General features: G+C 67.6%; 54 protein-coding genes, 7 tRNA genes and 1 riboswitch (2 of these 62 only partly in view). Of the genes, 28 read left to right on the top strand and 33 right to left on the bottom strand.

Features of this window, described 5'->3' with window-relative positions; all coding sequences use genetic code 11:
* Both ACUYM2_RS07870 and ACUYM2_RS07865 read right to left on the bottom strand, forming a co-directional pair.
* On the bottom strand, positions 1-196 hold the 5' portion of the coding sequence (locus tag ACUYM2_RS07870) for an SDR family NAD(P)-dependent oxidoreductase (protein WP_481599566.1). 731 nt of this gene lie to the left of the window's left edge; only the first 196 of its 927 coding nucleotides appear in the window; its start codon is at positions 194-196; its stop codon lies beyond the left edge, outside the window.
* Between the two features lie 208 nt (positions 197-404).
* Positions 405-1,229 carry a helix-turn-helix domain-containing protein gene (locus tag ACUYM2_RS07865; RefSeq protein WP_481599565.1) on the bottom strand — a complete coding sequence of 275 codons (825 nt, stop codon included), beginning with the start codon at positions 1,227-1,229 and terminating at the stop codon, positions 405-407.
* A gap of 959 nt (positions 1,230-2,188) precedes the next feature.
* Here ACUYM2_RS07865 and ACUYM2_RS07860 point away from each other — a divergent pair.
* The 8 genes from ACUYM2_RS07860 (at position 2,189) to ACUYM2_RS07825 (ending at position 9,889) form a co-directional block, all read left to right on the top strand.
* Complete coding sequence (locus ACUYM2_RS07860) at positions 2,189-2,365, top strand: CsbD family protein (RefSeq protein ID WP_481599564.1); 177 nt, start codon at positions 2,189-2,191, stop codon at positions 2,363-2,365.
* 1,108 nt (positions 2,366-3,473) lie between these two features.
* The gene (locus ACUYM2_RS07855) at positions 3,474-4,154 is read left to right on the top strand and encodes a hypothetical protein (RefSeq protein ID WP_481599557.1); all 681 of its coding nucleotides are present in this window, start codon (positions 3,474-3,476) and stop codon (positions 4,152-4,154) included.
* A 157-nt stretch (positions 4,155-4,311) separates the two neighbouring features.
* Positions 4,312-5,022 (top strand): glycosyltransferase family 2 protein, encoded by a 711-nt coding sequence (locus tag ACUYM2_RS07850; protein WP_481601435.1) that lies wholly within the window; start codon positions 4,312-4,314, stop codon positions 5,020-5,022.
* Complete coding sequence (locus ACUYM2_RS07845; RefSeq protein ID WP_481599563.1) at positions 5,019-5,705, top strand: TIGR04282 family arsenosugar biosynthesis glycosyltransferase; 687 nt, start codon at positions 5,019-5,021, stop codon at positions 5,703-5,705. Before ACUYM2_RS07850 ends, ACUYM2_RS07845 begins: the two co-directional genes overlap by 4 nt.
* 185 nt (positions 5,706-5,890) lie before the next feature.
* Positions 5,891-6,409: a class I SAM-dependent methyltransferase gene (locus ACUYM2_RS07840; RefSeq protein ID WP_481599562.1), complete on the top strand. Its 519-nt coding sequence runs from the start codon at positions 5,891-5,893 to the stop codon at positions 6,407-6,409.
* Positions 6,406-7,893, top strand: coding sequence for a glycosyltransferase family 87 protein (locus tag ACUYM2_RS07835; RefSeq protein ID WP_481599561.1), 1,488 nt, complete (start codon positions 6,406-6,408; stop codon positions 7,891-7,893). Before ACUYM2_RS07840 ends, ACUYM2_RS07835 begins: the two co-directional genes overlap by 4 nt.
* Positions 7,894-7,955: 62 nt before the next feature.
* Positions 7,956-8,828 (top strand): MTAP family purine nucleoside phosphorylase, encoded by an 873-nt coding sequence (locus ACUYM2_RS07830; protein ID WP_476916635.1) that lies wholly within the window; start codon positions 7,956-7,958, stop codon positions 8,826-8,828.
* Positions 8,828-9,889 (top strand): NAD-dependent epimerase/dehydratase family protein, encoded by a 1,062-nt coding sequence (locus ACUYM2_RS07825; RefSeq protein WP_481599560.1) that lies wholly within the window; start codon positions 8,828-8,830, stop codon positions 9,887-9,889. The genes ACUYM2_RS07830 and ACUYM2_RS07825 overlap by 1 nt, the downstream gene beginning before the upstream one ends.
* Positions 9,890-9,946: 57 nt before the next feature.
* Here the strand turns inward: ACUYM2_RS07825 and ACUYM2_RS07820 are convergent, their stop codons facing one another.
* The 4 genes from ACUYM2_RS07820 to ACUYM2_RS07805 all read right to left on the bottom strand — a co-directional run bounded on the left by ACUYM2_RS07820 (position 9,947) and on the right by ACUYM2_RS07805 (position 12,933).
* Entirely contained in the window at positions 9,947-10,402 is a 456-nt protein-coding gene (locus tag ACUYM2_RS07820) for a hypothetical protein (RefSeq protein ID WP_481599559.1), read from the bottom strand.
* Positions 10,399-11,601: a molybdopterin-dependent oxidoreductase gene (locus tag ACUYM2_RS07815; protein WP_481599558.1), complete on the bottom strand. Its 1,203-nt coding sequence runs from the start codon at positions 11,599-11,601 to the stop codon at positions 10,399-10,401. The genes ACUYM2_RS07820 and ACUYM2_RS07815 overlap by 4 nt, the downstream gene beginning before the upstream one ends.
* Before the next feature lie 114 nt (positions 11,602-11,715).
* The gene (locus ACUYM2_RS07810) at positions 11,716-12,396 is read right to left on the bottom strand and encodes a hypothetical protein (RefSeq protein WP_481599557.1); all 681 of its coding nucleotides are present in this window, start codon (positions 12,394-12,396) and stop codon (positions 11,716-11,718) included.
* 455 nt (positions 12,397-12,851) lie between these two features.
* A tRNA-Leu gene (locus tag ACUYM2_RS07805) sits at positions 12,852-12,933 on the bottom strand.
* Positions 12,934-13,140: 207 nt separating this feature from the next.
* Here ACUYM2_RS07805 and ACUYM2_RS07800 point away from each other — a divergent pair.
* Positions 13,141-13,746 carry an ANTAR domain-containing response regulator gene (locus tag ACUYM2_RS07800; RefSeq protein WP_056739732.1) on the top strand — a complete coding sequence of 202 codons (606 nt, stop codon included), beginning with the start codon at positions 13,141-13,143 and terminating at the stop codon, positions 13,744-13,746.
* 94 nt (positions 13,747-13,840) lie between these two features.
* Here the strand turns inward: ACUYM2_RS07800 and pyk are convergent, their stop codons facing one another.
* The 11 genes from pyk to hisI all read right to left on the bottom strand — a co-directional run bounded on the left by pyk (position 13,841) and on the right by hisI (position 29,197).
* On the bottom strand, positions 13,841-15,340 hold the full coding sequence (gene pyk, locus ACUYM2_RS07795; RefSeq protein ID WP_481599556.1) for a pyruvate kinase: 1,500 nt from the start codon (positions 15,338-15,340) through the stop codon (positions 13,841-13,843).
* A 90-nt stretch (positions 15,341-15,430) separates the two neighbouring features.
* On the bottom strand, positions 15,431-16,888 hold the full coding sequence (locus ACUYM2_RS07790; RefSeq protein ID WP_481599555.1) for a glutamate synthase subunit beta: 1,458 nt from the start codon (positions 16,886-16,888) through the stop codon (positions 15,431-15,433).
* Complete coding sequence (gltB, locus tag ACUYM2_RS07785; RefSeq protein WP_481599554.1) at positions 16,881-21,497, bottom strand: glutamate synthase large subunit; 4,617 nt, start codon at positions 21,495-21,497, stop codon at positions 16,881-16,883. Before gltB ends, ACUYM2_RS07790 begins: the two co-directional genes overlap by 8 nt.
* Before the next feature lie 264 nt (positions 21,498-21,761).
* Positions 21,762-22,976, bottom strand: coding sequence for a prolipoprotein diacylglyceryl transferase (gene lgt / locus ACUYM2_RS07780; protein ID WP_481599553.1), 1,215 nt, complete (start codon positions 22,974-22,976; stop codon positions 21,762-21,764).
* 3 nt (positions 22,977-22,979) lie between these two features.
* Positions 22,980-23,813 carry a tryptophan synthase subunit alpha gene (gene trpA / locus ACUYM2_RS07775; protein ID WP_481599552.1) on the bottom strand — a complete coding sequence of 278 codons (834 nt, stop codon included), beginning with the start codon at positions 23,811-23,813 and terminating at the stop codon, positions 22,980-22,982.
* Entirely contained in the window at positions 23,810-25,168 is a 1,359-nt protein-coding gene (gene trpB / locus ACUYM2_RS07770; protein WP_481599551.1) for a tryptophan synthase subunit beta, read from the bottom strand. Before trpB ends, trpA begins: the two co-directional genes overlap by 4 nt.
* A gap of 90 nt (positions 25,169-25,258) precedes the next feature.
* Complete coding sequence (gene trpC, locus ACUYM2_RS07765; protein ID WP_481599550.1) at positions 25,259-26,074, bottom strand: indole-3-glycerol phosphate synthase TrpC; 816 nt, start codon at positions 26,072-26,074, stop codon at positions 25,259-25,261.
* A gap of 2 nt (positions 26,075-26,076) precedes the next feature.
* Entirely contained in the window at positions 26,077-26,364 is a 288-nt protein-coding gene (locus ACUYM2_RS07760) for an HGxxPAAW family protein (RefSeq protein WP_481599549.1), read from the bottom strand.
* A 114-nt stretch (positions 26,365-26,478) separates the two neighbouring features.
* The gene (locus tag ACUYM2_RS07755; protein WP_481599548.1) at positions 26,479-27,108 is read right to left on the bottom strand and encodes a Trp biosynthesis-associated membrane protein; all 630 of its coding nucleotides are present in this window, start codon (positions 27,106-27,108) and stop codon (positions 26,479-26,481) included.
* Complete coding sequence (locus ACUYM2_RS07750; protein ID WP_481599547.1) at positions 27,105-28,673, bottom strand: anthranilate synthase component I; 1,569 nt, start codon at positions 28,671-28,673, stop codon at positions 27,105-27,107. Before ACUYM2_RS07750 ends, ACUYM2_RS07755 begins: the two co-directional genes overlap by 4 nt.
* A gap of 74 nt (positions 28,674-28,747) precedes the next feature.
* Positions 28,748-29,197, bottom strand: coding sequence for a phosphoribosyl-AMP cyclohydrolase (gene hisI, locus ACUYM2_RS07745; protein ID WP_481599546.1), 450 nt, complete (start codon positions 29,195-29,197; stop codon positions 28,748-28,750).
* A 144-nt stretch (positions 29,198-29,341) separates the two neighbouring features.
* Here hisI and ACUYM2_RS07740 point away from each other — a divergent pair, with 144 nt between their 5' ends.
* Positions 29,342-29,986: a TIGR03085 family metal-binding protein gene (locus ACUYM2_RS07740; protein ID WP_481599545.1), complete on the top strand. Its 645-nt coding sequence runs from the start codon at positions 29,342-29,344 to the stop codon at positions 29,984-29,986.
* A gap of 32 nt (positions 29,987-30,018) precedes the next feature.
* Here the strand turns inward: ACUYM2_RS07740 and hisF are convergent, their stop codons facing one another.
* From hisF to ACUYM2_RS07670, 14 genes are all read right to left on the bottom strand, one after another.
* Complete coding sequence (hisF, locus tag ACUYM2_RS07735; protein ID WP_481599544.1) at positions 30,019-30,795, bottom strand: imidazole glycerol phosphate synthase subunit HisF; 777 nt, start codon at positions 30,793-30,795, stop codon at positions 30,019-30,021.
* A 78-nt stretch (positions 30,796-30,873) separates the two neighbouring features.
* Positions 30,874-31,716, bottom strand: coding sequence for an ATP phosphoribosyltransferase (gene hisG / locus ACUYM2_RS07730; protein ID WP_138769531.1), 843 nt, complete (start codon positions 31,714-31,716; stop codon positions 30,874-30,876).
* A gap of 103 nt (positions 31,717-31,819) precedes the next feature.
* Positions 31,820-32,083, bottom strand: coding sequence for a phosphoribosyl-ATP diphosphatase (locus ACUYM2_RS07725; protein WP_481599543.1), 264 nt, complete (start codon positions 32,081-32,083; stop codon positions 31,820-31,822).
* A gap of 81 nt (positions 32,084-32,164) precedes the next feature.
* Positions 32,165-32,650 carry a 6,7-dimethyl-8-ribityllumazine synthase gene (gene ribH, locus ACUYM2_RS07720; protein ID WP_481599542.1) on the bottom strand — a complete coding sequence of 162 codons (486 nt, stop codon included), beginning with the start codon at positions 32,648-32,650 and terminating at the stop codon, positions 32,165-32,167.
* Between the two features lie 44 nt (positions 32,651-32,694).
* Complete coding sequence (ribA, locus tag ACUYM2_RS07715) at positions 32,695-33,390, bottom strand: GTP cyclohydrolase II (RefSeq protein WP_481599541.1); 696 nt, start codon at positions 33,388-33,390, stop codon at positions 32,695-32,697.
* A gap of 22 nt (positions 33,391-33,412) precedes the next feature.
* Positions 33,413-34,096, bottom strand: coding sequence for a 3,4-dihydroxy-2-butanone-4-phosphate synthase (gene ribB / locus ACUYM2_RS07710; RefSeq protein ID WP_481599540.1), 684 nt, complete (start codon positions 34,094-34,096; stop codon positions 33,413-33,415).
* Entirely contained in the window at positions 34,093-34,740 is a 648-nt protein-coding gene (locus ACUYM2_RS07705; protein WP_481599539.1) for a riboflavin synthase, read from the bottom strand. The genes ribB and ACUYM2_RS07705 overlap by 4 nt, the downstream gene beginning before the upstream one ends.
* On the bottom strand, positions 34,740-35,804 hold the full coding sequence (gene ribD, locus ACUYM2_RS07700; protein WP_481599538.1) for a bifunctional diaminohydroxyphosphoribosylaminopyrimidine deaminase/5-amino-6-(5-phosphoribosylamino)uracil reductase RibD: 1,065 nt from the start codon (positions 35,802-35,804) through the stop codon (positions 34,740-34,742). Before ribD ends, ACUYM2_RS07705 begins: the two co-directional genes overlap by 1 nt.
* Positions 35,805-36,072: 268 nt before the next feature.
* Positions 36,073-36,226, bottom strand: a riboswitch (FMN riboswitch).
* 82 nt (positions 36,227-36,308) lie between these two features.
* Positions 36,309-36,965, bottom strand: a complete 657-nt coding sequence (gene rpe / locus ACUYM2_RS07695) for a ribulose-phosphate 3-epimerase (protein WP_481599537.1) — start codon at positions 36,963-36,965, stop codon at positions 36,309-36,311.
* A gap of 62 nt (positions 36,966-37,027) precedes the next feature.
* Positions 37,028-38,635, bottom strand: coding sequence for an RsmB/NOP family class I SAM-dependent RNA methyltransferase (locus tag ACUYM2_RS07690; RefSeq protein WP_481599536.1), 1,608 nt, complete (start codon positions 38,633-38,635; stop codon positions 37,028-37,030).
* Positions 38,632-39,552 carry a methionyl-tRNA formyltransferase gene (gene fmt / locus ACUYM2_RS07685; RefSeq protein WP_481599535.1) on the bottom strand — a complete coding sequence of 307 codons (921 nt, stop codon included), beginning with the start codon at positions 39,550-39,552 and terminating at the stop codon, positions 38,632-38,634. The genes ACUYM2_RS07690 and fmt overlap by 4 nt, the downstream gene beginning before the upstream one ends.
* Positions 39,549-40,124 (bottom strand): peptide deformylase, encoded by a 576-nt coding sequence (gene def, locus ACUYM2_RS07680; RefSeq protein ID WP_481599534.1) that lies wholly within the window; start codon positions 40,122-40,124, stop codon positions 39,549-39,551. Before def ends, fmt begins: the two co-directional genes overlap by 4 nt.
* 70 nt (positions 40,125-40,194) lie before the next feature.
* A complete protein-coding gene (locus tag ACUYM2_RS07675; RefSeq protein ID WP_481599533.1) occupies positions 40,195-41,040 on the bottom strand; it encodes a cytochrome in 846 nt (281 codons plus the stop codon).
* An 86-nt stretch (positions 41,041-41,126) separates the two neighbouring features.
* Positions 41,127-41,198, bottom strand: a tRNA-Val gene (locus tag ACUYM2_RS07670).
* A gap of 362 nt (positions 41,199-41,560) precedes the next feature.
* On the opposite strand from ACUYM2_RS07670, the gene ACUYM2_RS07665 reads away from it, so the two are divergent.
* The 6 genes from ACUYM2_RS07665 (at position 41,561) to ACUYM2_RS07640 (ending at position 42,544) form a co-directional block, all read left to right on the top strand.
* Positions 41,561-41,633: transfer RNA gene (locus tag ACUYM2_RS07665), tRNA-Gly, on the top strand.
* A 47-nt stretch (positions 41,634-41,680) separates the two neighbouring features.
* Positions 41,681-41,751, top strand: a tRNA-Cys gene (locus tag ACUYM2_RS07660).
* Between the two features lie 40 nt (positions 41,752-41,791).
* Positions 41,792-41,866 (top strand) — tRNA-Val (locus ACUYM2_RS07655).
* A 55-nt stretch (positions 41,867-41,921) separates the two neighbouring features.
* Positions 41,922-41,994, top strand: a tRNA-Gly gene (locus tag ACUYM2_RS07650).
* A 50-nt stretch (positions 41,995-42,044) separates the two neighbouring features.
* Positions 42,045-42,119 (top strand) — tRNA-Val (locus tag ACUYM2_RS07645).
* Positions 42,120-42,277: 158 nt separating this feature from the next.
* The gene (locus ACUYM2_RS07640) at positions 42,278-42,544 is read left to right on the top strand and encodes an antitoxin (protein WP_481599532.1); all 267 of its coding nucleotides are present in this window, start codon (positions 42,278-42,280) and stop codon (positions 42,542-42,544) included.
* Between the two features lie 121 nt (positions 42,545-42,665).
* Here ACUYM2_RS07640 and zapE read toward each other — a convergent pair whose 3' ends face one another.
* Positions 42,666-43,703: a cell division protein ZapE gene (gene zapE / locus ACUYM2_RS07635; protein WP_481599531.1), complete on the bottom strand. Its 1,038-nt coding sequence runs from the start codon at positions 43,701-43,703 to the stop codon at positions 42,666-42,668.
* Positions 43,704-43,917: 214 nt separating this feature from the next.
* Between zapE and ACUYM2_RS07630 the strand changes: the two genes are divergently transcribed.
* The 3 genes from ACUYM2_RS07630 to ybaK are packed head-to-tail and all read left to right on the top strand — an operon-like array spanning position 43,918 to position 45,868.
* On the top strand, positions 43,918-44,835 hold the full coding sequence (locus ACUYM2_RS07630) for a sulfurtransferase (RefSeq protein WP_481599530.1): 918 nt from the start codon (positions 43,918-43,920) through the stop codon (positions 44,833-44,835).
* Positions 44,836-44,893: 58 nt separating this feature from the next.
* On the top strand, positions 44,894-45,361 hold the full coding sequence (locus tag ACUYM2_RS07625; RefSeq protein ID WP_481599529.1) for a SufE family protein: 468 nt from the start codon (positions 44,894-44,896) through the stop codon (positions 45,359-45,361).
* Between the two features lie 9 nt (positions 45,362-45,370).
* On the top strand, positions 45,371-45,868 hold the full coding sequence (gene ybaK / locus ACUYM2_RS07620) for a Cys-tRNA(Pro) deacylase (protein ID WP_481599528.1): 498 nt from the start codon (positions 45,371-45,373) through the stop codon (positions 45,866-45,868).
* A 105-nt stretch (positions 45,869-45,973) separates the two neighbouring features.
* Here the strand turns inward: ybaK and ACUYM2_RS07615 are convergent, their stop codons facing one another.
* Entirely contained in the window at positions 45,974-47,296 is a 1,323-nt protein-coding gene (locus ACUYM2_RS07615) for an alpha/beta hydrolase family protein (RefSeq protein WP_481599527.1), read from the bottom strand.
* Positions 47,297-47,402: 106 nt separating this feature from the next.
* Between ACUYM2_RS07615 and ACUYM2_RS07610 the strand changes: the two genes are divergently transcribed.
* The 9 genes from ACUYM2_RS07610 to ACUYM2_RS07570 form a co-directional block, all read left to right on the top strand.
* The gene (locus ACUYM2_RS07610) at positions 47,403-47,894 is read left to right on the top strand and encodes a hypothetical protein (protein ID WP_481599526.1); all 492 of its coding nucleotides are present in this window, start codon (positions 47,403-47,405) and stop codon (positions 47,892-47,894) included.
* A gap of 14 nt (positions 47,895-47,908) precedes the next feature.
* Positions 47,909-48,439 carry a peptide-methionine (R)-S-oxide reductase MsrB gene (gene msrB / locus ACUYM2_RS07605; RefSeq protein ID WP_481599525.1) on the top strand — a complete coding sequence of 177 codons (531 nt, stop codon included), beginning with the start codon at positions 47,909-47,911 and terminating at the stop codon, positions 48,437-48,439.
* A 147-nt stretch (positions 48,440-48,586) separates the two neighbouring features.
* Complete coding sequence (locus ACUYM2_RS07600; RefSeq protein WP_481599524.1) at positions 48,587-49,993, top strand: DUF6421 family protein; 1,407 nt, start codon at positions 48,587-48,589, stop codon at positions 49,991-49,993.
* On the top strand, positions 49,990-50,733 hold the full coding sequence (locus tag ACUYM2_RS07595; protein WP_481599523.1) for an SDR family oxidoreductase: 744 nt from the start codon (positions 49,990-49,992) through the stop codon (positions 50,731-50,733). The genes ACUYM2_RS07600 and ACUYM2_RS07595 overlap by 4 nt, the downstream gene beginning before the upstream one ends.
* A gap of 23 nt (positions 50,734-50,756) precedes the next feature.
* On the top strand, positions 50,757-51,887 hold the full coding sequence (locus ACUYM2_RS07590) for a threonine aldolase family protein (protein WP_481599522.1): 1,131 nt from the start codon (positions 50,757-50,759) through the stop codon (positions 51,885-51,887).
* A 69-nt stretch (positions 51,888-51,956) separates the two neighbouring features.
* Positions 51,957-52,601, top strand: a complete 645-nt coding sequence (locus tag ACUYM2_RS07585; RefSeq protein WP_481599521.1) for a DUF3000 domain-containing protein — start codon at positions 51,957-51,959, stop codon at positions 52,599-52,601.
* Between the two features lie 63 nt (positions 52,602-52,664).
* A complete protein-coding gene (locus tag ACUYM2_RS07580; protein ID WP_481599520.1) occupies positions 52,665-54,068 on the top strand; it encodes an HRDC domain-containing protein in 1,404 nt (467 codons plus the stop codon).
* A 184-nt stretch (positions 54,069-54,252) separates the two neighbouring features.
* Positions 54,253-55,497 (top strand): thiolase family protein, encoded by a 1,245-nt coding sequence (locus ACUYM2_RS07575; RefSeq protein WP_481601434.1) that lies wholly within the window; start codon positions 54,253-54,255, stop codon positions 55,495-55,497.
* Positions 55,494-56,181: the 5' end (the start) of a 3-hydroxyacyl-CoA dehydrogenase NAD-binding domain-containing protein gene (locus ACUYM2_RS07570; RefSeq protein WP_481599519.1), read on the top strand. 1,478 nt of this gene lie beyond the right edge of the window; the window shows 688 of its 2,166 coding nt (coding positions 1-688); the start codon lies at positions 55,494-55,496; its stop codon lies off the right edge, out of view. Before ACUYM2_RS07575 ends, ACUYM2_RS07570 begins: the two co-directional genes overlap by 4 nt.

Here is a 56,181-nt window from a genome sequence, read left to right as displayed (position 1 = left end):
CTACCGGCGTCGCGGCCTCGACGTTGCGCACCGCCAGGGTTACCTCGGCACCGATGTTGGCGAACGCGCGGGCTGTTTCGATTCCGATGCCGGAGGCGCCGCCAGTGACGACGACGCGCTTTCCGGTGAAGTCGATGCCCTCGGTGACATCCGAGGTGGTGGAGCTGAATCCGAAACCGGTGGTGATTCTTGCCATGGGGTTGGTCCTCTTTCGGCGGGTCGGGAAGTGTCTTTTCAGAAGAGCCGCCCGGCGTCCTCCGGCTGTAAGCCTGAATAAGCGCGGGGGTCTGGGCAGCTCTAGAATTCAGTGTGCTCCCGCCGGAATCGGGCAGCCAGAACCCTGCGATTCATATGAATGCCGGGGCCACCCTCGGGGGAATACAGGGCCGACGAGCGTGGAGGGGTCAGGCCATGCCCGGGAGTGTCCGGGCCAGGCGCTCCAGTGCCCGTTCGGAGGCACTGCCGGGCTCGGCGTGGTGAATGACGAGGAGGTGACCGTCCGTTCCGGGTACGGCCAGTTTTTCGTGGAAGAGCTCGAGTTCGCCTACCAGCGGGTGATGCAGCAGACGCTTGCCCGCCACCTTGGGGCGGACATCGTGGCGCCCCCAAAGCTGGAGGAAGTACGTGCTGCGCTCTGATAGCTCCATGACCAGCGCCTCGAGTTGCGGGTCGTTGATGCACTCCCCCACAGCTGCGCGGAGTCCCGCGGTCGCGTCTTCCATGACGTGTTCCCAGTCCTCGTAGAGCTCACGTTCGGCGGGATCCAAAAAAGCTGCCCGCAACACGTTCGTGCCTGGTTCGTTTCTCGGGGACAGGGCAACGGCCAGCGGATTGGCGGCGAGGACGTTCATGAAGCGGTCCTGAACAAAGGCCGGAACCTGGGCCATCGTGACCAGCAAATACGACAAGCCTTCCGCCACCCCGGCCGACGCGGGACTGGCCACGGCCTGCGGGACCGGTTGCGCGAGCCGGTGCAGATGGACGGTTGCGGGCGGGTCCAGACGCAGGGCGCGTGCGAGAGCGTCCAGTATTTGCGGGGACGGGTGGTGGTCTTTGCCCTGCTCCAGGCGCACGTAGTAATCGACACTGATGCCTGCCAGGCCTGCAACCTCTTCACGGCGAAGACCCGGAACCCGGCGCCGCCCGTAGCTGCGCAGTCCGACGTCTTCCGGCCGGATGAGCTTACGGCGGGCCTGCAGGTACTCTCCGAAAGCGACGTTCTTTGCCACGGACCAAATCTACGCCCGGCCGCCCATCAAACGCGGCACTGCCGAACTTTCATAAAAGAACTGTCCATTGCCTTAATGGTCCTTTATCGGGAGTCCAGAATGGTGGGAGGCGCTCAAGTGCCTCGGAATTCTCTGCCCAACTCATGGCCCAGTCTCACTTCCGGGAAGTCACCGAATACGCGGGCTTCGCCTCTCGGGCTCCGCCAGCGGACAAAGGATGTCGATTTATCCGATCTTCCCCGCTCCCGTTTGCCGGCCATGCCCCAATTCCAGGCCTCGCGTGCACAGAACACGAGGTTCTGTCGGAAATTGTCCGCCCTTCCTCCAATCCAGCCATGGCCGCGTAAGCGACCCGGTACCCACTCGTTGTCCGGGGCCGTGGCTGGGGCATGCTGCCACTGCATCGGCGCGCCTGTGGCGTGCAAGGCGTTCGAAAGTTCACTACTTCCAGACAACGTCGCTACTTCCAGACTCTGCAACTCTGTCGGAGGCGTCGAGAGCTATGAGTTGTCTGCCTAAGCTGACGGAGAAGCCATCCGGCTGCTGCTGGGTATGTCATGGATCCAGCAGACCTGCGGCTTAGATCGGCCGCCCACGGGCGCTCTGAGTCCGGGAGTGGGACTTTCCAGCAACGGCAAGTTGCACGGATTCAGTTTAAGTAGTCGGCGATGATTTCATGAAACCAGCGCAACGCGCGGGACCGTGGAGCCGTGCCGTTCCAGTACAGCGACACGTCGCGTGACGGAACATTAAAATTACAACCGTCTGCCCGCAGCGAAGAAACGGGGCCAAGATCCACGCGGCGGACCCACCTGCTGGCACCGACCGCCAATTCCGGCCCAAATCACCGGTTATTCCGGTCGTCCATCGCGCCCACTCTTGACGGTTCCGTCCCTACAATTAACTGTCGGCCTCCACGGCATTCACGTCGCGGGGGCGGCCAAATAAGGAGAACTACCATGGCTTTGGGTGACAAGATCCACAACGCCGCCGAGAAACTCCACGGCAAGGGCAAAGCAGCCGCCGGCGATGCCACCGGCAACGACCGGCTGAAGGCCGAGGGCAAGGGCGAGCAATTCAAAGCGGACCTGAAGCAGGCCGGCGAAAAAATCAAGGATGCCTTCAAGAAACACTAAGACACGCAGCCAAGAGGCAGAGGTGCGGTCCGGAAGACCGCACCTCTGCCGCTGCCTGGCAGCAGGAAAGATCATGCGCCCGCTCCCGAAGCCTTCTTCAAGTCCCAACATCTGTGACTGATAAGTTTCGGTTGACAGGGCATCGGGCTTCATGTGCAGGTCCCGGTCCCGGTGGACTAATTCCTCAAAAACTGGGATAGCGCAGCCGCGCGCTTTGCTGCCTCCCAGCCGTTGCTGCACTTCAGGCAGAGGCGGGTTCCGGTGGCACCGAAAACAGGGCTCGGCTGCCCACAACCGGGGACAATTCTCGAAGGGTATCCACCGCTACGGCGGCCAGGGAGCTACCCGGACGGCTCACCAATTCAGCCGTGGATAACCCGAATTGACCCCAGCATGGACAGATGAGGAGTTAGTCGGGAGTCACCGCTGGGGGGATCTACCGTCTTTCCTAACGCTGGTTCGTCTTCAATGAGCGAAAGCTCCTTTAGAGCAGGGTATGGGTCATGTCTCTACTCGCACGACGTTAAAGGGCGTCCCATAGTTTCGATCGTCGTTCGGGTTGGGGTGTCTCATTTACGGTTTTAGGCCAATACGGGGCGGCCACTGCCGCTCCGGTGACTTCGGCTGCCAATACAAAAGTGGCAGCGAGCCCCTAGACAGCGGCGACGGCACCTGCGGCCGTCGCGCCGAGCGCATGCCCCAGGACGAGGGGAACAAACAGCAGCGAGGTACCCGTTGCAGCACGACCAAAGTCGCGTTCCGGATTGAGGCCCGAACAGCCTCACGGCGTAGGAAGTGAACCGCGGTTTATACCCGCTTAACCGCATGAGTGAACGGAAATTCCTCAAAGGCTCTCCGTACCGCTACCCCCGACCAAATCCCGCACTTTACAGAACCTCCGGCGACAGTTGGAGCCCGCGTAGCTGAGCCGAGGACACCCCCATTGCGTTGGTAACGGATTGGTGTCGGTTCGGTGGGGACCCATCCGGGAGGGCGTGTGCTGCCGAAGTACTCCTGACAGACCAAGCCGGCCCCGCAGGAAAGTGTCAGCCCGTACCAGGGCGGCGGGGACGGGACACCCATTGAGCCATTTCCAAGGAGCACTCCCATGCGTACATCCATCAAGACTTTCCTCGGCGTCGCCGCTGCCGGTTCGCTCATGTTCTCCCTGGCTGCCTGCAGTCCGGCGAACAACGCTTCCTCCGCCCCGGCCACCTCGGCGTCTTCCCCGGCCGCGGCTGAAAAGCCCGAGCCGCTCGCCTCGATCCCGGCACTGACCGGCGTCTCCACCGCGGTCAAGCTCGATGCGTCCTTCGCGAAAGCCCTGGAAACCCTCAAGCTCACCCCGGGCACCGTCGGTACCGCCAAACTGACCGACGGCTCGCTGGTCTTCCCCATCACCGGCGGCAAGGTCGACTACTACGACCCGGCCAAGGACTACCGCCCCTACGTCCAGGGCCTGATCAGCCACGCCGGCTCCGGGTTCTCCCTCACCGCCGGTGACACCAAGGTCGAACTGACCAACTTCACCATCGACCCGGGCACCTCCAAGCTCTACGGCGACGTCGCAGTGAACGGCACCACCGCCGTCAAGCAGGCCTACATCTTCAACCTCGACGGCTCCACCCTCAAGCCCCTCCAGGCATCCGGTGACACCGCCGTCCTCGAAGGCACCCGCGTCCTGATCTCCGACACCGCCGCCGGCCTGCTGAACAAAACCTTCAAGACCGACGCCGTGAAGGCCGACATGCTCGTCGGCATCGCCAAGATCACCGTCAACACCAAGTAACACCCCACCAGGAAAACTCGCCGGATGCATGGTCTGCACCGGTGGGAAGTGCCACGGTTCCGCTTCTGACGGCACCGTGGCACTTTTCCTTGCCTGGACCGTGGTGCGTCCCGGCCGACGTGGGCCTTCCCCGCCGTAGCCTTGAAAGGTGACTGAAATGACCGAAGTTTTGGTTGATGTGGTTCTACCCTGTCTGAACGAGAAGGGCGCACTGCCCTGGGTACTCGCGCGCCTGCCGGAGGGGTACCGGGCAATTGTGGTCGACAACGGCTCTACGGACGGTTCCGCTGAACTCGCCACCCAACTTGGTGCCATGGTCATTCGCGAGGAACGCCGCGGTTTCGGCGCTGCGGCCCACGCGGGCCTGCTCGCCTCCACGGCCGAATACGTGGCTTTCTGCGACTGCGACGGTTCGCTGGACCCGGCACAGTTACCGGCGCTGTTCGCCCCGGTCATCGACGGCAGTGCGGATCTGGTGCTCGGCAGCCGCCAGCCGCAGCGCGGTTCCTGGCCCGCCCATGCCCGTGTCGCGAACGTCGTCCTGGCTTGGCGGCTCCGTAGGCTGACCGGGGAACGGGTGACGGACCTTGGCCCAATGCGGGCGGGCCGCCGGGTCCAGCTGCTTTCGCTGGCATTGGAGGACCGTCGCAGCGGCTACCCGCTTGAGATGTTTCTGAAGGCGAGCCTTCGCGGCTGGAGAATCCTGGAACTACCCGTTCCGTACGCCCCCCGGACTGGCAAATCGAAAGTCACCGGCACCCTCCTCGGAACAATTACCGCGGTGCGGGATATGTCGGTTCAGCTCAGGGCGGCCGCGGCCGCCGCGGGTTCAGGACCGGTCCTCAAGCGCACCGGCGACGAATCATGAGCATGCGCAACCTGAATGATCTGACGGTGGCCGTCATCGCCAAAGAGTGTCTGCCCGGACGGGTGAAGACCCGGCTTAGCCCGCCGCTATCTCCCGAAGATGCGGCCCATCTGGCGCAACTCAGCCTCAGCAGCACTCTGGAAACCGTCAGGCAACTGCCTGCGCGAGACCGACTTCTGGTTATGGACGGTGCCCCGACCGCGGGAGACGCACAAGGTTTCGTTGTGGTGCCTCAGGTTTCCGGAGGACTCGACGAACGACTCGCCGCCATCTGCGATGCCGCTTCCGGTCCGCTATTAATCATCGGCATGGACACACCACAATTCGCGCTGCACCATGTCGCGCCGTTGCTCAATGATTGGGGCACCGGAAGGGCAGTCCACGACGCGTGGCTCGGGGCCGCCTCCGACGGCGGATTCTGGGCTCTCGCGCTGCGCAAACCAACAGGCACCCTCATCCGTGGGGTGCCGATGTCCACTGACACCACCGGAGCCCACCAGTACGCCAGACTCCGTGCCGCCGGCCTCACGACCGGGATGCTACCCGAGCTGCGGGATATGGACTACTTCAGCGATGCAGTGGAGATCGCTGCCGGAATGCCCGGCACCGAATTCTCGTCGGCCGTGGCACAGGCCGCGCTCGTGCTGCAGGACCAGGCACCAATCGCTGGGGCCGGGGGATGACGGCCGTCGGCATGACGCCGCTTGCGCTTTTCGGCCAAGGCCGACGGGAACCCTATGCCCGGGCCCTTGCGAACGGCTTCGGCACTCTGACGCTGCGGCCGGACACCGAACAAGATGCTGCGCCCCCCGTTACTTTCGACGTCAGCAACTGGTGCGACGAGGCAAGCCCACTAGAGATTTCGCTGTTGAGGAACCTGCAGGGACCCGTGCTCGACGTCGGATGCGGTCCCGGCCGGCTGCTGGCCGCAGCCCAGGACATGGGCCTGACGGCCCTGGGCATCGACACGAGTGCCGAGGCTGTCCACCGGGCCCGTGGCCGCGGCGCCCGCGCCCTCGAACAGTCCATATTCGCCCCGGTTCCCCACGCCGGGCAATGGCAATCCCTGGTCCTGCTGGACGGAAACATCGGGATCGGCGGCAGCATCACGACCCTGCTGCGCCGGTGCCTGCAGCTCATCGCCCCCCAGGGGACTCTCCTGGTGGAAGTGGAAACCGATGCCGAACTGGACACCGTCTACGCGGCGGTCCTGGAAGACGCCCAAGGTAACCAAAGCGAGCCTTTTCGGTGGGCCAGAACCGGCGCCGCCGGTCTCGAATCCCGCGCACTCCGCGGAGGATGGACCATAAAGTCCGTCCACCACAGGCAGGGCCGCGTCTTTTGTCGACTCTCGCCAGCCATAGGTCCGGACGGATTCACAGCATGAGAGTCCGGCCGCAATCTGAAGGCACGCCCGGCGCGGCCCGCGCTTCCGGGCGCCGGACGGGAACCTACGCCGCTCTGGCCACCGTGCTCATCATGGCCGCGACAGTGCTTTGGTGGATGGTATTGCCGCGGAATCCCTTCGAGTCGGCTCCCATCGTCGGCACCTGCATCTCGTGGATATTGCTGATGGCGGCGGTCTTCCTGCTCAGGCGGGTGCCACGGGACCGCATTGGGGCGGTGATCATAGCGGGCACGGTTTTGCTTGGCGCGGTTGCCGTAAGCGCACCGCCACGGACCAGTAACGATTCTGCACGATACGCCTGGGACGGAATCGTTCAAAAGGCGGGAATCTCCCCGTACTCGCATGTACCGCTGGATGAGACACTTGCCGGCCTGCGGCCGGGCTGGCTGTTCGCGCCGGGCTCCTTAGACAGCGACGGCCGACCGGTTTGTGCCAAGGAGCTATTCGGCACTGAATCCGTCGCTGCCCTGGGGTATCCGTCGGGGACACCCTTGTGCTCGGCCATTAACCGCCCGCACGTGCACACCATCTATCCGCCAACCGCTGAGATTTACTTCCTCGGAGTGCGGGCGGCCGTTCCGGATTCGGTGGGGTACCTTCCTTTCCAGCTCGGCGGGCTGCTAATCAGTGTGGCCGTTGGAGTGATGCTGCTCCGCATTCTCGCCGCCCGCGGGATGCCCCTCCATCTGGCCGCAGTGTGGGGATGGAGCCCTTTCGTGCAGCTCGAGGCAATCAACAACGCCCACGTTGATCTCTTGGGCGGCGCCCTCATTCTCGCTGCAGGAATCCTTCTGACAGCAGGAAAGCCGCTCCGCTCTGGCGTTGCTTTCGGAGCCGCAGTGGCAACGAAACTCATTCCGGCCATCGCGGCCCCGGGATTACTGTTCAAGCGCCCGGCACGTTTCATCGCCGCCGCCGTGGCGACGTTCACGCTGCTCTACGTGCCTTATCTGGCGTTCGCGGGAGCGGGAGTCCTCGGATTCCTCCCCGGTTACCTCAAAGAGGAGGGCTACAGCCAAAGCGGCGGGATCCGATTCGGCCTGGCCCAGATCGTCGCGGCCGGGCCTTGGATCCCCGTACTGAGTGCGGCCGCCCTGGCTATCGTCGCTCTCGGTGTGCTTAGACGGACCACGGCGGCGAATCTCTGGGAACAGCAGACGGTCATGATCGGGCTGACCCTGCTGATCGTGAGCCCGAACTACCCGTGGTACGCACTGATGCTCATGCCGTTCATCGTCTTGAGCCGCCGCTGGGAATACATCAGCGTCATTCTGGCTCTGGACGTGATCTACATGGTTCCCTCGGCCGCCCCATACAGTGAGCCTCTTAACCAGGGCGTCCTCCTCTTGGCCGCCTCCACCGTCGCGACCGGAGCGTGGCTTCGACGCCGCCGTGGAATTGCAACGGCTGCCCACCAGCGGCTGCAGGCCGAGGCAAGTCACCTCGCGGCCGCACCCCAATGACCCCGGTGACCGACCCACAGAGACGATTTCAAGCAAGTTCCAACAATTGGCAGGATCGCGTTATGCATAACCAATTTCCCCGCATCCCCCGCGTCGGCGTCATCGGAGGTTCCGGTACTTATACTCTCCCCGGCGCAACAGTGCAGGCCGTCGTCGACGTCGACACACCCTTCGGGCGGCCTTCGGGGCCGCTGACATTTGCCGAGGTGGCCGGACAGACAGTGGCCTTCCTCCCCCGGCACGGCGGGGAGCACTCGCTTCCGCCGCAGAAGATCAACTACCGTGCCAACCTTTGGGCACTCAAGAGCGTCGGGGTCGAGGCGGTCTTCTCATCCTCCGCCGTGGGCGGGTTGCGGGAAGGCTTCGGGCCCGGGACATTCGTGGTCACGGACCAACTGATTGACCGCACCTGGGGCCGGGCCGACACGTTCTTCGACGGAACCACCGCCGACGGCGCCGCGCCGGCCGGCGTCCAGCACTTGCCGGCGTCGGACCCGTTTTGCCCGACACTTCGATCGTATCTGCACGTTGCCCTTGATCAGCTCCAGCTGCCCAGCGCCCCCCAAGGGACAGTGGTGGTCATCAACGGACCGCGATTTTCCACCAGGGCCGAGTCGCAGTGGTACGTCTCCGGCGGGGCCGACATTATCAGCATGACCCAATATCCCGAACCCGTCCTGGCCGCGGAGCTGAACATGGGCTTCGCCAATCTGGCGTTCGTCACAGACTCCGACACCGGCCACGACGGTTCCGAACCGGTCACGGCTGAAGCCGTCTTCGCGCGGCTGAAACATGCCCAGGTCAACGTCCTTGCCATCCTTGAGACAGCCCTCGCCGCCGTCGGCGCCGACTATGCCGCCAGGCCGCTCATGGACCCGGAAGCCGTGCGCCGAATCATGGCGCTCGCTCCGGTCGGCCCGTCAGCGGGTCTCTGATGAGACTCCTCGTGACCGGCGGCGCCGGCTTCATCGGATCCCACATCGTCGAAGCTGCTCTCGCCAAGGGATGGAGTGTTCGGGTCCTCGACTCCTTGGACGCTTCCCTGCACCCGCACAAACCGGCTTTTGACCGGCGCGTGGACCTCGTCACGGGAGATGTGACGGAGCCGGCTGCCGTGGAGTCGGCGTTGCAGGGAATCGATACCGTTTGCCATCAGAGCGCAAAAGTCGGCCTTGGGGTCAGCTTCGCCGACGCACCTGACTACATCCGCAACAACGATTACGGCACGGCCATCCTGCTCGCCGGGATGGAGTGCCACGGCATCACCCGCCTGATTCTCGCCTCCTCGATGGTGGTGTACGGCGAGGGCGCCTACGTCGATCCGGGAACCGGCCGACCGGTCAGGCCCGGTCCCCGCTCGGAGGAGGACCTTCGCGCCGGCATCTACGATCCACGCAACCCGGAAACCGGCGCCGTTCTGGTCCCCGCGATGGTCACCGAGGATGCCGTCATGGATCCGAGGAACGTCTACGCAGCATCGAAGCTGAGCCAGGAGCACCTCGCCTCCTCGTGGGCCCGGAGCACCGGGGGTTCGGCGATTGCCTTGCGCTACCACAATGTCTACGGACCCAGGATGCCCAAAGACACGCCGTATGCCGGGGTCGCTTCCCTGTTCCGGTCAGCCTTGGCCCGCGGTGAAGCCCCGCGTGTCTTTGAGGACGGTGCCCAGCGCCGAAGTTTCATCCACGTACGGGATGTCGCGGCAGCAAATATCGCCGCTGCCGAGTCGCTGTCCGACGACGGCGCCCCGGCCTTTCGCGCCTACAACGTCGGTGCGGACGAGGTCCACACTATCGGTGACGTGGCGGCCGCGTTGAGTGCCTTCAGCAACGGTCCGGCGCCCGTAGTCACTGGCGAGTATCGGCTCGGCGACGTCCGCCACGTCACGGCCTCCTCGGAGCGGATCAAGGCTGAACTCGGCTGGGCGCCGAACGTCGGATTCGACGAAGGCATGCGGGAATTTGCTACCTCTCCCCTGCGCGGCGACCGGATGTAAGCCACCGGCGCCGGGAGGCTTTCGGGCCCCGGGACTGCTGCCGAAAGGATCTTCCGGTCAGCGGCGGCGGACCCGCCCAGTCCCGCGGGCTCTTCGTTCCAGGGCAAAGATGGTCACGGCAGAGCCGCCCGCAAGGAAGGCCCAGAACCATGTGAGGGAGGCGGCGTAGTTGGCTTCCAGCACGGTGGTGCTCTGCGCGACGGACTGGGCCTTGACCAGAATTGCGGCAATCACGGTGATTACCGCACCACTTAGCAGCGCGCCGCGGAGCACTGCGGCCGAGAGCGGCTGGAGCTTCGACCCGGCCCTCGTCAGGCCTGCGCCTGCAAGAGTGGAGAGCGGCACAATGACGCCGTCGTGAATGAGGACGGCAACGGCCATCCACGTCAGCAGACCGATCAGCTGCTCCGGCCCTAACTGGGTGGGCAAGCCCAGCAGTCCGTAACCCAGCACGGCGATGCCGGCGGCGCCGAGGGCTGCACGTGCGGCTTTAACCGAGTTCGGCGTTTTCACAGGACCTCGATGCTTTGCAGCCATTTGGTCTGGAGGACTCCGGGCCGGCCGGGGGCGATGATGCGGGCCGGATAGCCATGATCGAGATCGAGTACGGACCCGTTCAGTTCCAGGGCCACCAGCGTTCTTTCCTCCCGGGCGTATTCCGGGGCCATGGTCATCAACCGGTAGGCGCCCTCTGGCTCCAAGCTGGTGACACGCAGGGTGGACCCGGCTGGAGCCCCCACGGCGTCCATCAGGTCCCTGACCAGGATCCCGCGCCACTGCGCAGTCTGGCTCCAGCCCTCCACGCACGCGATGGGAAGTTCGTGGGTCTGCTGGGGCATTGCCTTGAGCTGGGCAAGGCTGAAGGTCCGGCGGGAGTCACCGTTGCGTACCAGAAGGGTCCAGTTCGCGTCGTTGGCAGCCTCTGTAACGCTGGCGGCGACAGCCGTTCTGTTGACCGGTACCCCCTGCGGCCCCGTGCCCATCTTGCGCGGAGCGAAAAAGTTTAGCGGTGAAAGCACGGCAAAGGATTGTCCGGCAGTCGTCAGGACAACCGTTCCCGTCGCCGCTGCCACGCCCGTCAGGAATGCCCGCCGGGACCATCGCCCGCGGCCCGGACTCCCGGCAACGGCCACCCGCCCGTGAGAGGTCATTCCGCCGTCGACGGGCTTGCCGGCCGGCACTCCCGCGGAACGGGCACGCCAGTTGTTGGCGATGACAGGTAGCTTGACCGCGATGTGCAACAGCAGCGATCCCCAGATCACCCACGCCAACCAATAGTGCGTCTCACGAAATGGAAAGGGCCACGGATACCATTTGTAGGTGTTGATCAGCCCGGTGGTCAGTTGCACTAGAGATGAACCAAGGAACAAGGCTATCGAGGCCCGCTCGAGGCCATGCAGCAGAGACTTCACTGGCGGCCACTTGAGCAGTTCAGGGTACACGGACCACAGCTTAGCCAGAAGCAGCGGAATCGAGGCGATGCCGGCAGTTACGTGAAGTCCCTGCGTCAGTTGATAGATCCAGACCGGGTTGGTCGGAAAGAACATCCAGGACGGCGGATTCTGGAGTCCATGACTGAAGAGGCCGGTCAGGAAGCATACTGTGAAGCTGACCCCGAGCCAGCGGCCCACCACGACCGTTAGGCGTGAACTGCGGGTCGGTGATGCGAACTTTGCGGCCAAAGCTTCAGTGAGCTTCTGCGGGTTGGGCATTTGCATGTCGTTATCACTCCACCGTTCTGTGGCCCGGGGCCAGTCTAATCCTAGAGCCGAGAACGCCACGGACCCCCAAGGTCCGTGGCGTTCTCAACCATTCCTGGTGGGGTGTTACTTGGTGTTGACGGTGATCTTGGCGATGCCGACGAGCATGTCGGCCTTCACGGCGTCGGTCTTGAAGGTTTTGTTCAGCAGGCCGGCGGCGGTGTCGGAGATCAGGACGCGGGTGCCTTCGAGGACGGCGGTGTCACCGGATGCCTGGAGGGGCTTGAGGGTGGAGCCGTCGAGGTTGAAGATGTAGGCCTGCTTGACGGCGGTGGTGCCGTTCACTGCGACGTCGCCGTAGAGCTTGGAGGTGCCCGGGTCGATGGTGAAGTTGGTCAGTTCGACCTTGGTGTCACCGGCGGTGAGGGAGAACCCGGAGCCGGCGTGGCTGATCAGGCCCTGGACGTAGGGGCGGTAGTCCTTGGCCGGGTCGTAGTAGTCGACCTTGCCGCCGGTGATGGGGAAGACCAGCGAGCCGTCGGTCAGTTTGGCGGTACCGACGGTGCCCGGGGTGAGCTTGAGGGTTTCCAGGGCTTTCGCGAAGGACGCATCGAGCTTGACCGCGGTGGAGACGCCGGTCAGTGCCGGGATCGAGGCGAGCGGCTCGGGCTTTTCAGCCGCGGCCGGGGAAGACGCCGAGGTGGCCGGGGCGGAGGAAGCGTTGTTCGCCGGACTGCAGGCAGCCAGGGAGAACATGAGCGAACCGGCAGCGGCGACGCCGAGGAAAGTCTTGATGGATGTACGCATGGGAGTGCTCCTTGGAAATGGCTCAATGGGTGTCCCGTCCCCGCCGCCCTGGTACGGGCTGACACTTTCCTGCGGGGCCGGCTTGGTCTGTCAGGAGTACTTCGGCAGCACACGCCCTCCCGGATGGGTCCCCACCGAACCGACACCAACCCGTTACACAACGGGTGCCCCGACGTTGATGATCCCCCACCACCGGCACCCCCATGTTGACCGACCCGGTGCCCACCGGCCGGAAGCTCCCCGTCAGGTGCAGCCCGCCGGCGTCCAGTCATGCAGCTAGCGGCACTCCCGGCCATGAACGAGTAGGCAGCACCGCCGCTGCGGGAAATCAAAGGAAGGAGCCACCCGGCCACAGCAACGGACCACCAACAAAAAAATAGGCCCCCGAAGGGGCCCATCATTGATCAGTTTGTGCACACTCAGAGGCCCGCAAGCCCCTGAACAGGGAAAACACGTGCCCGAGGTGGGACTCGAACCCACACACCTTTCGATACCGCATTTTGAGTGCGGCGCGTCTGCCAATTCCGCCACTCGGGCGCGGAGTACACCGGTTGTCATATTCGCCTGCTCCACGGTGCTGTGAGCAACGCGATCACTTCCGGTGCGCGAAATTACTCTACATGCAGATAGGCTGAATTCCAGAATCGCGCCAGTGACGCCGCATCGATCCCAACCGGCCCCCAGTACACCAGCGGACTCGCCTCAGATGGTCCAGTTCCCGCCGTACCTTTACAAGGAGTACCCGTGTCAGAACAGACGGAGTCAACCCCCACCTCCCAGCCGGCGCGCCGCGTCGTGGTCGCCGAGGATGAGACCCTCATCCGCCTGGACATTATCGAAATCCTGCGCGGCGAAGGCTACGACGTCGTCGGCGAAGCGGACAACGGCGAGAAGGCCGTCCAGCTCGCGGAAGAGCTGAAGCCGGACCTCGTTCTGATGGACGTCAAGATGCCCGTCATGGACGGCATCTCCGCCGCCGAAAAGATCGTCAAGGCCCGCATCGCTCCGGTGGTGCTGCTGACCGCGTTCAGCCAGAAGGAACTCGTGGAGCGCGCCCGCGACGCCGGCGCCATGGCCTACGTGGTCAAGCCCTTCACCCCGGCCGACCTGATCCCCGCCCTGGAGATCGCCCTGTCCCGGCACGAGGAGATCAAGGCCCTTGAAAGCGAAGTCAGCGACCTGCAGGAGCAGTTCGCCACCCGCAAGCTCGTGGAGCGCGCCAAGAGCCTGCTGACCACCAAGATGGGCCTGACCGAGCCGGAGGCCTTCCGCTGGATCCAGAAGACCTCGATGGACCGCCGCCTGAGCATGCGCGAGGTCGCCGAGACCATCATCAACCAGGTCAACTAGCACCGGACCCCGCCAGCGAATCAAGAAATAAAGGGAGAGTCCCCGCCGCTGAACACCAGCGGCGGGGACCCTCCCTTTGTCATTGCCTGAAGAACTAGACCTTCGTGTTCCTCTTCTTCTTTTCCGGCCAGGGGCCGAGCTTGTCCTTGGTGACGGCGTTCTCGCCGTGGCTGCCGGCGTCGGCCAGGTCGCCTACCTTGTGGACCTTCAGCATGTTGGTGGAACCGGCCTTTCCGGGAGGCGAACCGGCCGCAATGACCACCATGTCGCCGTCCTCGACGAGGTCCATCTCGAGCAGGTTGCGGTCAACCTGGGCGGTCATCTCATCGGTGTGGCCCACCATCGGGACCAGTACCGGCTGGATGCCCCAGGTCAGCGCCAGCTGGTTCCAGACGTGCTCCACGGGGGTGAAGGCGAAGACCGGGCGCATCGGGCGCAGCCGCGAGAGTCGGCGCGCCGAGTCGCCGGACTGGGTGAAGGTACAGATGTACTTTGCTTCCAGCTGGTCGGCGATTTCGACGGCGGCCCGGGTGATGGCGCCGCCGCGGGTCTTGGGCTTGGTGCCCAGCGGGGGGACGCGCTCCAGGCCGTGGACCTCGGTGGATTCGATGATCCGGGCCATGGTCTTGACGGTTTCGATCGGGAACTTGCCCACGCTGGTCTCGCCGGAGAGCATCACGGCGTCCGCGCCGTCGAGCACGGCGTTGGCGCAGTCGGAGGCCTCGGCGCGGGTGGGGCGCGGGTTGTCGATCATGGATTCGAGCACCTGCGTGGCCACGATGACGGGCTTGGCCCAGCGGCGGGCCAGTTCGACGGCGCGCTTCTGCACGATCGGCACTTCCTCGAGCGGAAGCTCCACCCCGAGGTCGCCACGGGCCACCATGATGGCGTCGAAGGCGTCGATGATCTCGGGGAGCTGCTCCACGGCCTGCGGCTTCTCGATCTTGGCGATCACCGGCACGCGGCGGCCTTCTTCGTCCATGATCTCGTGGACGCGCTTGATGTCCGAGGCGTCGCGGACGAAGGAGAGCGCCACCATGTCCACGCCGCGGCGCATGGCCCAGCGCAGGTCGTCCTCGTCCTTCCCGCTCAGGGCGGGGACGTTGACGGCGACGCCGGGAAGGTTGATGCCCTTGTTGTTGGACACGTAGCCGCCGACGACCACCTGGGCGACGACCTTGACGTCGTCGACCTCGATGGCGCGCAGGGCAACCTTGCCGTCGTCGATCAGCAGCGCGTCGCCGGGGTTGACGTCCTCGGTGAGGCTCTTGAGCGTCGTGGAGCAGATGTCCTTGGTGCCCGGAACGTCCTCGGTGGTGATGGTGAAGGTGTCACCGACGGCGAGGAGGTGCGGGCCGTCGACGAAGCGGCCGAGGCGGATCTTCGGGCCCTGCAGGTCGGCCATAATGGCGACGGCCTTACCGAGCTGCCCGGCGGCCTTGCGGACGTTATCGTACGTGTTGTCGTGCACGGCGTAGTCTCCGTGGCTCATGTTCATGCGGGCCACGTCGACCCCGGCTTCCAGCACGGCGAGCGTGTTCTCGAAGCTCGCGATCGCCGGTCCGAAGGTGGCCACAATTTTAGCGCGTCTCATATACCTACCCTAGTTGTCTCTTGGTTGTTTTAAGTTGTCGCGGGGACGAACGGCCGGTGTCCGGCCCGGGCCCGCAAGGGGCCGGGCGAGCTACAGGACGGCGATCGCCCGGTCGGTCGGCGCTACGGGCGCCGGGAGAACGGTGCTGCCCATCAGGAACTTGTCCACCGCGGCGGCGCAGGCGCGGCCTTCGGCGATCGCCCAGACGATCAGCGACTGGCCGCGGCCGGCGTCACCGGCGACGAAGACCCCTTCGGTGTTGGTCATGTAGTAGCCGTCCCGTGCCACGTTGCCGCGGCCGTCGAATTCGGCGTGCACCTGTTCGGTGATTCCGGCCGGTTCGGCCCCGGTGAAGCCAAGCGAAAGGAAGACCAGGTCCGCCGGGATGATCCGCTCCGTGCCGGCCTTGGGCAGCCGCTTGCCGTCGACGAATTCGGTCTCCGCGACCTTGACGCCGGTCAGTTTGCCGTTCTCGCCGACGAATTCAACGGTGGACGCCAGGTATGTGCGTTCGCCGCCTTCCTCGTGGGCGCTGGCCACCTCGAACAGGGTGGGGAACGTCGGCCAGGGCTGGTGCGCGGCCCGCTCCGCGGACGGCTGCTTCCCGATCGCCAGCGTGGTCACGGAGGCGGCCTGGTGCCGGTGCGCGGTGCCGAGGCAGTCCGCGCCGGTGTCGCCGCCGCCGAGGATGACTACATGCTTGCCGGCCGCGTTGATCTGGTTCTCCACCGTCTCGCCGGCCACCACACGGTTGGCGGGGACAAGGTAATCCATCGCAAAGTGCACACCCTCGAGCTCGCGGCCCGGGATCGGCAGGTCCCGCGGTACGGTGGCGCCTGTGGCGACCACGACTGCGTCGTAGCGCCGGCGCAGCTGCTCCCAGGTCACGTCGGTGCCGACGGTCACGCCGGTCCGGAAGCGCGTGCCCTCGGCCTTCATCTGGTCCAGGCGGCGGTCCACATGCTCTTTTTCCATCTTGAAGTCCGGGATGCCGTACCGCAGCAGGCCGCCGATCTTGTCGTCGCGCTCGTACACGGCGACGGTGTGGCCCACCCGGGTCAACTGCTGCGCAACGGCGAGCCCGGCGGGGCCGGAGCCGACGACGGCGACCGTCTTGCCGGAGAGGCGTGCCGGCGGCAGCGGGGTGACCCAGCCGTTGTCGAAGGCCTGGTCCACGATCGAAACCTCAACCTGCTTGATGGTCACGGCGGGCTGGTTGATGCCCAGCACGCAGGACGCCTCGCAGGGAGCCGGGCAGAGCCGGCCGGTGAACTCGGGGAAGTTGTTGGTGGCGTGCAGACGCTCCATCGCTTCCTCGCCCTTGTCCCGCCAGACGAGGTCGTTCCACTCCGGGATGAGGTTGCCCAGCGGGCAGCCCTGATGGCAGAACGGGACGCCGCAGTCCATGCAACGGCCGGCCTGGCTTTTCAGGACACCTTTCTCCTGGGCTTCGTAAACCTCTTTCCAGTCCATGATGCGGACCGGAACGGGGCGCCGCGGCTGCGTTTCACGCTGGCGTACTTTCAGAAATCCGCGTGGATCAGCCACCGGTCACCTCCAGGATTCGAGACCAAACTTCTTCGCCGTCGGGGTCCAGGCCCTCTTCGATGGCGTCGAGACGGGTTTGCAGCACGGCCGCGTAGTCGCGCGGCAGCACCTTGGTAATGCGGGCGGCGGTGTCGTCGAAGTTCTCGAGCAGCCGGGCCGCGTGCTGCGACTCGGTTTCCTCGAGGTGCTTGACCAGCAGCCCGTGGACAATTTCGCGGTCCTCGGCGTCCAACTCGCGCAGCTGCAGCTCGCCGGCGTCCAGGGCCTGCTTGTTGACCCGTTCGGTCTGGAGGTCCAGGACGTAGGCGGTGCCGCCGGACATGCCGGCCCCGAAATTGCGGCCGGTGCGGCCGATGATGAGCGCCTGGCCGCCGGTCATGTACTCGCAGCCGTGGTCGCCGATGCCTTCGGCCACCGCAGTGGCGCCGGAATTGCGCACCATAAAGCGCTCCCCCACCTGGCCCCGGAGGAACAGCTCGCCGCTCGTGGCGCCGTAGCCGATCACGTTGCCCGCGATCACGTTCCGCTCCGCGGCAAACACGTTGGTGCGGTCCGGGCGGACGATGATGCGGCCGCCGGAGAGTCCCTTGCCGACGTAGTCGTTGGAGTCACCGAACATCCGCAGCGTGATCCCGGCCGGAAGGAACGCGCCGAGCGACTGGCCGGCCGTGCCGGTCAGCGTGATGTCGATGGTGTCCGTGGCCAGCACGTCGGTGCTGAAGGTCTTGGTGACCACGTGGCCGAGCATGGTGCCGACTGACCGGTCCGTGTTGATCACGTCGACGGCGATCTTCACCGGGGTCCGGTCGCTCAGGGCTTCGGCAGCCATCGCGATCAGGCGCTGGTCGAAGTGCTTGTCCAGCTCGTGGTTCTGGCCGGTGAGGTTGCGCAGCGGGGCGTCGTCGTCAAACTCCAGCCCGTGCAGGATGGGGTCCAGGTCCAGGCCCTCGGCCTTCCAGTGGCTGATGGCCTCCCGGGTGTCGAGCATTTCGGCGTGGCCGATTGCTTCCTCCAGGCTCCGGAACCCGAGCTCGGCGAGGATTTCGCGGACTTCCTCGGCCAGGAATTCGAAGAAGTTGACGACGAATTCCGGCTTGCCGTTGAAGCGTGAACGCAGCTCGGGGTTCTGCGTTGCGACGCCCACCGGGCAGGTGTCCAGGTGGCAGACGCGCATCATGATGCAGCCGGAAACCACCAGCGGCGCGGTGGCGAAACCGAACTCCTCGCCGCCGAGCAGCGCGGCGATCACGACGTCGCGGCCGGTCTTCAACTGGCCGTCCACCTGCACCACCACACGGTCGCGCAGGCCGTTGAGCATCAGGGTCTGCTGGGTCTCGGCGAGGCCGAGTTCCCAGGGCACCCCGGCGTGCTTGAGCGAGTTCAGCGGCGAGGCGCCGGTGCCGCCGTCGTGGCCGGAAACCAGCACGACGTCGGCCTTGGCCTTGGTGACCCCGGCGGCGACCGTGCCGATGCCGACCTCGGAGACCAGCTTGACGTGCACCCGCGCCGAGGGGTTGGCCCGCTTGGCGTCGTAAATCAGCTGTGCAAGGTCCTCGATCGAGTAGATGTCGTGGTGCGGGGGCGGGGAAATGAGTCCGACGCCGGGCGTGGAGTGCCGCGTGCGGGCCACCCACGGGTAAACCTTCTGCGCCATCAGCTGGCCGCCTTCGCCGGGCTTGGCGCCCTGCGCCATCTTGATCTGGATGTCATCGGCGTTCGTCAGATACAGGCTGGTCACACCGAAGCGGCCCGAGGCGATCTGCTTGACCGCCGAGCGCCGGGTCGGGTCCAGCAGCCGGTCCACGTCCTCGCCGCCTTCGCCGGTGTTGGACTTGCCGCCCAGCCGGTTCATGGCGATCGCGAGGGTCTCGTGGGCCTCCTGCGAGATCGAGCCGTAGCTCATCGCGCCGGTGGAGAAGCGCTTCACGATGCTGGAGACGGGCTCCACTTCCTCGAGCGGCACCGCCGGGCGCAGCCCGCCCTTGAACTTCAGCAGCCCGCGCAGGGTCATCAGGTTCTGGGACTGGTCGTCCACGCCGCGGGTGTAGGCCTTGAAGATGTCGTAGCGGCGTTCACGGGTGGCGTGCTGCAGCCGGAACACCGTTTCCGGGTTGAACAGGTGCGGTTCGCCGTCGCGGCGCCACTGGTACTCGCCGCCGCCCAGCAGGGACTGGTGCGGCAGTTCGATCCCGTTCTCCGGGTAGGCCATCCGGTGCCGCGCCGCGACCTCGGCGGCGATGACGTCCAGGCCGACGCCGCCCAGCTGCGAGTGCGTGCCGGCAAAGTATTCGTCCACCAGTTCCTGGCCGAGGCCCAGCGCTTCGAAGGTCTGGGCGCCGGTGTAGGAAGCGACCGTGGAGATGCCCATCTTGGACATGATCTTCAGGACGCCCTTGCCGAGGCCCTTGATCAGGTTGTAAACACCGTCCTGCGCGGTGACGCCGGTGACGTCGCCGGAGGAGATCAGCTGCTCCACGGATTCCATCGCCAGATAGGGGTTCACCGCGGACGCGCCGTAGCCGATCAGCACGGCGACGTGGTGCGTCTCGCGGACGTCGCCGGCCTCGACCACCAGCGCGGTCTTGGTCCGGTTGGCGCTGCGCAGCAGGTGGTGGTGCACGGCGCTGACCAGCAGCAGCGACGGGATCGGCGCCCACTGGGCGTTCGAGTCGCGGTCCGAGAGCACCACGTACTGGACGCCGCGGTTGATGGCGCCGGAGACCTGCTCGCAGATTTCGGTCAGCCGGGCGCGCAGCGCGTTTTCGCCGCCCTCGGGGCGGTACAGGCCGCGCACCTTCATGGCGACCCTGTCCCCGTCGGCGTTCTCGATGTTGGCGATCTTCGCCAGCTGGTCGTTGTTGATCACGGGGAACGGCAGCGAAACCTGCGGCTGGCGGACCTGCTTGGTGTCCAGCAGGTTGCCGTTGGGTCCGATCGCGCACGTCAGGGAGGTGACCAATTCCTCGCGGATGGCATCCAGCGGCGGGTTGGTGACTTGCGCAAAGGACTGCACGAAGTAGTCGAAGAGCAGCCGCGGCCGCTTGGAGAGCACGGCCACCGGGGTGTCCGAACCCATCGCGCCGAGGGGTTCGGCGCCGGTGCGGGCCATCGGGCCGAGCAGGATCTTCAGTTCCTCCGTGGTGTAGCCGAAGGTGCGCTGGCGGATGTTGACCGAGGCCGCGGTGTGCACCACGTGCTCGCGTTCGGGCAGGTCCGCCAGGTCGATCAGGTTGTCCTTGACCCACTCGGCCCAGGGGTTGGCCGCGGCGACCTCGGCCTTGACCTCGGCGTCGTCGATGATCCGGCCCGCCTCGGTGTCGACGAGGAACATCTTTCCGGGCGAGACACGGCCCTTCTTGACCACCTTGGACGGTTCGACGTCGATCACGCCGACCTCGGAGGCGAAGACCACGAGGCCGTCCTCGGTGATCCAGTACCGGCCCGGGCGGAGCCCGTTGCGGTCCAGGGTGGCACCGACGAGGTTGCCGTCGGTGAAGGACACGGCGGCGGGGCCGTCCCACGGTTCCATCAGCAGCGAGTGGTACTCGTAGAACGCACGCCGGGCGGGGTCCATCGTGGCGTGGTTTTCCCAGGCCTCGGGGATCATCATCATGATCGAGTGCGTGATGGGCCGGCCGGAGAGCCAGAGCAGTTCCGCGACCTCGTCGAAGGAGGCCGAGTCCGAGGCACCCGGCGTGCAGATCGGGTAGAGCTCTTCGGGGCTGTCCCCGAGCAGCGGGTTGGCCAGCTGCGACTGGCGGGCGCGCATCCAGTTCCGATTGCCCTTGACCGTGTTGATCTCGCCGTTGTGCGCGATGGTGCGGAACGGCTGGGCCAAGGGCCAGGACGGGAAGGTGTTGGTGGAGAAGCGCGAGTGGACGATCGCGAGCTTGGTTTTGAAGCGCTTGTCCGAGAGGTCCGGGTAGAACGGCTCCAGCTGGGCGGTGGTGAGCATGCCCTTGTAAACGATGGTCCGGGAGGACAGCGAAGGGAAGTACACGCCGTACTTGTTCTGGGCGCGCTTGCGGATCCGCCAGGCGCGGGAGTCGAGCTCGTTGCGGGAGAGCGTCTCCCCGGTGCTGGAGGCGAAGAACGGCTGCGCGAAGTACGGCATGCAGGCCCGGGCCATGGCTCCGACGAGGTCGGCCACGATCGGGACTTCACGCCAGCCCAGGACGGTGAGCCCCTCGTCGGCCGCGAGGCCCTCGATGCCGGCCTTGGCGGCGTCGGACTCACGCTGTTCGGCCGGCAGGAACGCGGTGCCGACCACGTACTGGCCGGCGGCCGGCAGCTCGAAGTCGGTGACCGCGCGGAAGAACTCGTCCGGGACTTGCATGAGGAGGCCGGCGCCGTCGCCGGTTCCCTCATCGGCACCGACAGCGCCGCGGTGCTCGAGGTTGCGCAGGGCGGTCAGTGCGGCGTCAACGATGTCGTAGCCGGGCTCGCCGCGCAGGGTGGCGATAATGGCCAGGCCGCAGGCGTCCTTCTCCTGCTCCGGGTTGTACAGTCCGGCGGCGTCGGGCAGTGCCGCAAAACGCTTGAACGGTGAGATAGCCGTGGCGGGCTGGTCCGGACCGGACCAGCTGGGGCTGTGCAGGGTTTGGGTCATGGGAGACGTCCTTCCTCCTGATCGTGCGTATGGGAGGGACAACATTGGCCCGTATCGGTGCGCCGGTGTGACGGGCACAACAACGTGATTTTCCTACTCGAATTGTAGGCCAGCGCCGCTTACTGTACGAACAGTTACGCGGGCCGCCAACCCGGGTTTGCATGGCGTCAAGCTGTCTGCTGTTCCATGCAAACCATCTCGCCACGACGCTGTGGACTCGGGCCCAGCCGGCGTTCGCCCTGCAGCCCGATTGCCGGTGCTGAGCTACTTGGTGCTGTCAGCTTCCGGCGCGGTCCCGGCGGCACTGCCGCCGGTTGGACCGGTGACAGGTTCTCCGCTGGCGGGTTTTGCGCCGCCGGTGGATTCGCCGTGCGCCTCGGCTGGCGCCGAAGCCCGGTCCGGACCGCTCTGGTTACCCGGGACATTATCACGCGATTCAGTATCTGAGACAGCGCTGTCCGAATGGCGGATAGCCGCGGTGGCGGCCGGCACCGTCGCCGGCTCCGCGCCAACCTCGTCAATATCGTCCGCGTCGTCGTCGTCCGCCGTCGCAGCGTCCGTCGTCACTGCCGCCGCAGGCTCCCGGCCCGGCAGGTAGGGGGTGTCCGGCACCTCGCGCTTGCGCAGGCCCAGGACGATGAAGACCGCCAGCGCGGCGACGAGCACGAAGATGCTGGTCCAGACGTTGAGCCGGGTGGTGATCCCGAAGAGGTTGATCTGCTCGGCGTCGTCGATCCGCATGGCCTCGATCCAGACCCGTCCCAGTGTGTAGTAAATGGCGTAGAGCCAGAACAGCCGGGCGCGGCGGAAGGAGAACTTCCGGTCCAGGGCGAGCAGCACCACCACTCCCACAAGGTTCCACAGGGACTCGTAGAGGAAGGTGGGGTGGAACAGCGTGTCAGCCGGCATACCGGCCGGGAAGTTGGGGTTGTCGGCGTCGACCTGCAGTCCCCACGGCAGGGTGGTGGGGCCGCCGAAGAGCTCCTGGTTGAAGTAGTTGCCCCAGCGGCCGATCGCCTGGGCCAGCAGGAGGCCGGGGGCCGCGGCGTCCATGAAGGCGCTGAGCTTGACGCCGGCGCGGCGGCAGCCGATCCAGGCGCCGACGGCGCCGAGCACCACGGCGCCCCAGATCCCGAGGCCGCCGCGCTGGATCTGCGGGATCAGGGACAGGTCCCCGGTGCCGTCGAAGCCGGGGCCGAAATAGGCGTCCGGGGAGGACACCACGTGGTAGAGCCGGCCGCCGATGATGCCGAACGGGATGGCCCAGATGGCGATGTCCCAGACGCTGCCCTCGGGCGCGCCGCGGCGGGCCCAGCGCACGGAGGTCAGCCAGAGGCCGGCGATGATGCCGGCCAGGATGCACAGTGCGTAGGCGTGGATCCGCAGGGTCCCCCAGGGCAGCGGGATGTCGAAGCCGGACCAGTCCGGGCTCGGAATGCTCGCGGGAACCATCGCCGCCGCGTGAAGGACTGACTGCATTGCTTACGCTTCTTCCCTGGTGAGGCCGGTCCTGAGCTCTTTCGTCAAGGACGCTACCGCATCGACGCCGCCCTCACCGATCGCCGCGACAAGTGCCGTGCCGACGATGACTCCGTCGGCGTAGGCGGCGATTTCCCGGACGTGGCCGGCGTTGGAGACGCCGAGGCCCACGCAGACGCGTTCGGCGCCCGCGGCGTGTGCTGCGGCGACGACGTCCTTGGCCGCGGAGCTGACCGAAGTCCGGGCGCCGGTGACGCCCATGATGGAGACGGCGTACACGAAGCCGCGGCTCGCGTCGACGGTGCGCTTCATCCGTTCCGGCGATGACGACGGTGCCACGAGGAACACCCGGTCCAGGCCGTACTTGTCCGAGGCGGCCATCCACTCCGCAGCCTCGTCCGGAATCAGGTCCGGCGTAATAAGCCCGGCTCCCCCGGCCTCGGCCAGGCGGCGGGAGAACTCGTCCACCCCCATCCGGACCACGGGGTTCCAGTACGTCATGACCAGGACGGCGGCCTCGGTTTCGCTCGTGATACCGCGGACGACGTCGAAGACCTGGCTGACGTGGAAGCCCTTGGCGAGGGCCTCGGTGGTGGCGGCCTGGATGACCTGGCCGTCCATCACGGGGTCCGAATAGGGGATGCCGATTTCGATCAGGTCGGCGCCGTTTTCGGCCAGCGCGATGCCGGCGGCGATCGTGTCCTCGACGCTCGGGTAACCCGCGGGCAGGTAGCCGATCAGGGCGGCACGGCCCTGGGCCCTGGCCCGGTCGATGGCTGCCGCGGACTTGCTGGCGAACTGCACGTTGCCTTCGGTGTTGTTGTCGTCGCGGCTCACAGCTGCTCCCCCTCCTGGGCAATCTCGTGCTCGGGTGAATCCTTGTCCAGCAGGTCGAACCATTCCGCGGCGGTGGCCACGTCCTTGTCGCCGCGGCCGGAGAGGTTCACGAGCACGATTTTGTCCGAGACGCCGCCGGTGTCGCCGGCTTCGGCGGCCAGCCGCTGTCCGATCTTGATGGCACCGGCCAGGGCGTGGGCCGACTCGATCGCGGGGATGATGCCCTCGGTGCGGCAGAGCAGGCGGAAAGCTTCCATGGCCTCGCTGTCCGTGATCGGCTCGTAGCTGACCCGGCCGATGTCCGCGAGGTAGGAGTGCTCGGGTCCGACGCCGGGGTAGTCCAGGCCCGCCGAGATGGAGTGCGACTCGATGGTCTGGCCGTCGTCGTCCTGCATGAGGTAGGAGCGGGCACCGTGCAGCACGCCGGGCTTGCCCAGCGTGATGGTCGCGGCGTGGCGACCGGTTTCGACGCCCTCGCCGCCGGCTTCGAAGCCGTAGATCTTCACCGAGGGGTCATCGAGGAAGCCGTGGAAGATGCCGATCGCGTTGGAGCCGCCGCCGATGCAGGCACACACGGCGTCGGGCAGCCGGCCGGTCTGTTCCAGGATCTGGGCGCGGGCTTCCTCGCCGATGACTTCGTGGAAGTAGCGGACCATGGCCGGGAACGGGTGCGCTCCGGCGGCAGTGCCCAGCAGGTAGTGCGTGTTGTCCACGTTGGCGACCCAGTCGCGGAGCGCCTCGTTGATGGCGTCCTTGAGCGTCTGGGAGCCATTGGTCACCGGGATGACGGTGGCCCCAAGGAGCTCCATCCGGGCCACGTTGAGGGCCTGCCGGCGGCAGTCCTCGGCGCCCATGTAGACCACGCACTCCAGGCCCAACAAGGCCGCGGCGGTGGCGCTGGCGACGCCGTGCTGGCCAGCCCCGGTCTCGGCGATCACGCGCGTCTTGCCCATGCGCTTGGCGAGCAGCGCCTGGCCCAGCACATTGTTGATCTTGTGCGAGCCGGTGTGGTTCAGGTCCTCGCGCTTGAGGAAGATCCGCACTCCCCCGGCGTGCTCAGCGAAGCGCTTGGCTTCGGTGAGCAGCGAGGGCCGTCCGGAGTAGTTCTTATTCAGCTCTGCGATCTGCGCGGTGAACTCGGGATCGGCCTTGGCCTTCTCGAAGGTGTCCTCGAGCTCGTCCAGGGCGGCGATGAGGGACTCGGGCATCCAGCGGCCGCCGTAGGAGCCGAAGTAGGGCCCCGGGGCGTGGCGCAGGGAGGGTGCACCCTGCGGCCCGTCTTCATCCGGTCGGCTGCCCTCCAGGAACGCATCCACGGGGCTGTCGTCTGAGCCGGCTGTTGGCGCATTGACCATCAGTCTCACCATCCTGTTCCACTGCTAACTAGATCTTCGGTACCGCACGGAAACGCCGCGGAGTCCGGCCGGGAACCCGGCCGGACTCAGTCAGGAACGTGCCGCGATTTCTTGGGCTCCGGCGGCCATGAATTCGGCGATCCGCTCGCGCGGGGTCGCATCGCTGACCAACGCCTCGCCCACCAGGACCGCGTTGGCGCCGCTGGCCGCGTAGTGCCGGACGTCCTCGACGCCGCGCACGCCGGATTCGCCCACCACGAGCGACCCGGCCGGGATGCCGGCGGCGAGTTCGGCGAAGACGGAACGGTCGACGTCGAGCGTCTTCAGGTTGCGAACGTTGACGCCTATGATCCGCGCTCCGGCGGCCACGGCGCGTTCGACTTCACCGGGCGTGTGGGTCTCCACGAGGACGTTCATGCCCAGCTCGCGGCTGAGCGCGCTGTATTCGCGGAGCTGCGCGTCGGACAAGGAGGCGACGATCAGCAGGATCAGGTCGGCGCCGTGGGCACGGGCTTCCCAGATCTGGTAGTCGTCGATCATGAAGTCCTTGCGCAGCAGCGGGATGTCCACGGCGGCCCGGACGGCGTCCAGGTCCGCGAGGGAGCCGCTGAAGCGCCGCTGCTCGGTGAGGACACTGATCACGGCGGCGCCGCCGTCGGCGTACTGCACCGCCAGCGAGGCCGGGTCCACGATGCTCGCCAGGTCGCCCTTGGAGGGGCTGCGCCGCTTGATTTCGGCGATCACCTTGAGCTGCGCCCGGTCCGACGGGCCGCCCAGGGCCGACCAAGCGTCGCGTGCCGGGGCAGCCGCCGCGGCACGCTCCTTCAGTTCGGCAAGCGTGACGAGGCGCTGGCGTGCCTCCATATCCTCCCTGACACCGGCATTGATGTCATCGAGAACAGTCACTCTTAGTGGCCGGAGTTCTTCAGCTTGCTGCCGCCGACGCCGTAACCGGCTTTGCGCATGACGAAGCCGATCACGAGGCCGATCAGCATGACGACCGCACCCGCGACGAAGATCGGGGTGTTGGCGATGACGAAGGCGATGGCTGCGATGAGGGCGCCGATCAGCATCACGATCACGGTGGTCCAGGCCGCCGGGCTGTTGCCGTGGCCGGTCGGCTCACTGTGGTCGACGCCGTCGTAGACGCCGGTGCCGGCGGCAGGCTTGGGTGCAGAAACAGGGGCTTTGCTCATGGAAATCTCCTCAGGATCAATACTGCTTACATTCTGCCATTTATTGGCGGCGCTATTGGCCGCGTCCGTGGCCGTGCGGCCGGCCGGTGCCACGGAAGCACCCGGGGCACCGGCTCAGGTGGGATCGTCGCCGCGGGAGAGCCGGTCCCAGCTGTCGATCTCGTCGGCCGGTTCGGCGGGGTCCGCGGCGCCGCCGGTGGCCGCGGCGTCATACTTCGTGCGGCTCTTCCAGTAGCGTCCGGCGGGCACGATCGCCAGCGCGCTGAGTCCCAGCAGGGAACCGGCGACGACGGCGAGGAGGGGAAACGCAGTGAGGGCGACCTGGACGTTGCTGCCGCTGATGCCGGTGGCAGCGGCGATGGAACCCTGCGCCGCGGCCAGCGGGTCGGCCAGCACGGTCGCCGCGGCAGCAATGATCCCGGCTGCGGCCAGCAGGATAATCGCCGTGATGACCCACCGGGCAATGCGCCCGGCGATCGAGGCGGCCAGTCCGCCAGCCAGGGCAACCAGGGCCAGCGCCGTGACCGTGGTGGCTGCCTTGCTGCCCTGGACCTGCAGTCCGTCCTGGCTGCTGACACGCTGGCCGAGCTGGCTGGGGTCCAGCTGCACGCTCAGCCAGGTCTGGGTGGTGGTGCCGAAGACCGCCAGCGCGAGTGCGGCGACGACCAGCACAAGGGTGGATTTCCTGGCCCAGCGCGGTACCACCGGGCTGCTGCTCTTGATCGTTCCCGCGGGGCCTGTCATGGCTGCTCCGTCCCGGCGCCGGGCAGCGTTTCGGCCGTGATGTTGCTCAGCGACTGGGCCGTGTGGACGGCGCGCATGGGGGCCGCGGCCTTGTTGATGGTTTCAATCGCCTCGGTGGCGTTGACGGAGTCGGCCACGATCCCGCCGCCGGCCTGCACGTAGGCGCGGCCTTCGCGGAGCAGCGCGGAACGGATGGCGATGGCCATGTCCAGGTCGCCGGCGAAGTCGAGGTAGCCCACCACCCCGCCGTAGATGCCGCGGCGGTGCGGTTCCAGCTCGTCGAGCAGGCGAAGCGCCCGGGGTTTCGGCGCGCCGGAGAGGGTGCCGGCCGGGAAGGTGGCCTTGAGCACGTCGTAGGCCGTGGCCGACGGAGCGAGCTTGCCTACCACCGTGGACACCAGGTGCATGATGTGGCTGAACCGCTCCACCTCCATGAACTGGGTGACGTCCACGGTTCCGGCCACGCAGACCTTGGAGAGGTCGTTGCGGGAAAGGTCCACAAGCATCAGGTGTTCGGCGCGTTCCTTCTCGTCGGCGAGCAGTTCCTCGGCGAGGGCCTTATCAGCTTCGATGGTCTTGCCGCGGGGCCGGGATCCGGCGATCGGGTGGGTGATGACGTCCTCTCCGGTGACCGTGACCAGGGCCTCCGGGGACGAACCCACTATCGAGTATTGGCGGCCCGAGGCATCCTCAAGGCTGAAGATGTACATGTAGGGGCTGGGGTTGGTGTTCCGCAGCACCCGGTAGACGTCGAGCGGGTCAGCTCCGCATTCCATCTCGAAGCGCCGGGAGATCACCACCTGGAAGACCTCGCCGTCGACGATTGCCTCTTTGCCGCGGTCCAGGGCGGCCAGGTAATCGTTCTCGTCCCAGCGCTCCTGCACGCTGGAGGCGAAGTCGAGGGCGGCGGGCTGCAGCACGGAGATGGGCTGTTCCGTCGGGGTGCTGACCTTGGCCAGCAGGTCTTTCACCCGGGCGACGGCGTCGTGCCAGGCCTCGTCGACGCGTTCGGAGCTGTTGTCGAAGTTGATCGCGTTGGCGATCAGCAGCACGGTGCCGTCCATGTTGTCGTGCACGGCCATGTCCGTCACAAGGTTCAGCGCCATTTCCGGCAACTGCAGGTCATCCTCCGGCGGGCTGGTCAGCTTTTCCCAATGTCGGACGGTTTCCCAGCCGAGGAAGCCGACCAGCCCGGAGGTGAAGGGCGGCAGGCCCTCGAAGCGGTCGGTGTGCAGGGCGCGCAGGGTGTCCCGGATGGCGTCCACCGGACTGCCGTCCAGGGGGACCCCGACCGGCGGCTCGCCGAGCCAGTGCGCCTGCCCGTCCTTGGTGGTCAGCGTGGCGCGGGACCTCGCGCCGATGAAGGAGTAGCGGGACCAGGCGCCGCCCACCGCGGCGGACTCCAGCAGGAATGTTCCCGGCTGGCCCTGGGCGAGTTTGCGGTACAACCCGATCGGCGTTTCCGCGTCGGCCAGCACCTTCAGCCGGACGGGAATGACGCGGCTGTGACTGGCGAGTTCCCGGAACTCGTCCAGGCTGGGGCTGATGATTCCAAGGTCCTGCATGGCTGCGTTTTTCCGCCTGTTCTCTTGGTCTAAAGCTGGTGGGGTGCCGCGGCCCGCGCCGCGGTGCGCGGCAATCAGCCGGCGTGGCCGACGACGGCGTCCAGCGCGCGTCCGTCGAAGCACGTCCGGGTGCCCGTGTGGCAGGCTGCGCCGACCTGGTCGACCCGGACCAGCAGGGCGTCGCCGTCGCAGTCGATTGCCAGGGACTTGACCCACTGGACGTGGCCGGAGGTGTCGCCCTTGCGCCAGTATTCCTGCCGGGATCGGGAGTAGAAGGTGACGCGTCCGCTGGTCATGGTGCGGTGCAGCGCCTCGTCGTCCATCCAGCCGAGCATCAGCACTTCGTTGGTGTCGTACTGCTGGACGATGGCTGCCACCAGGCCCGCGCTGTCCCGCTTCAGGGACCCGGCCAGACCGGCGGGAAGCGGACCCGCGGGGTGCGTGGAGGCGGGGTCGGCGGAACCCCGCGCCGGAGTGTCGTTGACGGAATCGTTGGCGGGTGCGGGGGCGGGCTGCTCAGACATCAGCTCAAGTCTAGTGCCTCCGGGCCGGCGGCCGCCCGGCCCGGGCGCGCACGCGCTTAACATGCGGGTCAAAAGGCCGCCGCCGCCAAAATCACGGTCCCCGCTGTGCACACGGACCGGCGTCTCGTGCTAGTTTCACAAGTGATGAATTTTGTCGATCCATCCCGAGAAGTTCTGGCCGAAACCTTGCTGGCGGCCGGTCCTGACTCCCCCACGCTCTGCAAGGGCTGGCAGACGCGGGATCTCGCCGCCCACCTGTACCTGCGGGAGCGAAAAGCCCGCGTTGGGCTGGGCCTGCTGATCAAGCGCCTGTCCAAGGCCTCGGACGAAGCCACGGCCGAACTCGCCGCCAAGATCCGGACGCCGGACGCGTACGCACGGCTGGTCAACACCTTCCGGGCCGGTCCGCCGGCGCTCTCACCCCTGCGGATCAAGGCCCTGGACGAGAGTTCCAACCTCATCGAGTACTTCGTTCACACGGAGGACGTCCGCCGGGCGGTGGACCGTTGGGCCCCGCGCGCCCTGGACGAGGCCTACTCCGATGCCCTCTGGGGCGAGCTGATCAAGCGTGCCGCCATCTTGTACCGCGGTGTGGACCTGGGCATCGTCCTGGTGCGCCCGTCCGGTCCCCGGCACGTGGCCAAGCGCGCTCCCGTCTCGGTCGCTATTGTCGGCGAACCGGGCGAACTCCTGATGCATGCGCATGGCCGGACCCGGCACGCGCTGGTGACCTTCGAGGGCCAGCCGGACGCCGTCGCACTGCTCCAGTCCGCCGAAGTCGGACTCTAGTACAAACAGCCCCGCGCGGTCCGGAAGTCCTGTTAGCGGACCTCGAAGCCGGCCTCGCGGATGGCGGTTTTGACCTGGGCGATCATGTCCAGCGGCCCGAAGTGAAACACCGAAGCTGCCAGCACGGCGTCAGCGCCGGCGGCCACCGCCGGCGGGAAGTGCTCGGGCTTGCCGGCACCGCCCGAGGCGATCAGCGGCACCTTGACGCTGGCCCGGGCCAGCCGGATCAGCTCCAGGTCAAAGCCGTCCTTGGTGCCGTCGGCGTCGATCGAGTTGAGCAGGATCTCGCCGACGCCGCGGTCGGCGGCCTCACGGGCCCAAGCGAGGGCGTCGATGCCGGTGCCCTGGCGGCCGCCGTGGGTGGTGACCTCGAATCCGGAAGGCGTCGGCTGCGAACCGGGCCGCGTGCGCCGGGCGTCCAGGGAAAGCACCAGGACCTGCGAGCCGAAGTGCCGGGTGATCTCGTCGATCACGTCCGGCCGGGCGACGGCCGCAGTGTTGATGGCCGCCTTGTCGGCGCCGTAGCGCAGCAGCTTGTCCACCTCGGCCACGCCGCGGACACCGCCGCCGACAGTCAACGGGATAAAGACTTCCTCCGCGGTGCGGCGGACGACGTCGAAGGTGGTTTCGCGGTTGCCGGAGGACGCGGTGACGTCGAGGAAGGTCAGTTCGTCGGCACCGCCATTGTCGTAGCGGTGCGCCAGCTCCACCGGGTCGCCGGCGTCGCGCAGGCCTTCGAAGTTGATCCCCTTGACCACGCGGCCGGCGTCGACGTCCAGGCACGGAATAACGCGGACGGCTACGGACATGGCTGCTCCTGTATTGGGTCTACAAAGACTGGGCCTGCAAACAACGGGCCCACGGTTGACGGCTTCACGGACGGGCCGCTAGATCCGGCAGGCGTGGATGCTGCTGACCAGGATGGCGCGGGCACCGAGGTCGTAGAGCTCGTCCATGATCCGGTTGGTTTCCTTCTTGGGCACCATGGACCGGACGGCCACCCAGTCCGAATCGCGCAGCGGCGAGACGGTGGGCGATTCCAGGCCCGGGGTGAGGGCTGCGGCCTGTTCGACGAGCTCCTTGCGGATGTCGTAGTCCATCAGCACGTACTGGCGGGCGACGAGGACACCCTGGAGGCGGCGGATCAATACTTCGGTGGCCGGGTTTTGCTCGCCTTTGCGGCCGATCAGAACCGACTCGGAGTTCAGTATCGGTTCGCCGAAGATTTCCATCCCGGCGGCTTTGAGGGTGGTACCGGTTTCCACGACGTCGGCAATTGCATCCGCGACGCCGAGCCGGACGGAGGACTCAACGGCGCCGTCGAGCCGGACGACCTTGGCGTTGATGCCGCGCTGGGCGAGGTAGCCGCGGAGCAGCCCGTCGTAGCTGGTGGCGAGGCGCTTGCCCTCCAGCTGGTCGATGGAGCTGAAGTCTCCGACGGGTCCGGCGAACCGGAACGTGGAGGCGGCAAAGCCCAGCGGGAGCAGCTCCTCGGCCTCCACCTCGGCGTCGAGCAGCAGGTCGCGGCCGGTGATGCCGACGTCGAGCGTGCCCTGGCCGACGTACACGGCGATGTCGCGCGGGCGGAGGAAGAAGAATTCAATGTCGTTGTCCGGGTCCACCATGACCAGTTCGCGGCTGTCGCGGCGCTGGCGGTATCCGGCCTCGGCGAGCATGGCGGAGGCGGCTTCGGACAGGGATCCCTTGTTCGGGACGGCAACTCTCAGCATGGGAAGCTCTTTCTGGTTAGGAAGTCATCAAGTGCAGGCACAACTGGCCACGCGGTGCGCCGGGCTGCGCGGACGGGCGTCCGCTCAGGCCGGCCCTACGTGGCTAGAGATGCTTGTAGACGTCTTCCAGGCTGAGTCCTTTGGCGAGCATCAGAACCTGAAGGTGATAAAGCAGCTGCGAAATTTCTTCCGCGGCGGCCTCATCCGATTCGTACTCGGCAGCCATCCAGACCTCGGCTGCTTCCTCCACGACTTTCTTGCCGATGCCGTGGACTCCGGACTCCAGTTCGGCGACGGTGCGGGAGCCCTCCGGGCGGGTGGCAGCCTTCTCACTCAGTTCTGCGAACAGCGACTCGAAATTCTTCACACCCTCCAGCCTACTTGTTCACGGCCGGACCACGCCCGCCGGGCCGCAGCATGACGCTCCGGATGTGAGGGAATACACAGCCTAGGAGTACTGCTTGAGCGTGACGGCGGTGGCGAGGGCGGCGGTGACTGCTTCGTGGCCCTTGTCCTCCGTGGAGCCCGGCAACCCGGCCCGGTCGATGCCTTGCTGTTCGGTGTCGCAGGTCAGCACACCGAAGCCCACCGGCACCCCGGTGCGCACGCTGACCTCGGTCAGGCCGAGGGTGGCGGCTTCGCAGACGTACTCGAAGTGCGGGGTTCCGCCGCGGATCACCACGCCCAGCGCGACGACGGCGTCGAAGTGCGGCGCCAGCCGGGCTGCCGCGACCGGCAGTTCAAAGGTCCCGGGGACGCGCAGGACGGTCGGTTCGGCGATGCCGGCGTCCTTGGCGGCGCGCAGCGCGCCGTCGAGCAGGCCGTCCATGATCCGGGTGTGCCAGCTGGCGGCCACGATGGCCAGTTTCAGCCGGGAGGTTTCGTCGGGCTGGAAGGTGGTGAGATCAATCTGGGGTGCGCCGTGGCCGCTCATGCAAGTTCCTCTGCTGTGGGGTGGGATGTCTGGTGGTGGGGCTGTCAGCCCTGGTCGTGCTCGAAGCCGAGTTGTCCCGCGGAGGGTGCCGCCGGCTCCATGTCGAGGACCAGGCGGTGGTCCATCCGGTCCTTTTTGGTCTGCAGGTAACGGAGGTTCTGCTCGCGGGACGGCACCTCGGTGGGTACCATCTCGACGACCTTGACTCCGGCCTGGGCCAGCCTGTCCTGCTTGTCCGGGTTGTTGCTCAGCAGGCGGATCTCATGCAGGCCCATCTCGGCGAGGATCTGCGCCGCAGCGTTGTAGCAGCGCGCGTCCACCGGCAGGCCCAGCTGCTCATTGGCCTCGACCGTGTCGAAGCCTGCCTCCTGCAGGGCGTAGGCCTTGATTTTGTTCGCCAGGCCGATGCCGCGGCCTTCCTGGCCGCGGAGGTAGAGCAGCGTGCCGCCGAATTCGTGGATCATTTCCAGGGCGTAGGCCAGCTGTTCGCCGCAGTCGCAGCGGTAGGAACCAAACACGTCCCCGGTGAGGCATTCGGAGTGCAGGCGTACCAGGGGGGCCTGGCCGTCCGTGGCCGGCAGCGGGGAGCTGACGGCGAGGTGTTCGGCGCCGGTGTCCAGATCGGTCCAGGCCTGCGCCACGAAGTCTCCGTAGGCGGTGGGCAACTGGACGATCGGTCCGCCGCTGACCGGATGCGGCTGCTGTCCCGGGGTGGCCGGCTGCGCTTCAGAAGTCGTCATTGTCTCTCCTCAATCCAGGGTGTCAGGCGGATTCCGCTGCGTGGCTGCCGGTGTTACCGGCCTCAAGGTACGCCACCAGATCGGCAATCGAGATCAGCGGGCAGCCGTGTTCGATCGCGAAGCCGCGAAGTCCGTCCAGCCGCATCATTTCTCCGTCGTCGTGCACCAGTTCTGCGATAACGCCCACGGGCTCCAGTCCGGCCAGCCGGCACAGCTCGACAGCCGCTTCGGTGTGGCCGGGACGCTCCCGCACACCCCCCTTAACGGCGCGGAGCGGGAAAACATGCCCGGGGCGGGTCAGGGAATTCGGCTGGCTGGTCGGATCCGCCAGGATCCGGGCCGTCAGGGCCCGGTCGGTGGCCGAGATTCCGGTACTCACGCCCACGGCCGCGTCGCAGGACACCGTGTACGCGGTGCCTTTGGAGTCCTGGTTGATGGCCACCATCGGCGGCAGCGCCAGCGCGTCCGCCCGGTCGCCCGGCAGCGGCACGCAGATGACGCCGGAGCTGTACCGGATGGTCCAGCCCATCAGCGCCGGGGTGGCGTGCTGCGCGGCGAAGATGATGTCGCCTTCGTTCTCGCGGTCCTCGTTGTCCACCACCAGCACCGGCCGGCCGGCAGCCATGGCGCGGATGGCGTCCTCGATCGGGTCCAGGACGGACGGCGCGTCGACGGCGACGCCGCGGTTCTGCTGCAGCCGGCTCATGACGCGGCCTCCTGGCGGTGCGCGGCGGGCGCGGCGGGCGCGAAGGCGAGCAGCCGTTCGGTGTACTTGGCGAGCACGTCCACTTCCAGGTTGACGCGGGCGCCGATGGACTTGGCGCCCAAGCCGGTTTCGGCCAGGGTCGTCGGGATCAGGCCGACTTCGAACCACGGGGCCGGCTCGGGCGCCGGGCTTACGGCCGTCACGGTGAGGGAGACGCCGTCGACGGCGATCGAGCCCTTCTCCGCGATATAGCGCGCCAGCGCTGCCGGCACCCCGAAGCGCAGCCGGTCCCAGTTGCCGAGCGCCTCGCGTTCCAGCAGCTCACCGACGCCGTCGACGTGCCCCTGCACGACGTGGCCGTCGAGCCGTCCGCCGGCCGGGACGCAGCGTTCAAGGTTGACCGGGTCGCCTGCGCCCAGCCCGCCGATGGTGCTGCGGACCAGGGTCTCGCCCATCACGTCGACGCTGAAGTCCGGGCCGTCGATGTCCGTGGCGGTCAGGCAGACGCCATTGACGGCGATCGAGCCGCCGTGGGCCAGGCCGGCGGTGCTGCCAGGGGCGTGCAGGCGCAGCGTGGCGCTGGTGTCGCCGTCGCGCTCGACGGACAGCACCTTCCCTTGTTCGGCGATAATTCCGGTAAACATCAGTGGCCTCCTGCGGCAGTGTCCGCGTCGTTGCGCGGGGTGGAATCGGATGAAGTGTCGGTGGCAGGGCGCAGGTGCAGCCGCAGGTCGCGGCCCAGCGTCCGGACTGCGCCGCCGGAGGCGTGGTCCCAGTCCCAGTGCTGGGCGTCGGCGAGGGTGCCGATGCCGAGGTCTTCCAGGGCGGCCGTGCCGGAGCCGAGGAGCGTCGGGGCCAGGTAGACGATCAGCTCGTCAACGAGGCCTGCGGCGAGGAATGCGCTCAGGATCCGCGAGCCGCCTTCGACCATGAGGTGCCGGACGCCGGCGTCGAACAGTTGGTCCAGGGCCTCGCCGGGGTCCCGGGTCGGCAGGTGCAGCACCTTGCCATCACTGCCGTTGACGGCGGCGCCCTCGGGAATCCCGCGCAGGCCCATGACGGCCCGCAGCGGCTGCTTATCCGCGGCTGCGCCGTCGGGGGTGCGGGCCGTGAGCCGTGGGTTGTCCACCAGGACCGTCTGCGTGCCGACCAGGATCGCGTCGATCCGGCCCCGCAGCGCGTGGTTGTCGGCGAGCGATTCGGGACTGGAAATCCACTGGCTGGTGCCGTCGCTGGCCGCGATCCGGCTGTCCAGGGTCTGCGCGATGTGCAGCGTGACGAACGGCCGTTTGGCGGCGACAGCGTCGAACCAGCGCCGGTTGAGTTCCAGGGCAGCCACGGCGCCGAGTCCGGAACGGACTCGTACCCCGGCAGCGCGCAGGGTCGCCGCTCCCCCGGCGGCCGGGTCATGCGGGTCATCGACCGCGTAGACGACGTCGGCCACGCCCGCATCGATGATTGCCTGGGCGCAGGGGCCGGTGCGGCCGCAGTGGTTGCACGGTTCGAGCGTGACCACCATGGTGGTGCCGGTCAGGTCCAGGCCGGCGGCCGCGGCCTGCGCGATCGCGTCGGCCTCCGCATGCGGGGTTCCGGCGCCGCGGTGGTAGCCGGTCACCAGGGGCGCCCCGTCGGCGCCGATGACGACGGCGCCCACCAGCGGGTTTGCCCCGCGGGGGCCCTGTGCCGCCGCAGCGAGGGCAGCGGCCATAGCGGCTGTCTCGGCGGCGCTGAAGCCGGCAGCGGCCGCTACATCCGCCCTCCCCGTTTCATGGCCCGTTTCATGGGTATCTTGCGGCCCGGCGGCCGGCTGCTGAACGCTCATGCGCCGCCCGCCGGGTCCGGCTGGACCGCTGAGTCGGCGTAGAGCCATCGCAAGGGGTTCATGTCTGTCGTTCCTTCCCTCTAGAACCGCGATGGCTCCGGGGGTATACGACAGCGCAATTCCGCGGCGCCGTGAGGGCGCCGCAGTAACAGCTGTACGTGCTTCTCTCATCCAGACTTTGACTGTCGGTACCGGAGTTCCACCGGTTCAACCGTCCGCCGTCGGCCTCTCCCAGCGGGAAAGCGACGGCTCGCGGGTCGCGGACTATAACCGCCGGTTCGGACTTACACCGACCCCGGAGCACGTATGTGTGTAGCTATTCTGACACAACCGCCGGTACCGCCCCGCTATTCCCCGCGGACAGGCGGTACAAGTTTCGTCATGTTCCCGTCAGCGGCTGCCGGCGGACCGCAGCCGGGCGATCGCCTCCGCCGCGTCGTCGGCGCCGTACACCGCGGAACCGGCCACGAAGACGTCCGCGCCCGCCTCGGCGGCACGCCAGATGGTTTTTTCGGTAATGCCGCCGTCCACCTGGAGCTTGATGTCGAGGCCCGAGGCGTCAATGGCCGCCCTGGCCCGGCGGATCTTGGGCAGCGTGAGGTCCAGGAATTCCTGGCCGCCGAAGCCGGGTTCCACCGTCATGATGAGGATCATGTCCAGCTCGCCGAGCATGTCCAGGAACGGTTCCACGCCGCTGCCGGGCCGCAGCGCCAGGCCCGCCTTGGCGCCGCGCGCGCGCAGTTCGCGGGCCAATTTCACCGGCGCGATCGAGGCCTCGGCGTGGAACGTCACGGATGCCAAGCCGGCGTCGGCGTAGGCCGGCGCCCAGCGGTCGGCGTGCTCGATCATCAGGTGCGCGTCCAACGGGATCGGGCTGACTTCCTGCAGCCGCTGCACCACCGGAAGGCCGAGCGAGAGGTTGGGCACGAAGTGGTTGTCCATCACGTCCACGTGCACGGCGTCCGCGGTCCTGATCTTGTGGAGCTCGGACTGGAGGTTTGCGAAGTCCGCCGACAGGATGCTGGGGTGGATGCAGCAATGGGCCATGGATTTCCTCTTCGTTGCGCTGGTCGGAAGGTCGGGTAGCTGGTGCCAGTATGGCCCGGGGCTCAGGCTTTTTTGTGGATGAGCGCCAGGAACATGGCGTCCGTCCGGTGCCGGTGCGGCCAGAGCTGGGCGGTGAGGTCGTGGCCCGCGTCGAGGTGGCCGGTGAGGCTTACCGCGTCCAGGGCGGCGCCGGCGTCGAGCAGTTCGAGGTCATCGCGCTTGCGCAGCGCGTCGCTGACGACGGCGGTGGTCTCGGCCGGGTGCGGAGAGCAGGTCACGTACGCCACGACGCCGCCGGGCTTGACCGCGTCCAGGGCCGACTTGAGCAGTTCGCGCTGCAGCGGACCAAGGTCCACGAGGTCCTTGGGGGTGCGCCGCCAGCGGGATTCCGGGCGGCGGCGCAGCGCGCCCAGCCCGGTGCAGGGCACGTCCACGAGCACCCGGTCGAAGCTTTCCGCCATCTCGGAACCGACCTCGCGGCCGTCGCCGGTGCGGACGTGCCAGACCTCGTGCGGGACGGCGCCCAGCGCCTGCCGGACGAGCTTCGCGCGGTGCGGCGCCGGCTCGTTGGCGAGCAGGGTGGCGCCGTGCTGCCGGGCCAGCGCGCCGAGCAGGGCCGCCTTGCCGCCCGGGCCGGCGCAGAGGTCAAGCCAGCGTTCGCCGTCGGCCTGGCTGCCGGCGGTGGTTTTCGCGGTTCCCGCAGCAAGGTCCACCGATGCCAGGGCGCGGGCCACCAGCTGGGAGCCGACGTCCTGGACCCTGGTGCTGCCGTCCCGCACGGAGGCGAGCCGGCCGAGGTCCCCGCCGCTGGAAAGAGCCGAACCTTCCACCAGCTCGCCGGGGGTGGCGCCGCTTTCGAGGGCTTCGTCCAGGCTGCCGAGGCCGGGAAGGGCCACCAGGTTCACCACGGGGGCGGCGTTGTCCGCCTCCAGGAGCTCGTTGATTTCGCTGACCGGGCGGCCGTGCGCCACGAGGGACTGCCGGAAAGCGCGCACGATCCACTCGGGGTGGGCGTAGCGGACCGAGGCGACCTTGGTTTCGTCCTGCTCGTCTCTGAGCAGCAGTTCGAGCCACTCGTCGAGGGTGTGCGCGGAGACCTTGCGGAGCACTGCGTTGATCAGGCCGGACGGCCCGGCCCCAATGACGGCGCGGGCCAGGCCCACGGTTTCGTCGAGGGCGGCGTGGGCCGGGACCCGCATGGCCAGCAGCTGGTGGGCGCCGATCCGCAGCGCGTCGAGGATGGCCGGGTCCAACTGGTCCAACGGGCGGTCCACGCAGCGGGCGAGGATGGCGTCGTACGTGCCCTGACCGCGGAGCGCGCCGTAGCTGAGCTCGGTGGCGAACCCGGCGTCGCGTTTGTCCAGTCCGTGGTGGCGGATCCGGGCAGGCAGCACCAGGTTCGCGTAGGCGTCCTCGGCGGCCACTGCACGCAGCACTTCGAAGGCCACCAGCCGGGCCGGATCAGCGCGCCGGGTGCGCTGGGAGGGGGCGTTTTCGGTGAAGCCGCGCTGCGGTCCGCGGTTCCGTTCGCGCCCCTGCGCGTTCCGCTTGACGCCGCCCCCGGGGCCCTGGCCGCCGCGGCCGCCCTGGCCGCCCTTACCGGCGAAGGACGGGCCGCCGGCGGCAGCGCCGCGTCCCCGGCCGTTGCCGTTGGATCCGGATTCGCTCATTCGAAGACCACGCTTTCCAGTGTTGCCTGTCCGCGCGCCCAATCAGCGGCGGTCATCATCTTTTTGCCCGCAGGCTGGACCCGGGTGAGCTCTACGGGGTGCGAGCCGGTCCCGACCAGGACCGCCTTCCCGTCCAGGGCCAGTTGCCCCGGGGGCAGGGCCGTGGCGGCCGGGCGGAGCAGCACCGGTTCAAGTTTGACGCGTTGACCCTCCAGCGTGGTCCAGGCGCCGGGCTCCGGAGTCACGCCGCGGGACCGGCGTCCGATCGCCAGGGCCGGCTGGTGCCAGTCCAGCCGACCGTCGTCGAGGGTGAGTTTAGGGGCCAGGCTGACCTCTCCCTGCTGCGGCGCGGCGGTGGCTTTGCCCGCGTCGACGGCGGACAGAGTCTGGGTCAGCAGCACGGCGCCGCTGTGCGACAGGCGTTCCAGCAGCTCGCCGGCTGTGTCAGCTGGACGCACGGCCTCGGTCAGGGTGCCGTACACCGGTCCGGTGTCCAGGCCCTCCTCAAGCCGGAACGTCACGGCGCCGGTGATGTCATCCCCGGCGATCAGGGCGCGCTGGACCGGAGCTGCGCCGCGCCAGGCCGGCAGCAGCGAAAAATGCAGGTTGATCCAGCCGTGCCGCGGAATGTCCAGGGCCGCCCGCGGAATGAGCCCGCCGTAGGCCACAATCGCGGCGACGTCGGGTGCGGCGGCACCGATCCTGGCCGTCACGCCGGCATCGACCTTGGCGGCATGGATGACCTCGATTCCGAGTTCCGCGGCACGGGCGGCGACCGGTGAAGGCGTGAGGACCCGTTTGCGTCCCAGCGGTGCGTCCGGCCGGGTCAGCACGGCGACGACGTCGAATCCGGCCGCGATGAGGGCATCCAGCGACGGAACGGCGACGGCCGGGGTTCCCGCGAAAAGGACCCTCACTGGCCGGTTCCGAAGGCGGAACCCGCACCGAAGCTCGAGCCGACGGTCTTGGCCCGCTTCGACGTCGTCTGCTCCGTGATGGAGTCGTAGTTCGCGTTGCGGATGGCGCGCAGGGCCGCCTTGCGGTCCTCGCCTTCAAGCCGGTCGGTGAAGAGGATGCCGTCCAGGTGGTCGGTCTCGTGCTGGAAGACCCGGGCGAGCATCCCCTCGCCTTCGAGCACCACCGGGTTGCCGTGCACGTCGACGCCGGTGGCGCGGGTGGTGCGGTGCCGGCGGACCGGGAAACCGATCCCGGGAATGGACAGGCAGCCTTCCACCTCGTCCGGCTGGAAGTCATCGCTGTTTTCCAGCACCGGGTTGATGATGTGGCCCTCGACCCCGCGGATGCGGTACGTGAAGACCCGCTGGCTGATACCGACCTGAGGCGCAGCCAGGCCGGCGCCCTCCACGTCCTCCATGGTTTCGGTCATGTCGGCGACGAGCTTCTCCAGCTCAGGCCCGAATTCCGTCACGGGATCAGCAACTGTGCGCAGCACAGGGTCCCCAATGATGCGGATATTCAAGATGGCCATGGGCGGTGTGTCCTCACGGTGGGCGGCTTCGGGATCCCGTCCAGTTTAGTGGTTGCCGCGGGTTTCCGGCTCAGCGGGCTGCCGGCGGTGCGATCGGCAGCAGGGCCGGTCCGGCGGCCAGGGTGTCGGCGGACATCTCCCAGACCCGCCGCAGCGCGCAGAACTTCCACCAGTGGTGCTTGAGCACCTCCGGGTTTGCCCGTTGCGGCCGTACCTCCGTTTCGCCGATGGCCACCGCGAGGAGGATCGGGGAGTCACCGTGCTGCCAGGCTTCCCAGTCCCCTGCCACCGGGTCCACCAGGCTTTCTTCCGCTTTCATCCCGGCCACCAGCTGCATCACCACCTTGTCATCGAGCGGCTTGACCGTGCCGTCACGGCTGGTTCCCTTGGTCTTGTAGTCGATGAGGCAGGTGCGGCCGTTGATTTTCGCCACCAGGTCCAGGGTGCCGGCATAGCCCACCGTCTTGTTCCAGACCGTGATTTCCGGAGCAACCGGCTCCACCTGGAACAGCTCCCACCACTCGTCGAAGCGCGCAGCAAATGCTTCCTCGCCGTTGGCCGCCAGTGCCTCGCGGGTTTCCTTCATCTGGTGCGGACGGCCAAGCGCCCGCAGGGCCACCTGCTCGCAGTAGTTGTGGACGCGGTCGCCGCGCTTGGCGGCGTCGTCCCGGTGCGTTTCGGCTGCCTTGGCGGCACGGCTTACCGCCTGCCGCACCTTGGCCGGGCTGCCCAGGATGGCCGGGAGCGCGGGATCCGCGGCGAGGCTGTTGGCGCCCATGTAGCCGAACCAGCCATCCAGGCCGTGGGGCTGCTGGCCGATCACCGTCGTGATGGACGGGACAGAGAACTGCTCGGATGTGGAACGGGCATACATCCGGCCGTAGTCGGTGGCGTGGGCGAGAAGCGGGGCGGTCATAGAAAGACTCTTTCACAGGGGTCGGACGCTGCAGGAAAACAAAATGGCCCGCCCCGCTCTGTGAGCGGAACGGACCATTTTCCAGGTGGGCGATACTGGGTTCGAACCAGTGACCTCTTCGGTGTGAACGAAGCGCGCTACCACTGCGCCAATCGCCCCGGTGCCATTGAATGCTAGCCCACCCCGGCGGAATTTAGAAATCGGCGCTCCCGACGTCCGCGCTGCTCCCTTGTGGCCGGTCCGCAAGCGGCCCGCGGCTCCGGCCGCCGTCGTCGTCCTACCGCTCAGGCGACTGACCACCGTCGACTCCCCACCCCTCAGGCGCCCGGCCCCGACGTCGCCGAAGCCCGTCCAAATTACACCCCTGTAATTAGCAAAATCCGCTAGATTGCAGGGAAGGACGGGGGTAACACGGCGGGGAACGTGCCCCGATTTGTAAGTTCCCTGAACCTCCTATAGAGTTCTTACTCGTTGGAACGCGAGGAAATGCCGATTGCGGCAGTGAATCGCAGGCAACATTGCGGACGTAGCTCAGCTGGTAGAGCACCACCTTGCCAAGGTGGATGTCGCGAGTTCGAATCTCGTCGTCCGCTCGCAGGACACTGTCACGGATAAGGTTCCTCTGGAATCCTGTCTACACGGTGGGTTGGCCGAGAGGCGAGGCAGCGGCCTGCAAAGCCGTATACACGGGTTCGAATCCCGTACCCACCTCGGTGAAAACCCTGGTTTCCGGTTCCGGCCGGATACGAAGGGGCGATTGGCGCAGCGGTAGCGCGCTTCCCTGACACGGAAGAGGTCACTGGTTCGATCCCAGTATCGCCCACCAGAGCAAGGCAACTTGCTTGATCCAGTACCACCGGCCCAGCCGGAACGGACTAAATGCGGACGTAGCTCAGCTGGTAGAGCACCACCTTGCCAAGGTGGATGTCGCGAGTTCGAATCTCGTCGTCCGCTCTCATGTTTCACCAGATTCACACAACTCCACTCCGGATCCTTCCGGTTGCGGGCGATTGGCGCAGCGGTAGCGCGCTTCCCTGACACGGAAGAGGTCACTGGTTCGATCCCAGTATCGCCCACCACGAGAGCAGCTCCCCCGGGGCTGCTTTTTTCATGCCTATCCGCGTTCCCTCCCCAGGGTCTTTCTCCTCTGGGCGTACACCCTTGGCACGTCTCCACCTGCCGGTTAGGATCGAAAGCGCTAGGAGCGATCTGGCTCCGCGACCGAAGGGAGGTGCCCGTGGGTTTAATTGACGATCTAAAGGGCAAGGCTCAGCATCTGATTGGTGGCAACGAACAGGCCATCAAGGACGGCATCGAAAAGGCGGGTGATTTCGTCGATTCGAAGACCGGCGGAAAATATGCCGACAAAGTAGATTCCGCCCAGCGAGGCGCCTCCGACTACGTGGACAACGCGGACGGCCGGCCGGCAACGGCCCCCGCCGCAGAGCCGCATGTCGCGGGTGAGCCACCCGTCGCCGGGGAACCCCGGCAGCAGGGCCTCTGACCCAGGTACGTCAGCGAGGTGCCGGTCCCGCCGAGAGGCGGCGCCGGCACCTTCGTCGTTTAACGGCCAACGTGGACTCCCCAACTACTGCGAGTCAGTTGGGTGGCCGTCGCGCCCGGGGCTAGGAAGGCTCGTGGTTCTGGCCCTCCCGGGCCAGCGCGGTGAGCCGGGACACGGCGCGGAAGTACTTCTTCATATACCCGCCGGTCATCATTTCCTCGGTGAAGAGCTGGTCGAACGGCACGCCGCTGGCCAGGATCGGCACGTCCTTGTCGTACAGCCGGTCCGCCAGGACCACAAAGCGCAGCGCGACGGCCTGTTCGGTGATGGTCTCGACGTTGCGCCACACCACGCCGTCGATCCCGTCGATCAGCTGCCGGTAGCGGCTCGGGTGCACGCCGGCGAGGTGGTTGATCAAGGTGCTGAATTCGTCCTTGGCCACCGTCCGGCCGTCGAACTCCGCCTTCATGTGGTGCGTTAGCTCGTCATTGCGCAAGGGCGCGGGCGCCTTCGGCAGGCCGCGGTGGCGGAAGTCCTCGCCGTCGATCCGCACGACGTCGAACTGGTCTGCCAGCACCTGGATCTCGCGGGCGAAGTCGACCGCGGCAAAGCGGCCGTCGCCGAGGGAACCCGGCAGGGTGTTGGACGTCGCGGCGAGCTTGACCCCGGCGTCGGCGAGCTCGCGCATCAGCCGGGACATCAGGACCGTGTCGCCCGGATCGTCGAGTTCGAACTCATCGATGCAGACCAGCTTGTAGTGGCTGAGCGCCTCCACGGTCTTGCGGAAGGACAACGCGCCCACCAGGTTGGTGTACTCCACGAAGGTGCCAAAGGCCTTGGGCCCCGGGGCTGCGTGCCACAGCGAGGCGAGCAGGTGGGTCTTGCCGACGCCGAAGCCGCCGTCGAGGTAGATGCCCGCCCGCGAGGTGTCTTTCTTACCGAAGAGCCGCTTGAACAAGCCGTCGCCGTCCCGGGAGCCGATGCCGGCCGCGAAGCTTTGCAGGGCGTGGACCGCGTGGGCCTGGCTTGGCTGGGCCGGGTCCGGCCGGTAGCTGGCGAAGGACACCTCACCGAAGCGCGGCGACGGATAAAACCCGTTGAGGAGTTCATCGACGGAAACCGCCGGTGTTCTGGCGGCGAGCTGTTCGATCTGTACCAAGGTGGTCCGTTCTGCTGGTCTCGTGTCCCCAGAAAGAATACCGGCAAAGGCGGGTTTCCCTTCCGGGCGCGGGATCCGACGTGACCAAGGCCATATTTCCGCTCAAGAAGCCGGTTGAGCAATCCCGCCGGAGCGTGGCTAGGGTGGTAGCAGGCCCGGCGCCGCGCACCATCCATCGCCCGGTCCCATGACCGCCCAGTGAAAGGCCATCTTCATGCCCTACCCCGTTGAGCAGAACGACAAATTTGCCGCCTACGCCCACCCCGAGCGCCTGGTTTCTACCGAGTGGCTCGCGGCGGCCATCGAAGGCGGCGCGCTCGACGGCGGCAAACTGGTGGTCGTCGAGTCGGACGAGGACGTGCTGCTGTACGAAACCGGCCACATCCCGGGCGCGGTGAAGATCGACTGGCACACCGACCTGAACGATGAGGTCACCCGCGATTACGTCGACGGTGAAACCTTCGCCGCACTGGCGGCCGCGAAGGGGATCTCGCGCGACAGCACCGTGGTGATCTACGGCGACAAGTCGAACTGGTGGGCCGCCTACGCGCTGTGGGTCTTCACGCTCTTCGGCCACGAGGATGTCCGGCTGCTCGACGGCGGCCGGGACAAGTGGATCGCCGAGGGCCGCCCGATGACCACGGACCGGACGGTCCCTGCGCCGGGTGACTACCCCGTCGTCGAACGCAACGACGCCCCGATCCGCGCCTTCAAGGACGACGTGCTGGCGCACTTCGGCAAGCCGCTGATCGACGTCCGCTCGGCCGAGGAGTACACCGGCCAGCGCACGCACATGCCGGCCTACCCGGAAGAGGGCGCCCTGCGCGGGGGCCACATCCCCACCGCCGCGTCCATCCCCTGGGCCCGCGCCGCCGCGGAAGACGGCACCTACCGCAGCCGCCCCGAGCTGGAGGCCCTGTACCTGGACGAGGCCGGACTCAAGGAGGGCGACGACGTTGTGGCCTACTGCCGGATCGGCGAGCGGTCCAGCCACACCTGGTTCGCGCTCAAGTACCTGCTGGGCTTCGACACTGTCCGCAACTACGACGGTTCCTGGACGGAGTGGGGAAACGCCGTGCGTGTCCCGATCGTCAAGGGCACCGACCGCGGCACCGTGCCGGCAGGGTTCTAGCGGGCAGCCACCGGACCGGACCGGGACACATCCGCCCGCCGTGCGTAAGCTGGGAGTGATGAATACTTCTGCCCTCCCCGCCGCCTTGGCGGATATTGTTGATGATTTCCAGGCCCTCGAAGAAGCCGAGCGGCTGCAGCTGCTGCTCGAGTTTTCCCGCGAGCTGCCGGATCCCCCGGCGCGCCTGCAGGACCACCCGGAGCTGATGGAGCAGGTGGTGGAATGCCAGTCGCCGCTGTTCCTGACGATCGAGACCGAACCCGGCGACGGGCAGTCCGGCGGCGCGCCGGAGCGGGTGCGTTTGTTCTTCAAGGCGCCGCCGGAGGCTCCCACAACCCGCGGATTCGCCGGCGTGCTGCACGAGGGACTCGACGGGCTCAGCCCGGCCGAGATCCTCGCCGTTCCGGACGACATGCCCGAGCTGCTGGGCCTCACCCGGGCCATCACTCCGTTGCGGATGCGCGGAATGACGGCGATGCTCGGCCGCATTAAGCGCAAGGTTGCTGCCCTGCCGCAGCAGGCCTGAGCCGGTCCTGTGGCACGCAAACAGGCATCCCAGGGAACCCCTGCCACCGCGGCACTCGTGGCGGCAGGGGTTTCCTTCGTCGCGCACCCCTACAGCCACGACCCCGCCGCCACCAGTTACGGGATGGAGGCCGCGGAAGTGCTGGGCATTGACCCTGCCCGGGTCTTCAAGACGCTGATGGTCGACGTCGACGGGCGCCTCGCCGTCGGCGTCGTGCCGGTGAGCGGCAATCTGGACCTGAAGGCGATGGCCGCAGCCCTGGGCGGCAAGAAGGCGGCGATGGCAGACCCGGCGACGGCGGAGCGCCGCACCGGCTACGTGCTCGGCGGCATCTCGCCGCTGGGACAGCGGCAGCCCTCCCCCACCGTGGTCGACGCGAGCGCGCTGGAGCTGGAGACCATCCTCGTGTCAGGCGGCCGCCGTGGCCTGGACCTGGAACTCAGCCCGGCCGACCTGATCCGGTTGACCGGCGCCAGCACGGCCCGGATCGGCTCGCACCGCAGCTAAAGCGCGAACGTACACTTGGGGCCCGCTTTTGCGCGCGCAACGGGGCCGCAAGTGTACGTTCGCGCTCCAGGGCGGGGCCGCAAGTGAACGTTCGCGCTCCAGGGGTTAGCCGGACGGGGAGGGCCGGGGTGCGAGCTGCTGCCGCAGCCAGGCCGTGACCAGCGACTCCCAGCGCTCCGGGTCAACGTTCCATTCCTTGGTGTGCCGCGCCGTGTTGAACGCCTCGAAGGTGACCATCTCCGGATTCTTCTCCGCGAGGTCCGCGGACGGACCGTAGGGGACGTATTCGTCGTCGACGGAGTGCAGGATCAGCGTCGGCGTCCGGAGCTCGACGGCGCGGGACACCCAGTCCATCGCCTTGAGGTCCACCGGAGCTGCCAGCCCGGTCAGCCGACGGCCCAGCGGGTGGCTCATCATCAGCTGGCCGTAGCGTCCGACGGCGGAGGGGATCCGGTTCAGCTCTGCGTGGTGGGCCAGGACGTTGACCCAGTTGATCACCGGGGCATCCAGCACCATGGCCCGGATCAGGTGGTGGTAACGGGACAGGTCCGCGGTCTGCAGGCAGATGGCCCCGCCCATCGACCAGCCAAAGAGCACCACCTCATGGGCGCCCTGTTCCACCGCGTAGGCAATCGCGGCCTCCACATCGCGCCACTCGGTGGACCCCAAGCCGTAGCGGCCGTCCTCGGCGGAGGGCGCCAGACCATCGTTGCGGTAGGAAATCAGCAGGCTCGTCAGACCGAGTTCCCGGGCCACCCGGACGGCCCGCAAGCCCTCCTGCCGCGAGGCTCCGCGCCCGTGCACCATGATCGCCCACGTGTCCGACGACGGCGCATCGGCGCCCGGGACCGCGGGGACCAGCCACGCCGGCGCTGTTCCGCCGTCGACCTCGATCTGCACCTCTTCGAACGGCAGCCCGATGGCCGCAGGATCCGGGTGGACGGCCCCGCTCCAGTAGCCGCGGCGCGCCGTCGTCAGGTCGCCGCTGTAGACGGCTTCCACTTCGCGCAGGACCGTCTGCTCAGCCGGGGAATAGGACAGGATCCGGCCCAGCCGGGCGTGCCCGCGGCCGCCGTCGAAAAAGAAACCGTACACGCCCTCCACGGTGGAATCCGGGGTCGCCTTGAGGATGACCTGCTGCCGGCGGCCCTCGCGGATCACCGCCAGCACCTCCTGGTCCTCCTCGCGGACCCGGACCGGGGTGATCACACGCCGGGCAAAGTACAGGGCCAGCGCCGAGGATCCCGCGGCAAGGAGGCCAGCCGCGGCACCTCCGCCGATGATGCCTGCCACCGCCCACTTGGCGCTCCCCGGGACGGCCGTGTCCGGAGCACCGCTGTCCGGCAGCCTGGCCTGCAGGAGGCGGGAGGCCCCGCGGGCAGTCAGGGTCCGGGGCTTTTGCGGGACGAGGCGCAGGGAGGATGCCATGGCACCATTCTTACCGAACTCCCGGCCAAGCCCGGCATCCGGCGCACCGCGGCCCGATCCGCGCCGGGGCGGCAGCCGCCGGCACAATAACAGCTAGGCTGGGGGCATGAGCGACCCAATCGTCATCCTGACAGAAGAGCCCCTCGGCGCGGACGACCGCGTCAACATCGAGACCCTCGTGGCCGACAGCGACTCGCCGCTGGTCGTCCTGGTCCCGGCGAACACCGAGCGCCACCTGCTGGTGGACTTCCTGGAGAACCTTTCCATGCTGGAGATCGCCAAGGCGTTCCGGGACTTGACCGCCAAGCACCCGGATCCGGCCGTGGAACGGACGGCGGCGGCCGAAACCCTGGCGACCTCGCTCGCCGCGCTGGGCGGCCTGGGCGGCGGCGTGACCGGCGAAGTCGTTGAAGGCCGGGCCGTGGACGGCTTGGTCGCCAAGGTCAAGGAACTGAACGCCGGGCAGGCCGTAGTCATCACCCGTCCGCACGCTGTCGCGGACACCTTCCACACCGACTGGGCCAACGAGGCACAGGACAAGCTTGGCCTTCCGGTGCTGCATTTGTACGCCGGATCGGGATTTATCGGGGACTCCTGAGCGTTATTGACGTCATGAGCATCTTCAGCAACAAGCCCAAAGTCTCGCCTGTCAGCTCCTCCGCCGGTGACGCCGCCGGCAACGAGCCCACCGCCGGCAACACGGTGTCGGCCGGTCAGGCGCCGGTCGAAAAAACGGACCAGCAATGGCGCGAGGAACTGAGCCCGGAGGAGTACCGTGTGCTGCGCCAGGCCGGAACGGAACGGCCCTACACCGGCGAATACTGGGACACCCATACCGAGGGCGTGTACCAGTGCCGGGCCTGCGGCGCCGAGCTCTTTACCAGCCGGGAGAAGTTCGACTCGCATTGCGGCTGGCCCTCGTTCTTTGCGCCGCTCGCGGACGGCACCGTGCGCTACATCCACGACCGCACGATGGGGATGGACCGTATCGAGGTGCGGTGCGCCGCCTGCGACTCCCATCTTGGCCACGTCTTCGAAGGCGAGGGGTACGGCACTCCCACGGACCAGCGCTACTGCATCAACTCCGTCTCCCTGAAGCTTGTCCCCGCGGCCGGCGCCGCCCCTGCCGGCATGGAGTCCTGAGCGACCCCCGGAACCGCTGGAGCTGGAAAGCGTCCGGGCGCCCTATGACTCAGAGTTCCTTACGCTCGGCTGCTTTTTAGGTTAGAGCTGCTGTTTGCTTGCTACGCTCGCCGTAGACGTTCCAAGCAACCAGAAAGGCGACCGACGATGACCATGACCGCCCTCACCGCCCCTGCCCCGATCACCGCAGACTCCCCCGAATGGCAGCGGCTCAAGGCCGCTGCCACGGCCCTGCAGGCGCTCCAGATCCAGGACGGCTCCGTTCCGGAGGCTGCCGACCACGAGGCCGCGGCCGGGCACGTCGCCACCATCACGGCAGCTGTCGCCGCACTCGCTCCGGCCTTCCCGCATGACGCGCGCTACCTGGACTTCCTGGCTGTCGACTTCCAGCGCTGGGCCGACGGCGGATTCGGCGTTCCCGATTTCCTGGACTCGCTCCAGGCGTTCCAGCCGCAACAGCACCGCGTCAACGGCCTGCAGCACCTCGTGGTCTTCCCGATGTACACGCAGAACGGCAGCAGCAACCGCCTGGTCGAGGCCGTGCTGATCGAGGTCATCTGGCCGGAGTTTATCGCCGGCCTGGAAGCGGGCGAATACTCCAACAAGCTCTTTGTCCCGATCCGCTTCCTCGATTTCACCCCCGGCTACGACACCAACTCCGCCGTACTCTTCCCCGAGACCGTGGCCGTCCGCGAGACCCCCACCTTCACCTGGGGCGCCATCTTCGCCGACCGCGAGGCCGCCCGGTTCCGCCGCGTCCTGCGGGCCGCCGCGGACATCACCTCGCTGCAGCTGCCCGAGGACGCCGCCGGCCTGCTCGTGGACCAGGAGCTGACGCAGGAGACCTTCGTCATGTGGGACCTCATCCACGACCGCACCCACATGCGCGGGGACCTGCCGTTCGACCCGTTCATGATCAAGCAGCGCATGCCGTACTTCCTGTACTCGCTCGAGGAACTCCGCTGCGACCTCACAGCCTTCCGCGAATCCGTGAAGATCGAAAAGGACGAGGAAGCGGATCCGGAAGCGCGCCGGCACGCCAAGCTGGTCCAGTATGCCGTCATCTTCGACCGCATTTTCCGCTTCGCCATCACCGGCAGCCGCGTCCGCAACTACGACGGCCTGGGCGGGCAGCTGCTCTTCGCCTGGATGCACCAGCACCACGTACTGCACTGGACCGACAGCAAGCTCAGCATCGACTGGGACGAGGCAGCCGACGTCGTCGTGGAACTCGGCGCCCGGATCGAGGAACTGTACTGGCGCTCGATCGACCGCCCCAAGACCGCCCACTGGCTGGCCGCCTATGAACTGGTCTCCGGCACCCTGACGCCCAATCCGGCCTCGGTCTGGGCCAAGGGGCCGGGCGCCCTGCCGCTGGACGGCCCGCCGCGCGGCCTGACCGACCAGGTGCTCGACGACGAGTTCCCGCTCTCGATGTTCTACGAGGCGCTGGAAAAGAAGATGCGGACCGTGATTGAATCGACCGCCGGCATCACCGGGTCGACAGACACCCACGCGGACGCGGCCGCCAGCCAGGCGATCAACGCCGGATGAGCAGCGGACGCACGCTCAACATCCTGGTGGCCGGCGGCAGCAGCCCGTCCGGAATCGCCGTGGCCCGCGCCCTCCGAAGTGCGGGGCACGCGGTGTTCACCGTCGGTTCCGATGCCGCCCGCATCCAGGCCGCCGCCGCCGAAGCCGGCAGCGGCGTCGTGCCGCTGGCCTGCGACCTCGCCGATCCGGCGGCGGTCCGGGACCTCCACGCAGAGCTGGCCGCACGGGCCGGACCCATCGACGGCGTGATCCACCTGGTGGGTGGCTGGCGCGGCGCCAAGGGCATCACTGACCAGAGCGACGAAGACTGGGACTTTCTGGAACGCAACGCCGTCACCACGCTCCGCAACGTCAGCCGGGCCTTCTACGACGACCTCGCCGCTTCGGACACCGGACGGCTGGCCATCGTCTCGTCCACCGCGGTGGCCAGCCCGACGGCGGGCGGCGCCAGCTACGTGGCGGCCAAGGCCGCCGCGGAAGCCTGGACCCTCGCGGTGGCCGACGGCTTCCGGCGTGCCCAGTCCGGAAACTCCGGAACGACAGCAGGCCCGGTGGAGCAGCACAGCGCGGCCGTCATCTTCGTGGTGAAATCCCTCGTGGACGCCGCGATGCGCGCCGCCTCCCCGGAACGCAAATTCCCCGGCTTTACCGACGTCGAGGAGCTGGCGGCGGCCGCCGCCGGGCTTTTCCGGACCCCCGCCGGGGAACTGAACGGCCGGCGGCTTCCCCTCAACCGGTAAGCCGGCACCCCTAGACTGAAAGCGTGAGCAAAGAGATGACCAGCACGGTCGAAACAATGACGGTCGACACCAACACCACTGACGCCGCCCCCGCGAACACCGCGGTGCGGCTCCACGACCCTTCCGTCCGCGGCTTCGCCTCGGACAACTACTCCGGCGTGCACCCGGAGGTCCTCGCCGCCCTGGCTGCGGCCAACGAGGGACACCAGGTGTCCTACGGCGAGGACGACTACACCGCCCGCCTGCAGGAACTGATGGAAGAGCACTTCGGCGCGGGCATCGAGTGCTTCCCCGTTTTCAACGGGACCGGCGCGAACGTCCTGTCGCTCCAGTCGCTGCTCCCCCGCTGGGGCGCCGTCGTCTGCGCCTCCACCGCCCACATCAACATGGACGAGAACGGCGCGCCGGAGCGGATCGGCGGCATCAAGCTGCTGCAGGTCCCGACGCCGGACGGCAAGCTCACCCCCGCCCTGATCGACCAGGAAGCCTGGGGCTGGGGCGACGAGCACCGGGCCCAGCCGCTGGCCGTCTCCATCACGCAGACCACCGAGCTGGGCACCTGCTACACCCCCGACGAGGTTCGCGCCATCGCGGAGCATGTCCACTCCAAGGGCATGAAACTGCACATGGACGGCGCCCGCCTCGCCAATGCAGCGGCCCACCTGGGCGTGCCGCTGCGGGCCTTCACCCGCGACGCCGGCGTGGACATCCTTTCCTTCGGCGGCACCAAGAACGGGCTGCTCTTTGGCGAGGTGGTGGTTGCGCTGAATCCCGAGGCCGCCCACGGCCTGATCTACCTGCGCAAGATGAACATGCAGCTGGCCTCCAAGATGCGCTTTATGTCGGCACAGTTCATCGCACTGCTGGAAGGCGACCTGTGGCTGCGTTCGGCCGAGCACGCCAATGCGATGGCAGCGCGACTGCGCGCCGGCGTGGAGTCGATCCCGGGGGTCGAGCTGAGCCAGAAGACGGAGTCCAACGGCGTCTTCGCCGTCCTGCCCGCCGGGGTGGCGGACCGGCTGCGGAAGTCCTTCCGCTTCTATGACTGGAACGAAGCGGCACGCGAGGTCCGCTGGATGTGCTCCTTCGACACCACCGAGGAAGACGTTGATTCCTTTATCGCCGCGATCAAGCGCGAGCTCGCGGACGGCTAGCAGCACGCCGGTCCCGGCCCGGCGGCGAGCCTGCCGGGCCGGGACCGGCCCCATGCATAACCTTTCACTGTGAACCCCCTCGACCAGGTTCCGGCGGATTTTCTCTTCGCCCTGGGGACCCTTCGAAAAGCACGGTGCCGCAGCGAGCTGCGCCTGGACGAGATCCCGGCACCCGGGCGGCTCGCGCCCTTCGCGGTGGCGCTCGGCGCGGAAGTTGTCGTCCCCGGCGACGCCGCAACAGGCGCGGTCCACGGACCGGCGGCCGCCGCCCTGGTGCCGGCGTCCGGAAGCGACGACGTCGAACTCGCCACCGGCCGCTTCATCCTGCTGCACGACCCGGACGGCTCGGCCGTCTGGGACGGCGAATTCCGGATTGTCACCTACATCCGCGCCCAGCTGGAGCCGGATATGGGCAACGACGAGATGCTGGGTTCCGTTGCCTGGACCTGGCTCGTCGAAGCGCTGGAAAACCACCAGGCCGAGTACCGTTCCGCTGGCGGCACGGCCACCCGGGTGCTCTCCGAGAGCTTCGGCACGCTCGCCGACCGGCCCGGAACCATCGACATCGAACTCCGCGCGTCCTGGACGCCGGCCGGCAGGGACATCACCGCCCATCTGGAGGCGTGGTCGGACATGGTCTGCACCTTTGCCGGCCTGCCGCCGCTGCCCGAGGGCGTTTCCGCACTGCCCCGACGGCGTCCGCGGCAGGCATGACCTGGACCGGAGCGACGCAGCCTCGGCCTGCACGGACAGGGTTGTCGGTAAACTGGAGTCATCATGACCCCTCATAATCCGGAAAACAGCACGGCGGGCACCGCCACCAACACCGCCGCCGGCACACTCCCCTCCGCAGTGGCCAGCCCAACCGACGCCGGGGACACCGCAGCCCACATCACGGTGGAAGGCTTCGACAGCCTGGTCCCCGAGGTCATCGACCTCGACGCCCCCCGTGACGGCGTCCCGCTCGTCATCGAGACCAGGGCGGGACTGGAACGCTGCGCCGCCGCCTTGGCCGCCGGCCACGGACCCGCGGGAGTTGATGCGGAACGCGCCTCCGGATTCCGCTACGGCCAGCGCGCCTTCCTCGTACAGATCCGCCGCGAAGGCGCCGGCACCTGGCTGATCGACCCCGAGCCGTTCGGCGACCTGCGCATCATCAACGAGGCACTGCGCGGCGTTGAATGGATCCTGCACGCGGCCAGCCAGGACCTCCCCTGCCTCTCGGAACTCGGCATGTGGCCGGACAAGCTCTTCGACACCGAACTCGCCGCCCGGCTGGCCGGACTACCGCGGGTGGGCCTCGCCGCCGTGATCGAACAACTCCTGGGCTTTGGCCTGGCCAAGGAACACTCCGCCGCCGACTGGTCCACCCGGCCGTTGCCGGAACCCTGGCTGCGCTACGCCGCGCTTGACGTCGAGGTCCTCACCGAACTGCGCGAAGAGCTGATCGAGCTCCTCACCGCCGACGGCAAACTGGAGTACGCCGAGCAGGAATTCGCCGCGATCCTCGAAGCCGGCCAGGCGCCGCCGCGCGTCGATCCCTGGCGCAAGACCTCCGGGCTGCACCAGATCCGCGACCGGCGCCAGCTCGCCGCGGTCCGCGAACTCTGGCTGGAGCGCGACTCGCTGGCGCAGAAGCGTGACGTCGCCCCTGGCCGGCTTATCCCCGACTCGTCCCTCGTGGCCGCCGCCAAGGCCATGCCCAGTACCGTCCCGCAACTGCTCGGCACCAAGGGCTTCCACGGCCGGGCCGCGCAGCGCGAGGCCCCGCGCTGGCTGCGCTGCATCAGCACCGCCCGGAGTCTTGAGGAACTCCCGCCGCTGCACCTGCCCACCAACGCTCCGCCGCCGCCGCGCGTCTGGGCCGATCGGGATCCCGAGGCCGCCGCACGGCTCGCCACCGCCCGGCCCAAGCTGCAGGCCCAGGCCGAGGAGCTGAACCTGCCGGTCGAAAACCTGCTCACCCCCGATTACCTGCGCCGCGTGGCGTGGCGGCCGCCGGCGGAGATCAGCGAGGAAGGCATCGCCGAAGAGCTGCAAAACCTTGGCGCCCGGCAATGGCAGATCCAGCTCACCGCCCCGCTGATCGCGGACGCCTTCCTCAACCCGCAGCCGCTGCCCGCAAAGGACGCCAAAGCTGCTGCGGCGGACCCCGCAGCCCCGACCGACGCCGTTTCCTGACGGCCGGCCCACCCACTCCTTGCCAGCTATGTTACTCATTAGTAACATAGCTAGGGATGCCGCCTGATCAGGTCTGTCCATCCGGGCCCCCAACCGGGCGACGGAGATCCGGCACCCATGTCTCAATGAGGAGTAATACGTGAGCCAAGCCAGCACCGGAAACCACAGCGGCGCAAAGCCGAGCATCGGACGACGCAACGCCGTCCGCGACGTCGTATTTGTCGACGGCGTCCGCACCCCCTTCGGCCGGGCCGGCGAGAAGGGCATTTACGCCGGAACCCGCGCCGACGACCTGGTGGTCAAATGCATCCGCGAACTGATGCGCCGCAACCCGTCCCTGCCGGCCGAACGGATCGATGAGGTGGCCATCGCCGCCACGACCCAGACCGGCGACCAGGGCCTGACCATCGGCCGCACCGCGGCCCTGCTGGCCGGGCTGCCGCGGACGGTTCCCGGTTTCGCCATCGACCGGATGTGCGCCGGCGCCATGACCGCAGTGACGACGACGGCCAGCGGCATCGGCTTCGGCGCTTACGACGTCGTGATCGCCGGCGGCGTCGAGCACATGGGCAACCACCCGATGGGCGCCGGCGCGGACCCCAACCCGCGTTTTATGTCCGAACGGATCGTGGATCCGGCCGCGCTGAACATGGGCAACACTGCGGAAAACCTGCACGACCGTTTCCCCGCCATCACCAAGGAACGCACGGACGCTTACGCCGTGGCCTCCCAGGACAAGCTGGCCGCGGCCTACGCCAAGGAACAGATCCAGCCGGACCTGGTCCCCGTGGCCACCATGAAGCCGGGCCAGGGCTGGACCGTCAACACCGTGGACGAGCCGCCGCGGCCGGGCACCTCGCTGGAGGACCTCGCCGCACTGCGCACCCCGTTCCGGGCCCACGGCCGCGTCACCGCCGGCAACGCCGCCGGCCTCAACGACGGCGCCACCGCGGCCCTGCTCGCCTCCGCCGACGCCGCCGGGGAGCTTGGCCTGCCGGTCAAGATGCGCCTGGTCAGCTACGCCTTCGCCGGCGTCGAACCGGAGGTCATGGGGATTGGCCCGGTCCCCGCCACCGAAAAGGCGCTCAAGAACGCCGGGCTCGGCATCGGGGACATCGGGCTGTTCGAGATCAACGAGGCGTTCGCCGTGCAGGTCCTTAGCTTCCTGGACCACTTCGGCATCGCCGACGACGACCCCCGGGTCAACCGCTACGGCGGCGCGATCGCCGTGGGGCACCCGCTGGCCTCCTCCGGTGTCCGGCTGATGAACCAGCTGGCCCGGCAGTTCGAGGAGGACCCCGGGGTCCGCTTCGGCATGACCACCATGTGCATTGGCCTGGGCATGGGTGCCACCGTCATCTGGGAAAACCCGCACCACGCCGACTACGGCACCGACTACCCGACCACCGAGACTGGAGCAGCAGCATGAGCGCCGCCGATTTCCACAAGCTTGCCGAGCTGTTTCCGAACGAGACGGTGACGCATTCCTACGTCCAGGACATCCAGCTCCCCGCCGTCGACGGCAAGAGCCCCGGCACCTTCGCCCTGGTCACCCTGGACAACGGCCTGGACCACTCCAAGCCCACCACCCTGGGCCCGAACACCCTGATCGAACTCGGCACCGTGCTGGAGGGGCTGCGGGAACGTGCCGCGCGCGGCGAGATCACCGGCGTCGGCGTGACGGGCAAGCCGTACTTCCTGGTTGCCGGCGCGGACCTGTCCACGGTCAAATCGGTCAGCGGCCGCGAACAGGGCCTCTGGATGGCCCAGCTCGGCCACGACGTCTACGCCACCCTGGCCAACCTCGGCGTTCCCAGCTTCGCCTTCATCAACGGCCTGGCCCTGGGCGGCGGGCTGGAGATCGCCCTGCAGTCCACCTACCGCACCGTCTCCACCGGGGCCGGCGCGCTGGCCCTGCCGGAAGCGTTCATCGGCCTGATCCCGGGCTGGGGCGGGGTGTACATCCTGCCGCGGCTGATCGGTCCGGAAAACGCCGTCAAGGTGATGATCGAGAACCCGCTGAGCAACAACCGCACCCTGACGGGCCCGCAGGCCTACGACCTCGGCGTCGCGGACGCCATCTTCGAGCCGGCCGACTTCGTCGAGCAGTCCG

It is taken from the genome of Arthrobacter sp. SD1074B, from assembly GCF_056780195.1.
Note: the sequence above shows the minus strand (reverse complement) of the source record. Positions and strands in the feature narration are given on the sequence as shown.

Coding starts and splice junctions, on each gene's coding strand:
- ACUYM2_RS07860 (WP_481599564.1), top strand. CDS start 2,189: ATGGCTTTGGGTGACAAGATCCACAACGCCGCCGAGAAACTCCACGGC.
- ACUYM2_RS07855 (WP_481599557.1), top strand. CDS start 3,474: ATGCGTACATCCATCAAGACTTTCCTCGGCGTCGCCGCTGCCGGTTCG.
- ACUYM2_RS07850 (WP_481601435.1), top strand. CDS start 4,312: ATGACCGAAGTTTTGGTTGATGTGGTTCTACCCTGTCTGAACGAGAAG.
- ACUYM2_RS07845 (WP_481599563.1), top strand. CDS start 5,019: ATGAGCATGCGCAACCTGAATGATCTGACGGTGGCCGTCATCGCCAAA.
- ACUYM2_RS07835 (WP_481599561.1), top strand. CDS start 6,406: ATGAGAGTCCGGCCGCAATCTGAAGGCACGCCCGGCGCGGCCCGCGCT.
- ACUYM2_RS07830 (WP_476916635.1), top strand. CDS start 7,956: ATGCATAACCAATTTCCCCGCATCCCCCGCGTCGGCGTCATCGGAGGT.
- ACUYM2_RS07825 (WP_481599560.1), top strand. CDS start 8,828: ATGAGACTCCTCGTGACCGGCGGCGCCGGCTTCATCGGATCCCACATC.
- ACUYM2_RS07815 (WP_481599558.1), bottom strand. CDS start 11,601: ATGCCCAACCCGCAGAAGCTCACTGAAGCTTTGGCCGCAAAGTTCGCA.
- ACUYM2_RS07810 (WP_481599557.1), bottom strand. CDS start 12,396: ATGCGTACATCCATCAAGACTTTCCTCGGCGTCGCCGCTGCCGGTTCG.
- pyk (WP_481599556.1), bottom strand. CDS start 15,340: ATGAGACGCGCTAAAATTGTGGCCACCTTCGGACCGGCGATCGCGAGC.
- gltB (WP_481599554.1), bottom strand. CDS start 21,497: ATGACCCAAACCCTGCACAGCCCCAGCTGGTCCGGTCCGGACCAGCCC.
- lgt (WP_481599553.1), bottom strand. CDS start 22,976: ATGCAGTCAGTCCTTCACGCGGCGGCGATGGTTCCCGCGAGCATTCCG.
- trpB (WP_481599551.1), bottom strand. CDS start 25,168: ATGGTCAATGCGCCAACAGCCGGCTCAGACGACAGCCCCGTGGATGCG.
- ACUYM2_RS07760 (WP_481599549.1), bottom strand. CDS start 26,364: ATGAGCAAAGCCCCTGTTTCTGCACCCAAGCCTGCCGCCGGCACCGGC.
- ACUYM2_RS07755 (WP_481599548.1), bottom strand. CDS start 27,108: ATGACAGGCCCCGCGGGAACGATCAAGAGCAGCAGCCCGGTGGTACCG.
- ACUYM2_RS07750 (WP_481599547.1), bottom strand. CDS start 28,673: ATGCAGGACCTTGGAATCATCAGCCCCAGCCTGGACGAGTTCCGGGAA.
- hisI (WP_481599546.1), bottom strand. CDS start 29,197: ATGTCTGAGCAGCCCGCCCCCGCACCCGCCAACGATTCCGTCAACGAC.
- ACUYM2_RS07740 (WP_481599545.1), top strand. CDS start 29,342: ATGAATTTTGTCGATCCATCCCGAGAAGTTCTGGCCGAAACCTTGCTG.
- hisF (WP_481599544.1), bottom strand. CDS start 30,795: ATGTCCGTAGCCGTCCGCGTTATTCCGTGCCTGGACGTCGACGCCGGC.
- hisG (WP_138769531.1), bottom strand. CDS start 31,716: ATGCTGAGAGTTGCCGTCCCGAACAAGGGATCCCTGTCCGAAGCCGCC.
- ribH (WP_481599542.1), bottom strand. CDS start 32,650: ATGAGCGGCCACGGCGCACCCCAGATTGATCTCACCACCTTCCAGCCC.
- ribA (WP_481599541.1), bottom strand. CDS start 33,390: ATGACGACTTCTGAAGCGCAGCCGGCCACCCCGGGACAGCAGCCGCAT.
- ribB (WP_481599540.1), bottom strand. CDS start 34,096: ATGAGCCGGCTGCAGCAGAACCGCGGCGTCGCCGTCGACGCGCCGTCC.
- ACUYM2_RS07705 (WP_481599539.1), bottom strand. CDS start 34,740: ATGTTTACCGGAATTATCGCCGAACAAGGGAAGGTGCTGTCCGTCGAG.
- ribD (WP_481599538.1), bottom strand. CDS start 35,804: ATGGCCGCTGCCCTCGCTGCGGCGGCACAGGGCCCCCGCGGGGCAAAC.
- rpe (WP_481599537.1), bottom strand. CDS start 36,965: ATGGCCCATTGCTGCATCCACCCCAGCATCCTGTCGGCGGACTTCGCA.
- ACUYM2_RS07690 (WP_481599536.1), bottom strand. CDS start 38,635: ATGAGCGAATCCGGATCCAACGGCAACGGCCGGGGACGCGGCGCTGCC.
- def (WP_481599534.1), bottom strand. CDS start 40,124: ATGGCCATCTTGAATATCCGCATCATTGGGGACCCTGTGCTGCGCACA.
- ACUYM2_RS07675 (WP_481599533.1), bottom strand. CDS start 41,040: ATGACCGCCCCGCTTCTCGCCCACGCCACCGACTACGGCCGGATGTAT.
- ACUYM2_RS07630 (WP_481599530.1), top strand. CDS start 43,918: ATGCCCTACCCCGTTGAGCAGAACGACAAATTTGCCGCCTACGCCCAC.
- ACUYM2_RS07625 (WP_481599529.1), top strand. CDS start 44,894: ATGAATACTTCTGCCCTCCCCGCCGCCTTGGCGGATATTGTTGATGAT.
- ACUYM2_RS07615 (WP_481599527.1), bottom strand. CDS start 47,296: ATGGCATCCTCCCTGCGCCTCGTCCCGCAAAAGCCCCGGACCCTGACT.
- ACUYM2_RS07610 (WP_481599526.1), top strand. CDS start 47,403: ATGAGCGACCCAATCGTCATCCTGACAGAAGAGCCCCTCGGCGCGGAC.
- msrB (WP_481599525.1), top strand. CDS start 47,909: ATGAGCATCTTCAGCAACAAGCCCAAAGTCTCGCCTGTCAGCTCCTCC.
- ACUYM2_RS07600 (WP_481599524.1), top strand. CDS start 48,587: ATGACCATGACCGCCCTCACCGCCCCTGCCCCGATCACCGCAGACTCC.
- ACUYM2_RS07595 (WP_481599523.1), top strand. CDS start 49,990: ATGAGCAGCGGACGCACGCTCAACATCCTGGTGGCCGGCGGCAGCAGC.
- ACUYM2_RS07580 (WP_481599520.1), top strand. CDS start 52,665: ATGACCCCTCATAATCCGGAAAACAGCACGGCGGGCACCGCCACCAAC.